Below are 56505 nucleotides of genomic sequence, written 5' to 3'. Positions count from 1 at the left end.
CCGCCGCGCGGAAATAGCCATCCTGCGGAAAGGCGACCAGCTGCAGGTCGATATAATCCTTCACCAGGTCCTGCACCTCCAGCATCGCCTGCGCGGTGACCAGTTTCGGGTCCGAGGTATCGACATGGGTGCGGATGTGCAAAAGCCCCTGGCTCACCGCCAGATCACAGTAGCGCAGCGCGCGCTCCACCAGCGCCTCACGGGTCAGCGTCGGGCGCAGCTCGCCCCAAAGCGCAATGCCTTCCAGCAGCGTGCCCGAGGCATTCATCCGTGGCAGGCCCAGCGAAAGCGTCGCATCCATATGGAAATGCGGGTCGCAAAAAGCGGGTGAGACCAGCCTGCCGGCGGCCTCGATCACGGTGCCGGCTCCGGTGCCGCTTTCGGGGGGCAGGTGCTTCTCCACCGCCGCGATCACACCCTTCCGGATGCCGATATCACAGCCTTCGCGGCCATCGGGCAGATTGGCGCCCCGGATGATAGTGTCGAACATGGGGACTCCTTAACGCTCGCCGCGCCGATAGGGTTGCATCAGAGCCTGGGGCACGCGGGCGCGCCGCGCCATCAAAGCCAGCGCCAGGATCGAGAGGATGAAGGGGGTCATCAGGAAAAGCTGATAGGGCACCGCGCCGCCGATCACGGTTTGCAGCCTCAGCTGGAACGCGTCGAAAAATGCAAACAGCAGCGCACCGGCCAGCGCGCGCCCGGGCCGCCAGGAGGCAAAGACCACCAGCGCGATGCCGATCCAGCCGCGCCCCTGGATCATGGTCGGGATAAAGCTGTCAAAGGCGGAAAGGGTCAGAAAAGCGCCCCCGGCCGCCATCAGGCCCGAGCCAAAGATCACCGCGCCATAGCGCATCACCATGGGGTTGATGCCCTGGGCCTCGGCCGCATGCGGGTTCTCGCCGGTCATGCGGATGGCAAGGCCAAGCGGCGTGCGGAACAGCGCCAGCGCCATCACGATGGCCAGCACAATCGCAACCCAGGTCGGCGCGGTCTGGGTGAACAGCGCCTGACCCAGCCAGGGCAGATCCGAGAGGCCAGGAATATGCAGCGGCTGGAAGGGGATGATCTTGGGGGGCGTCCCTTCGACGGGAACCAGCAGGCGGAAGAGATAATAGCTGAAGGAAGACGCGAAAAGCGTGACGCCAAGGCCGGAGACATGCTGTGACAGCCCCAGCGTCACCGTCAGGCCGGCATGCAGCAGCCCGAACACCATCCCCGACAGGCAGGCGACAAATAACCCGGTCCAGAGATCCGCCCCGTTCCAGACCGCGAACCAGCCGATCATGGCGCCGAAGGTCATAATCCCCTCGATCCCAAGGTTCAGCACGCCTGCGCGCTCGCATAAAAGCGCGCCGAGCGTCGCGAATATCAGCGGCGTCGCGATCCTCAGCACCGCCGCCCAGAGCCCCGCCGAGGCGAGTATGTCCCAAAGCGCGCTCATCTGCGGATCCTGTATTGGGTGAAGAAGATCGCAACCAGCATGCACAGCAAAGACAGCGCCACGGTGACATCCGCGATATAGCTCGGCACCGCCAGCGAGCGGCTCATCGCATCGGCCCCGACAAACATCACCGCCGTGAACAAAGCGGCCAGCACCACGCCCAGCGGGTTCAGCCCCGCCAGCATCGCGACCACGATCCCCGAATAGCCATATCCCGGCGACAGCTCGGTGGTAACGTAAGAGGTGATCCCCATCACCTCGACCGCGCCCGCAAGGCCCGCGAGGCCACCCGACAGCATGGCGACCAGCACCAGCGTGCGGCCAAGCGGCACACCGGCAAAGGCCGCGCCCGACGGGTTGAGGCCAGCCGCGCGCGATTGCAGCCCGAAGGCGGTGCGCGCCTGGATGAAATGCACCACGAAAGCCACCGCCACCGCCACCAGAAGGCCGATATGCAGCCGCGAGCGCGGGATGATCTTCGGCAGTTCCGCCTCCGGCGCCACCGGCACCGATTGCGGCCAGCCGAAGGCCAGCGGGTCCTTCAGCACCGTGTCGATCAGCATCGACACGAACAAGAGCGCCACGAAGTTCAGAAGCAGCGTCGTCACCACCTCATCGACCTGGAACCGCAGCCTGAGCCAGAGCGGGATCAGCAACAGCACCATCCCCGCCAGCGCTCCGGTCAGGAACAGAAGCGGGATCTGCACCACGCCCGGCAGGCCGCCGAAAAGATGCGCGCTGGCCGCCGCGACGGCAATGGCGCCAAGGTAAAGCTGCCCCTCGGCCCCGATATTCCACAGCCGCGCGCGAAAAGCGACCGCTGCCGCCAGCCCGGTCAGGATCAGCGGCGCCGCGCGCGCCAGCGTTTCGGTCGCCGCCAGTTTCGAACCAAACGCGCCGGTCAGAATCTTGCCGAAAGCGGTAAGCACCGGCGCTCCGGCCAGGGCAATCAGCCCGCCGGCCAGCGCCAGCGAGACCGCCACCGCGATCAGCGGCGTCAGAAGCGCCAGCGCCGGCGGTATCTGTTCGCGCCGCTCAAACCGCATTCGCCGCCCCTTCCCGTTCACGGGCCCATTCGCCGGCCATCATCAGCCCCAGATGCCGGGCATCGACCCGTTCGGGCGAGACCGGCGGCGACAGCCGGCCGCCGACAATCGCCTGAATGCGATCCGCCAGCGCCATCACCTCGTCAAGGTCTTCCGAGATCAGCAGCACCGCCGTGCCCGCGCGCCGTGCCTCCAGGATGCGCGCGTGGACCGCCGCCACCGCGCCTTCATCAAGGCCCCGCGCCGGCTGGGCAGCGATGAGGATCTTCGGATGTTCGATCAGGTTCCGCCCGAGGATCAGCTTTTGCATATTCCCACCCGACAAAAGCCGGATACGGCTGGCGGGCGTGCCGCCGCGCACATCGAACCCGTCAATGATGCGGCGGGCGAAATCCATCCCCGCCTTGCGGTCGACAAGGCCGCGGCGGGTGAATTCCGGCAGGCGCTCCAGCACCGCATTTTCCCAGATCGCCATCTCGCCGATCACGCCGTCATGGGTGCGGTCTTCGGGGATGCGGCCGATGCCGGCCTCGACCACCTCGCGCACCGACATGTCACCGATGGGCCGGCCAAAAAGCGTCATCTCCCCCGCGCTGCGTCGCGCAAGGCCACCGACCAGCCGCGCAAGCGACGCCTGGCCATTGCCCGATACGCCGATGATCCCCAGCACTTCGCCTTCGCGCAGATGGAAATCGACCGCTTTCAGCCGCTCGACGCCCGCCTCGCGCAGGGTGACCGCTTTCGCCTCCAGCACCACCACGCCCGGGGTTGCCGCCTCCCGCAAGGGCCGCGTCACCGCCCGCCCGACCATCAGCCCGGCGAGTTCCGCCTTTGAGGTCTCCATCGCGCGGCGCTCTGCCACCACGCGCCCCCCGCGCAGCACCACCACCCGGTCGGCCGTATTCATCACCTCATCCAGCTTATGCGAAATGAAGATGATCGAGAGCCCCTGGCGTGCCATATCCTTCAGTGTCGCGAACATATGTTCGGCTTCCAGATTGGTCAGAACAGCGGTCGGCTCGTCCAGCACGAGGATCTTTGCGTCATTATAAAGCGCTTTCAGGATCTCGACCCGTTGCTGTTCGCCGACCGAAAGATCGCCCAGCCGCGCCTCCGGCACGACCTTCAGCCCGAACCGCGCGGAAATCTCCATCAGCCGCGCCCGCGCCTTCGCCTTGTCGGACCAGGGGCGCCAGAGGCTCTCGGTGCCGGTCATCACATTTTCCAGCACGGACAGGTTCGGCGCCAGCGAGAAATGCTGATGCACCATGCCGATGCCTGCGCGGATCGCAGCCCTGGGCCGACCCGGCGGCAAAAGCCGACCCATCACGGAAATATGCCCGGAATCAGGGGTGTAATGGCCGAACAGCATCGACATCAGCGTGGTCTTGCCGGCCCCATTCTCGCCCAGAAGCGCGATGATTTCGCCGCGTTCCAGGCTCAGCGAAATCGCATCATTGGCCAGTGTCGCACCGAACCGCTTGCTGACCTGCGAGATATCGAGAACGGTTTCGCTCATGTCAGCCCCGCGACGGGAAAGGGATGGGTCCAGCGCTCTTCTACCTCCAGCCGGGCGGCGATTGAAAGCAGCCGCCGCTCCTGCCCCATCGGCGCGATCAGCTGCACCGGCAGCGGCAAACCGGCCTCATCAGCACCGAATGGCAGCGTGATCGCGGGCGCGCCAGAGATATTGGCAAGGCTGGCCAGCGGGGCGAAACGGGCCATGCGGTCGAAATGCAGATCGGTGTCCGAATGATCGGTCGGAAAGGCACCCAAAGGCAGCGGCGGCCCCGCCAGCATCGGCGTCAGCAACAGATCGACCCCGTCGAAAAACCGCCACAGGTCCCGCGCTACAAAGACCATATCGTTCAGGCTGGCCCAGAGCGCGGTCACCGGCATCGCCAGCCCGCGCGCCACTACCGCCTGGGTCATCGGCTCTGCCAGCGAGAAATCCAGCTGCGAGGACAGTTCCGCCAGATTGATCGAGACCACATCGGCAAAGACCCTGGCCGAGCGCACCGCCAGATCCATCACCGCCTCGCCCTCCAGCGGGCGGATGCGATGGCCGTTCCTGGCCAGAACCCGCGCCGCCGCCTCAACGGCTTCGATGCGGCTTTCGTCGATGGGCCAGGGGCCGGTTTCGGTGACAAGGCCGATGGTCAGCGGCCCCGATTTCGCCTCTTCCAGCAGCGGGCTCGCGAAAGGCACCCTTGTGCCGCCAATGGTGCAGGCGGCAAAGATCGCCTCGGCATCGCGGACCGAGCGGCAGATCGCCAGCTCGCTTGCAATGCCTCCAAGGTGATTGCCAAAGCCCGGACCGCCCGGCACCGAGCCCCGCCCCGGCTTCAGCCCAACAAGGCCGCAGGCCGCCGCCGGCACCCGGATCGAGCCACCGGCATCGGTCGCATGCGCAATCGCCGCGATCCCGACAGCCACCGCCGCCGCCGCACCGCCCGAAGACCCGCCGGGCGACAGATCCGGGTTCAGCGGGTTTCTGGCCACCGGCCCGATGGCAGGTTCCGAGGCCAGCGACAGGCCGAATTCCGGCACCGTGGTCAGCGCGAAAGGGCACAGCCCCGCCGCCCGGAACCGCGCCGCAAGCTGGCTGTGTTCGCCCATCCCCTCACGCGGGAACAGCGCTGACCCGGCCGCGACCGGAAAGCCCAGAAATGGCGCGCCAAGGTCTTTCACGACCAGTGGCACGCCGCCAAAAGCCGCATAGCGCTGCGGCGCATTGCCGGGAAGCGCGTCGAATTCGCCGGCCAGCGCCCGCCCGCGCGCTTTGTTCAGATGGGCCAGCGCGCCAAGACCGGCGCGCGCCTCTGCCTGCGCGAAAGAGGCCTCCATCGCCTCTGCCGCTGTCAGATGACCCCGGCGGATCGCCGAGGCCAGTCCTGTCGCATCTGACCCCATCCAGGCTTACTTCGGCTCGTCGAAGTTCTGCGGCACGGTGAAGGAGCCGGCCTTGATCCCGGCCCGGACCTTCTCCATCGCGGCCTCGGCATCGGCAGGCGCAACGCCGGTCACATAGGAAATATCGCTGCCGCCCTCTTTCATCAGGCCGAAGGGGGTATAGTCCTTGCCGGTCGGATTGCCTGCCGCCACATCGGCGACGATGGCGTTCAGAATCGGGCGGAAGCCCCAGAGCGCATTGGCGAAAACCGTGTCGGGATACATCGGCGTATAGTCGATCAGCGAGCCGATGGCCTTGATGCCCCGCTCTTTCGCGGCATCTGCGGTGCCGATCCGCTCGCCAAAGAGGATATCCGCTCCGGCGTCGATCATGGCAAGCCCCGCCTCGCGCGCTTTCGGCGGGTCAAAGAAGGTGCCGATCCAGGATACCAGCAGCCTGGCATCGGGGTTGACCGCCTTCACGCCCTCACCGAAGGCATTGATCAGCAGGTTGATTTCCGGGATCGGCATGGCGCCGACCGAACCCACCACATTCGACTTCGTCATCTTGCCGGCCAGCATCCCGGCCAGATAGGCGCCATCATAATTCCAGGTGCCGAAAGTACCGAAATTATCCCCCTCCGGCCCGCCGGACGAGCCCATCACAAAGGCGGTTTCCGGGTAATCGGCGGCGACTTCGCGGCCCTGACGTTCAACCGGGAATGTCTCGCCGATGATCAGCTGGTTGCCGGCTTCGGCATATTCGCGCATCGCGCGCGGGTAATCGGTGGCCGAAACCCCCTCCGAGAAGGTGTATTCAATCGCACCCTCTGCCGCCGCCTCAAGCAACGCCTTATGCAAGACCGAGTTCCAGGCGTTTTCCACCGGCGAGCCATGCACGCCCGCGACCTTTACCGCCGTCGCGGCATAGGCGGGCCGCAGCACAGGCAGCGAGGAGGCGCCGAGGATCAGCCCCGATTGCAGAAGAAAGCGGCGTGAAAGACGAAGATCCTTTGTCATGTTTACCCCCTGTGGCCGGACATGTTGCTCTCACAGTGGTGAGAGCCAGAGGCCCGCAAGTCAACGGTTTCGTCTTGTGCCATGCCCCTCGTGCAAGAGACAGCCCTTCGCCGCACAAATTTTGACCATGCGGTCAGATTAGCTGTGTTTGCGACCACCGCCCTCCTGATCGGGGAACCAGTCATCGGGATAGGGATACCACCAGGATTGCCGCACGGGCCGGTGATCCAGGATCACCATTTTCGAGCGCCGGAACGCGTCGAGCCCCTGGCGCCCCAGCTCGCGCCCCAGCCCCGAGGCCTTCCAGCCGCCAAAGGGCAGCGCATCATTGTCGATCATCGGGTTGTTGACCCAGACCATGCCGGCCTCAAGCCGTTCCGAGGCCTCGATCGCCTCCTCCAGCGATGTGGTGAAGATCGAGGCGCCAAGGCCAAAGGGACTGTCATTCGCCGCCTCTATCGCAGCATCGAAATCAGCCACGCGGACGACCGCGACCACGGGGCCGAAGATTTCTTCGCTGAGGATCTCCATATCCGGGGAGCAGCCGGTGAGGATCGTGGGCTCATAGAACCAGCCGGTTTCCAGCCCCGGAGGGATGCGGCCCCCGCATTCGAGCTTTGCGCCTTTCGCGATGGCATCCGCCACCAGACGCATCACCTTGTCGCGCGCCGCTTTTGAGACCAGCGGGCCGATCTCGTGCCGCCCCAGCCCGTTCCCGATCCTGAGCCGCTGTGTTTCAGCCACGAAAGCCGCGATGAACGCGTCATGGATCGCATCCACCGCATAGATCCGCTCGGTCGAGGTACAGACCTGGCCCGACATATGGAAGGCGGCAGTCACCGCCCCCGCCGCCGCAACCTCCAAAGGTGCCGAGGCCGCGATCACCATCGGGTCGGACCCGCCCGCCTCGATCACCGCCGGCTTCATCTTTGCCGCCGCCGCCATGGCGACCGCCCTGCCCCCGGCAACCGAGCCGGTAAAGGCCACCGCATGGGTGTGATCGGACCCGACCAGCGCCTCACCCAAAGCGCGTCCGCCGGGCAGGCAGGCGACCAGCCCCTCGGGCAGCCCGTCAAACACCTTCATAAATTCCAGCGTCGACAGCGTCGTCGCCTCGGCCGGTTTGATGATGCAGCCATTCCCCGCCGCCAAAGACGCCGCCACCGTCCAGCACATCAACAGGATCGGGAAGTTGAACGGCATGATATGGACGGAAACGCCAAGCGGTTCATAGCGCACATATTGGGTGGAGCCGATCTGCGTGGTGCCAGCGATCTTGCCGGCCTCATCCCGCGCCATTTCCGCGTAATAGCGGAAGATCGGCGCGACATTGGCGATCTCGCCGATGGCTTCGGGCCAGGGTTTGCCCATCTCGCGGCTCATCAGCGTGGCGCAGGCGCGGAAATCGGCGGCCTCGATCCGGCCGGCCAAATCATGCAGGATCTTCGCGCGGGTCTTCGCATCGACCCGTTTCCAGGCCTTTTGCGCAAGGTTCACCCGGGCGATCACCGCCTCAGCCTCGGCCCCGGTCACCTCCACCCGCTGGCCGACCACGCCCAGCGTCGCCGGGTCGATCACGTCATGCGCAACGCCCTGGCTTTGGTGGAAACCGGGGGTGAGGTAATAGCACAGATCGGACATTTCCGGCCCTCTCAGCGGATCATATAGACTTTGCGGATCGTCTCATGGACGGTGCAGACGCCTTTCCAGTCCTTCGGGAAGAAGGCGGCGGTGTCGGGGGTGATCTCGATCACATCGCCCGACTCGTGGACATAGGTGCAGCGCCCCTCAAGGAAATGGCAGAACTCGTCCGAGGTGACATGGCAGACCCATTTGCCCGGCGTGCAGATCCACATGCCGCATTCGGATGATCCGTCTGCGTTGCGAAACAGCACCCGGCCCGAGACATGGCTTTCGCCCTCGACCATGGTGTCGATCACGCCCCAGTCGACCACATCGGTGATCGCTTTGGGGTTTTGCATCAAGGGGGTGGTCAGGTCGGTATTGACGGCTTTGGACATGATGAAACCTCAGGCGAGCATATAGATATTGCGGATGGTCTCGATCACTTCGGCGGTGCCCTCGTAACCGGCGGGGAAGACGACGCAGGAACCGGGGCCGACCTCGGTGACGGTGCCGTCTTTGGCGGTGTAGCGGGCGCGGCCCGCGACGAAATGGCAGAACTCGTCACGCGGAACCGAGATTTTCCAGGTGCCGGGCGTGCAGACCCAGATCCCGGATTCCGACTGGCCACCGCCGGGAAGTTGCGTCTTCCACAAGAGCCGCCCGGTTGAATGTGAGGCGCCCGCAAGGGCATCGGGCTGCACGCCCCAGTCGGCGAGATCGTCATAGGTCTCGGCCCCGTGGATATGGGGGGCGGAGCTTTTGAGATTGGTCATGTCACTTCTCCAGCAGATCGGTCAGCAGTTTTGCCGCCGTTTTAGGCCCTTCGCAGGCCTGCATATGTTTCGATGTGGCTCTGAGCCGGGCCTGAAGCGTGGCATCGGTCAGGCAGGCCTCGATCTTCGCGGTCAGCTCCGCATCCGTCCAGTCATAGCGATCCGAGCGGAAACCATGGCCGGTTTCCTGGACGCGGGTGGCATTGTCATGCCCGTCCCAGACATAGGGCATGATGATCGCAGGCTTTCCGAAATAGAGGCATTCGGTAAAGCTGTTATTGCCGCCGTGATGGATCACGGCATCGACCTGGGGGATCACCGAGGGCTGCGGGAACCAGGATTCGATCACCACATTTTCCGGCACATCCGTATAGCTGTCCTTGTAATCACCGACATTGACCAGCGCGCGGTAGCGCGAGCGGCCAACCAGCGCAATCAGGCGTTTCAGAAGTTCCGTATCCCCCGCCCCGAGCGAACCGAAAGAGATGTAAAGCAGCGGCCCGTCATTGTTTTTCGCGAATTTCGGCACCTCATAAGCGGCCTCTTTGCGAACGCAGCCCTGGAGATACTGGAATTGTTCCGGATCAAGCGGGTGGCGGCGCTTATAGGTGACCTCGGACGGGTAGAGGAGGAGATTGAGGTAAGGCGAGGCCTCGAAAAACTGGCCGACCGGATAGGGATCTTCACCGTTTACCGCAAGGAAGGCGTTGAAATCGTCATGGATCGGTTTGATCACCCGGTTGAATTTCTCGCGAAATGCCGCATGGCCCGCGCGGTCGTTTTCACCAAGGCCCGAGAGATGCGGCGGGATATCCTCATCCTCGATCTCGTTTTCCGAACAGGAGATGACCCGTACCCAGGGCACGCCGAATTGTTTGATCGCGGGGAAAAGAATGACGTTATCGACCGCGATCACATCGGGTTTGATACGGGCCAGCACTGCGGGCAGGTCTTTTTGCGCCCATTTGGCTGAATCGACGATGGCTTCCCAGCATTCCTTTACATAATTGTCGATCTGCTCGATCGGTTTCTTACAGAAATTCGGGATATGGCCGTTGATGAAATCCTCCCAGAATTTGGCCATTTGTTCGGCGGGCATCGGCTCTGACAGAGCGACGGGATGGGCCTCGAAGCCGTAACCCTCATAGACGGGGACGAAGCCCGGATCCGAGAGGAAGACCGCTTTATGCCCCATGGCAGTGACGGCCTGGGCGATGCCGACCGAGTTCAGCGCCGGGCCGAAGGCCGCTTCGGGGAAGAAGGCGAAGGTCTTTTGCGGCATGGGTATCCTCCTTGGATCAGGCGGTGGGTCAGGCGGGAAAGAGCTTTGTGTCAGCGGCTTTCCAGCTGAGTGTGACGGTTTTGCCCGGGCCCAGATCGCGGCTTTCGGCCTGATCGGCGGTGAGGCGGGCGATGATCGGGGCGGCGTCGGTGGCGATATGGAGCTGAAGATCAAGCCCGTGATAGGCCAGCGCGGTGATGGTGCCCGTCAGCCGGTTGTCGGGTCGGGCGCTCTCGCTTGCTGAGGTATCGAGCCGCAGCGGCCCAATCTCCAGTCTTTCTGGTCGCACTGCGGCGACCAGCTGCACGTCATTCGGGACCGGGGCGACTGTTGAGATCGGAGCGCCGGTCATGGTGGTGAGGCTGTCGCCGTTGCGGATAAGAGGGATGAAATTCATCACACCGATGAATTCGGCAGCGAAGCGGTTCAGGGGCTGTTCATAGACCTCGCGGGGCGTGCCGCATTGCAACAGGCTTCCGTCTTTCAGGATCGCGATGCGATCGGCCATGACCAGCGCCTCTTCCTGGTCATGGGTCACCACGATGAAGGTGATGCCGAACTCGTGCTGGATCCGTTTCAGCTCCAGCTGCATCTCGGAGCGCAGCTTCTTGTCCAGCGCGCCAAGCGGCTCATCCAGCAAGAGAAGTTTCGGCCGTTTCACCAGCGCCCGCGCCAGCGCCACCCTTTGCCGCTGCCCGCCCGAAAGCTGATCGGGCTTGCGCCCCGCCAGATGCGCCAGCTGCACCTTTGCCAGCATCTCATCGACGCGCGCGGCAATCTCACCGCGCGCCAGGCGCTCCATCTCAAGCCCGTAAGCGATATTCTTCGCCACCGTCATATGCGGAAACAGCGCATAGGACTGGAACATGAGGTTCACCGGCCGCCGGTTCGGCGCCAGCGCGGTGATGTCCTGGCCATCCAGCAACACCCGGCCCGAGGATGGTGCCTCGAACCCGGCCAGCATCCGCAGAAGCGTCGTCTTCCCCGACCCCGAGGCGCCAAGCAGCGCGAAAAACTCACCCTGGCGGATATCGAGACTGACGCCGTCCACCGCGCGCTGCGTCCCGAACCGCTTTTCCAGATCCTGCACAGAGAGAAAGGCGCTCATGGTCCGGTCAGGCTCCCGCGGTTGAAGCGTTGCGCCAGCGTCAGCGTGACCAGCGAAAATACCATCACCAGCACTGCCAGCACGTTGATCTCGGGCGTGATGCCGAAGCGGATCATCGAATAGATCTGCATCGGCAAAGTGATCGAGGCGCGGCTGGAGCCTGCGGTGAAGAAGGCGATGATGAATTCATCCACCGACAGCGTGAAGGCGAGCAGCGCGCCTGCGATGATTGCCGGCGCCAGCACCGGCAGCATCACCCGCCAAAGCGTCACCAGCATCGAGGCGCCGAGATCGGCGGAGGCCTCGGCCACCGACCAGTCGAACACCCTGAGCCGCGCCCGCACCACCGCGCAGACAAAGGCCAGGTTGAACACCACATGCGACAGGATCACCGTATGCAGGCCCAGCCGGAAATCCGTCAGCGAAAAGAAACTCAAAAGCGCAATCGCCAGCACGATATCGGGAATCACCATCGGCGCGAAAATCAGCGTCTCGATCATGCGGCCCCGGCGGCGGCGGATCTCGACCCCGATGGCCAGCAGCGTGCCCAAAAGCGTCGCGAAAAAGGTCGAGACCAGCGCCACGATCAGCGTATTCCAGGCCGCGCGCAGAATGTCCTGGTTCTGAAACAGCGAGCCATACCATTTCAGCGAGAACCCGGTCCAGGCCGTGGGCATGCCGCCGGCGTTGAAGGAAAGCCCCACCAGAACCGAAATCGGAATATAGAGAAAGGCGAAGACCAGCACGAGGATGGTCAGGGTCAGGCTGGCGGGCGCTTTCATCGCAGCCCCCCGCCCGAGCCACGCTCGGCCACAAAGGTCTGCAGCGTCAGAAAAAGCATCATCACCGCGATCAGCACCATCGAAATCGCGGCACCGAAGGGCCAGTCATTGGCGGTCAGGAACTGCGCATAGACAAGATTCCCGACCATCTGGAACTGCCCGCCGCCCAAAAGTGCCGGCGTCACGAAATTGCCGATCGACAGCACGAAGACGAAAACAAAGCCGGTGGCGAGGCCGGTGAAACTCATCGGCAGGATCACCCGGCGGAAGGTGGTCCAGCCGCTGGCGCCCAGATCGGATGAGGCCTCGGCAATCTCGGGGTTCAGTCGCGACAAAGGCGCGTAGCAGGCCAGAATGACAAAGGGCAGGTAGTTATAGACAAGGCCAATCACCACCGCCGTCTCGGTGTACAGCATTGCCGGCAGCTCGCCCTCATAACCAAGGCCCCGTGCCAGGCCGACGATCAGCCCCTCGCGGTTCAGCAGCACGATCCAGGCATAGGTCCGCACCAGGTAATTCGACCAGAAGGGCAGAATGGCGAAGAACAACACCAGCGGCTGATTGCGCCGGGGCAGCGCGGCAATGGCGAAAGCGGCGGCGTAGCCGATCACGCTGGCGATCAGCGCCGCCAGCCCGGCAATCCAGGCCGATTTCAGGAAGATCCAGGCGTAAAGCGGGTCGATCACCAGCCGGAGATTTTCCAGCGTGAACGTGTATTCAATGCCGCCGTAAACCCCGCGCCGAAAGAAGGCGAGCGTCAGGATCAACAGGCAGGGCACCACCATGAAAGCGGTCAGCCAGGCCAAAGCAGGCGTCATCAGGAACAGGGATTTGCGGTCCTGCATCGGGGCACTCTGAGCGGGGACAGGACCGGGCCATCACAGCCCGGCCACAGGATCAGGTCGATGGCATCAGTTCGATGCCATGATCTCCGAGACGATGCGCGAATAATCCCGCTGCGCCTCACCGACATTCCTCAGCTGCTCATGCGCCATCAGTTCAGAGGGCGTCATCGCCATATTGGGAAACTGGGTCAGGAGTTCCGGCGCCAGCCCTTCCATCGCCGGTTTGTTCGGCACCTTGTAAAGGATGTTCTCGGCCGCCCAGCGGTGGTTTTCGGCATCGAGAATGAAGTTGATGAACGCATGCGCCGCGTCCTTGTTTTCCGACGCTTTCAGAATGACCATCGTATCGGCCCAGAGGTCTGACCCCTCTTTCGGCACGACATATCTGATGTCCGCATTCTCGGCGATGCCGTAATTGCACCAGCCATCCCAGGCCTCGACCAGCAGCGCCTCGCCGGAAACCAGTTTGGAATAGAAGGTGGTGTCATCATAGGCGAGCAGGGTCTTTTTCGCGGCGATCAGCAAATCCCTGACCTCGGCCAGTTTCGCCGGATCGGTCTCGTTCACCGAATAGCCTTTGGCAAGAAAGCCGGCGCCCAGCAGCCAGCGATCGGTCGCCAGCATGGTGACCTTGCCCTTCAGCGCATCGACCGGGGCGAGCAGGTTGAACCAGCTGTCAGGCGTGCCCTCAACGAGGTCCGAGCGGTAGCACAGCCCGGTCGTCCCCCAGGCATAGGGCACCGAGAATGTATTGCCCGGGTCGTGTTTCAGTTCGGTCGCCTCGGGGTAGAGATTGGCGAGGTTCGGGATTTTGGCATGGTCCAGCGGTTCGGTCAGGCCCATCTGGAACAACACCTCGGCAAAAGGCGACGAGACGAAAACCACGTCATAGCCCTTGCCGCCCGAGGCGATGATCTTGCCCATGATCTCTTCATTGGTGGCATGCAGCACCAGTTCGGCCGTGTTGCCGCTTGCCTCGTTGAATTTGGCGATGGCATCGGGGGCCATATAGCCATCCCAGTTCGAGACGGTCAGCGGATCGGCCAGCGCCGCACCCGACGATATAAGGCCCGAGGCCAGGGCCCCGCTCATAGCCCCGGCCAAAGCGAAGGCACTCAGGCGCTTGCCTTTCATCAGCATTCCTCCTGTTGGATGCCGCATTCCGGTGCGGCGGAGATTTTTTTGCCGGTTCTTGATGACCGATGCTTCTGATCGTACGGTTGCTAAAAAAAGTACGTCAAACTGTATTTACTGTTCCGGAAATTACCACAGCGTGCGGTCGGCAGAGAGGAGAGGAATGCGATGACGGGGACACGCCGCACCGCCCGGTTGAACCATCTTGAACTGGCCCGCCAGGTGGTCGCCTTCGCGCTGGAGCGCGGGATGAAACCGGGCGAGCATCTGCCGGAAGAGGCGTTGTCGCGCAGCTTCGGCATCTCGCGCACCCCGATAAGGTCCGCACTCAGGCTGCTGGAAGAAAAGGGAATTGTGGTCAAACGCGCCGAAGAGGGCTATTTCCTGGCGCTTGGCCCGCAAGAGGGTCTGGCCGAGGCGCAAACCCGGATCGGCGATGAGGAACAGACCCTGCCCGAACGCATCCTCGCAGATCGTGCGGCGCGACGGATCGGCGATCTGCAATCCGTCAGCGCTTTGGTCAGACGTTATGCAACATCCAGGCACTCTGTACTGAATGCATTAAAAATACTGTCAACAGACGGATTCATCACCCAATTGCCAGGACGGGCCTGGGCGTTTCAGCCCTTGCTCGACACGCCGCGCGCCATTGCCGAGAGTTTTGCCTTCCGGCTGATGGCGGAGCCGCAGGCCATTCTTGCCCCTGGATTCCAGCTGGACGCGCCGCGTGCCGGTGCGCTCAGGCCACAGATGCGCGATTTTGCCGAGGCTCCGGAAAGCCGGCTGGCCGCTGTGTCCTTCCGGCGGCTGGACCATGATTTCCACATGCTGATCGCGGAAAGCTCGGGCAACCGCTTCCTCTCGGGCGCGCTGATCGCGCATCACCGGCTGCGTCGGCTGGCGCAAAAGGACGCGCCGCCGCCGCCCTTCCGCATGCGCCAGGCCATGGGCGAGCATCTCGACATTCTCGACAGCCTTGAACGCAGCCAGCCGGAACTCGCCGCCGATCAGATGGTGCTGCATCTGCGGCGCTCGGGCATCCGCCGCCCCGAAGCCGCCGGGCGTGGTGCCCCGATCCGGCGCGGAGGCCCCGCATGAGCCGCCCGGCCCTGATCGCCTTTTTTCCCGAAGCCAGCTTTGGCGCCGCGCTGAACTGTGTCGGCATTGCCCGGGCGCTGCGCGCACGCGGCGCCGAGCCGGTTTTCCTTTGCCATCCGGGCTTTACCGGCGTCTTTGCCGAATATGGGTTCCGCGAATATCACCTGAGCCCGGCGCGCCTCGCCGGGTCCGGCGATTACTGGCAGAGCTTTGTCGACACCCATCTGAGCCATTTCGACCAGACCCCGCTGGAGCAGCTGCGCTCTTACGTCGCCCCGACATGGGAGGCGATTGTCGATACCGTCATCGCCGTTGAGGACTCGCTTGAATCCCTGCTGGCACAGATCCAGCCCGATCTTGTGCTTTTGGACAATGTGGTGATGTTTCCGGCGATCCTGCGCGCAGGGGTTCCCTGGATCCGGGTCGTCTCCTGCGCCGAGACAGAGATCTCCGATCCGCTGATTCCGCCGCCGCTTTCGGGCCTGTCGCCAGGCGATCAGACCGGGCGTGCCGAATTCGAGACCGAGGCGCTGGCCGCCACCAAAGCCGCGCATGACCGCTATAACGGCTTTCGCCGCCAGCGTGGGCTGAGACCGCTGCCGCCCGGGATGTTTCTGGAAAATTCAGCCTGGAACAATCTTTTGCTGGCACCCACTGCCGTGCGCTACAGGCGCGCCGAGCCGCTGCCCCAGGCCAGTTTCACCTTTCTTGAGGGCTGCGTACGCGATGAAGGCGCCTATGATCCGCCCCCCCTGCCCGATAATCGCGGCCCGCTGGTCTATATGAGCTTCGGCAGCCTCGGCGCCTCGGATATCCCGCTGATCCGCCGGATGATCGCGGTCTTTGCCGGGATCAGAGCGCGGTTCTTCGTCAATGTCGGGGGCTACCTGGACGCGTATCACGACGTGCCCGACAATGTGCTGCTGGGCAGTTGGTTCCCGCAGCCCGCCGTGCTGTCCGAGGCGCAGCTTTTCATCCATCACGGCGGCAATAATTCCTTTTGCGAGGCGCTGTTCCATGGCGTTCCCTCGCTGATCATGCCCTATTGCTGGGACGGGCATGACAATGCGCGCCGCGCCGATGATACCGGCTGTGGGGTGATGATGCACCGCTCGGACTGGACGCCTTCCGAGCTGGCCGAGGTGATCGAGGGGCTGCTGGATCACGCGCCGATGCGGGCGCATCTGGCGGCGGTTTCGGCGGCGATGAAGGCCGATCCCGGGGTGGAGCGGGCGGCGGATGCGGTGCTTGCAGCGATTGGGAGGGGCGGAAATGACCGAACGGATCAGGCTTGAAAGCGGCACTGTGACGACGGAAATCGCGATTTTCGGGGCCGAGTTGCGGTCACTGCAACAGCGCGGGCAAGAGCTGCTCTGGCAGGCGGACCCGGATTTCTGGGATCAGTCGAGCCCGCTTTTATTCCCGATCTGCGGCAGGGCGATCGACAATCGCGTCGGGATCGACGGCCAGGATCACCCCATGACCATCCACGGTTTTGCGATGCTGAGCCGGTTTCAGCTGCTGGAAAGCGGCCCGGATTTCTGCCGCTTTGAACTGGTGGCGAATGCCGCCAGCCGCGAAAGTTATCCGTTCGATTTCAGGCTGCTGCAATCTTACCGGCTGAGCGGCGACCGGCTGGATTGTGAAACGCGGATCGAGAACAGCGGCGCGCGGCCGATGCCGTTCAGCTTTGGCTATCATCCGGGCTTTGCGCTGCCACTGCCGGGGGTTGCAGGCGCGCATGAGGTGCGGCTGCTGAATGGCGCCTCCCCCGCCCCGGCAGAGCAGCGCGAGAATTTCCTGACCGGTGGCCAGATCCCGACACCCTTCCATGACGGGCGGCTGGCGGTGGAGGATGCGACATTTCACCCTTCGTCCTCGATCATCCTGGCCGAGGGGTCCGGGGATGGGCTCTTCTATGGCAGCGGCGCCCGCGGGCTGGAAATCCGCTGGCGCGGGCTGGAAAACCTGGTGCTGTGGCGACCGCAGCGGGCCGGCTTCCTTTGTGTCGAGCCCTGGCAGGGTCTGCCATCGCAGATCGGCGCCGGGCCAGAGCTGGCGGCGCGGCCCTATAGCCTGACCCTCGCCCCGGGTGAGGCGCGGGATTTCGGGCTTTCGGTCGAGATGGCGGCGCTTTAACGGGCGCCACGCTCGAAGCTTTCGCCCAGAGCTGCCGGCAGGCTGGCCTTGCGGCCGGCGACCAGCAAGACCAGCATGACCATGGCAAAGGGCAGCATCTGGATCACATCGACCGGCACATTGACCCCCGCCACCTGCAAGGCGGTGGTCATGGAAAGGCTTGCACCGAACAAAAGCGCACCGCCCAGCACCCAGAGCGGCCTGCCCCGCGCCAGCATGGCCAGCACGATGGCGATGAAGCCGTTGCCATGGCTCATAAACGGGATGAAGACGCCCGCGACGGCAACCGACATGAAGGCGCCGCCAAGGCCCGCAAGCGCGCCGGTGGTCAGCACCGCCAGCGCGCGGGTGCGGATCACATCGACCCCGGCGGCATCCAGCGCAGCCGGTTTGTCGCCCGCCGCCTGGAGCGCGGAACCGAGATGCGTCATCCGGTAGATCCAGGCAAAAACCGCAACCAGGATCACCGTGAGATAGACGATGGGGTTATGGTTGAAGAACATCGGCCCGATAACGGGGATCTGCGACAGGCCGGGGACCGGCCAGCTCTGCATGCCGTCAAGCCTTGGATAGCTGCGCGAGAACTGGACGAAGTGTAAAAGCGCGGTCAGACCCTGGACCAGCAGCGTCAGCGCGATGCCGATCACGATCTGATTGAGGCCAAGGATGACGCAGAAGACGACCATCAGCGAGGCGACAATCATCCCCGCGCCGGCGCCGCCCAGAAAGCCAAGCGCAGAGCTGCCGCTGGTCCAGGCCACCAGGAAACCGGCATAGGCTCCGGCGAGGATCATGCCCTCAAGGCCGATATTCAGAACGCCCGCCTTTTCCGACAGCTGCTCGCCAAGGCCGGCAAGCAGCAAAGGCATGCCCGCCATGACGGCGCCGAGGAAGAGGGTGATGAGGAAGGTCTCGGTAAACATCAGGGCCTCATTGTCTGGCGCGCGCGCGGCGGCGCTTGTCGGCATATTCCGCGAGGCCGAGGGTGATCAGCAGCAGCGCCACGATGACAAGCGAGAAGAAGCTCGGGACGCCAAGGCGGCGCGCGGCGCTTTCGCCGCCAATGGTCAGGGCGGAGAAGAGGAAGACATAGGCAATCGAGCCAAACCCGTTCAGCCGGGCCAGAAAAACCAGCGGCACCACCGTCAGGCTATAGGCCGGGTTCCAGTCGGCGCGGACATTGCCTTGCGTCCCGAGGATATCGACCGCCCCCGACAATCCCGCCAGCGCGGCCGAGATCGCAAAGACCGCGATGGTCAGTTTCGGAACCGACAGCCCGGCATGAACCGCCGCGCGGGGGTTCGCACCCACCACCCGCAACCGCATCCCGAAGGCCGTCCGCGTCATCATCAGATGGACAAGAACCACCACGACCAGCCCGATGAGCAGCCCCGAAGACACCGTGGTATCGAAAAGACGCGGCAGCCGCGCCTCGACCGGCAGGGTGCGGGTCTGCGGTGTGGTGGTGGCGGGATCGAGAAACGCGAGCTTCACCAGCACATTGGCGAAAGAGACCCCCAGAAAGCTCATCATCAGCGTGGTGATGATCTCGTTGATCCCCTGAAAGGCTTTCAGCAGCGCCGGCAGAACCGACCAGGCCGCGCCGATCACCGCGCCGGTCAGAAGGCCCGTGACCAGCACCAGCCAGACCGGCATCCCCGCCTCATGCATCAGGGGGGTCATCGCAGCCACCATCACAGCGGCCAACAGGAACTGCCCGTCACCACCGAGATTCCAGATCCCGGCGCGAAACGCCACGATCAGGCTCGCCGCGATCAGAAGCAGCGGGCCCATCCGGGTCAGTGTCGCCTCCAGCCCCGAGGGCCTGAGGATCGAACGCTCGACCACAAAGGCGTAATAGCTGAGCGGATTGACCCCCATCGCCAGCAGGATCAGCCCGCCAAGCGCCAGCGCCGCCAGCAAAGGCCCGATCAGCAAAGCCAGCATCCAGAGCCAGTCCCGCCCCGGCTTGCCGCCTGATTTACCCCCTGCAACGGGCAGTGAAACGTCACTCATGGCTCTTCTCCCGCGCTCATCAGGCGGCCGATGGCATCGCGCGCGCGCGCGTCATTATCGACAATGCCGCGGATCCGGCCGCGGTCGATCACCGCGATCCGGTCGGCCAGCTCCAGCAGCTCATCCAGATCGGTCGAGATCAGCAAGACCGCCTTGCCGGCCTCTGCCGCCTCGCGGATCCGGTCCCGCGTCGCGCGGATATTCTGCACATCAAGGCCGTAGGTCGGCTTGGCGAAAATCACCGCCTCGGCGCTTCCGGTCAGCTCACGCGCCAGCAAAACCTTCTGGATATTGCCACCCGAAAGCTTGCCCACCGGCGTCTGCACGCCCGGGGTGCGGATGTCGAAATTCTTCACATGCTCTTCGGCCTGGGCGCGGATCGCCTGTGGCTTTTCCAGACCCTTTTGCCAGAAGGGCGTCGAGCCGATCTCTTTCAGCAGGAAATTCACCGCGACCGGGAAGGCGCCGACCGTGCCCTCGCCCAGCCTGTCATCGGTGACATAGCGCAGCCCCGCCGCGCGGCGCCCGCCAACGGTCATCCCGCCGATCTCGCGCCCGTTCAGCCGCACCGATCCGGCCGAGGGCACCTGGCCCGACAAAGCCTCGGCCAGTTCCTTTTGCCCATTGCCGTCGATGCCCGCGAGGCCGAGGATCTCGCCCCGATGCACCGAAAATGTCGCGTTTTGCAGCGGGATGCGGCCAGCGCCGGCGGTCAGGCCGGCAACCTCCAGCACCAGGGGGCCGGGTTCTCGCCCTGAGCGCGGCGCCCCCTCCCCGGCGGCCGAGCCGGAACCGGCGCCGAACATCAGCGCGATGATCCGCGCGGTATTCCCGGCATCGGTCTGGGCGCGCAGTTCCTGAGGCCCGATCTCGCCCGCATTCTTCCCCAGCCGCAGCACCGAAATCCGGTCGCCGTAAGCCAGCGCCTCATTCAGCTTATGGGTGATGAAGATGATCGCCAGCCCCTCTGCCACCAGGCGCCGCATCAGTTCCCCCAGCGAGACCGCCTCATGCGGGGTCAGCATCGCCGTCGCCTCGTCCAGGATCAGACAGCGCGAGCCGCGCATCAGCGCGCGCAGGATCTCGACCTGCTGCCGCTCGCCCAGCGAAAGGGTCGAAACCAGCGCGAAAGGATCAACGCGCAAACCAAGCCGCGCCGCTGTTTCCACAATGCGCGCCGCCTGGCCCTCGCGATCCGGGCGCTTCCACCAGGTGCCACCAAGGGTGAAATTGTCAACGACCGACAAAGACGGCACCAGCATCGAATGCTGGAACACGGTGCCGATGCCCAAAGACAGTGCATGGCGCGGCGAGGTGACGGTGACGCGCGCGCCCCCGATCTCGATATGGCCCTGATCGGGCTGTTGCAGCCCCGAAAGCATGCCGACCAGGGTGGATTTCCCGGCGCCGTTCTCACCGAGAAGCACATGCACCTCGCCCGGGAAAATCTGCGCACTGACATTGTTATTGGCGATCACGCCCGGGAATCGCTTGGTCAGGCCTTTCAGCGCGACAACAGGTCCCGGGGTCGCGGGCGGTTCTGACACCGCCGCCCCGACTGGTGACTGCATGGAGTGGTCCTTCATGGAAAGCCCGCATCCGGCGCTCTGGCCACGCGGGAAATGTCGCTGGCGGGCGGGGCCAGTGCGGCCCCGCCCCGGCAGTCGCCGCTTACTCGACGGCTTTCACCAGGGCACGCACGCTCGCGGCGTCATACTTCGCCTCGACCTTAATCGTGCCCGAGATGATCTCGGCCTTCAGCGCCTCGATCTCGGCCCAGACATCATCGGGGATATTGGCGGTCTTCAGCAGGTGCAGACTGTCATCCGAGAGTTTGATGTCGTAATTCTTCTCGCCGTAAGTGCCGGCTTTCAGATCGGCAATCATCGCGGCATAGACCGGGGTAAGATCCCAGACGACCGAGGACAAGAGATACCCCTTGTCGATCGAGGTCTTGTCGCCGATCACGTCGATGAAATAGGCCTTGCCGCCATCGGTCGCCGGCGTGGTTTCCACCGCCTGCAACATACCGAAGGAAGACCCGTTGCCCTGGCCGAAGATGATATCCGCGCCCGAGGCGATCACGGTTTCCGTCACGCGCTTGCCGCCGGCGGCATCGGCATAGGCGGCCGGCCCGATCACCGCATAGCGGACCTCGACCTCGGGCTTCTCGGCCTTGACGCCCTCGGCAAAGGCGATGGACATATTGTTCCAGGACGGCGGCTCGCCCGAGACCACGATACCGACAATACCGGTGCGGGTCATTTTGGCGGCCAGACGGCCCGCGAGATAGGCGCCATCCGAGCCGGTCGCGGTATAATCGGCAACCTTACCCTTCGACAGCTTGTCCGGCATATCGACAATCGCCACCGGAACGCCCAGTTCCTCGCCGATCTCGGGCGCCGAAGTGTTGTAGCCCGAGGCATGGCCGATCAGCAGATCGGCGCCGTCTTCGGCCAGTTCGCGCAGCGTCGGACGCACATCGCCGTAACCGAGATTCTCGGCCACGATAACCTCGATCCCCGCCGCCTCGCCGGCTTTGCGGGCCGCATCGACGCCTTGCTGGTTCCAGCCCATATCGGTGCCCATTTCGGGCGCGAGAATCGCAATGGAATCAATCTCATCCGCCGAGGCCACCCCCGCCCAGCCCATAAGGGCGAGCGCAAGAACCGAGCGGCTGACAGTGCCGGTAATGGTCTTTTTCATCTCATCTTTCCCTGTTGTCGTTTTACAGTTGACACTCAGCCGCGGCCCGGATGCCATCCGGTCAGTTGACCTCCGAACCTACGGCTTATGATGCAGTTTCCCCGCATACTTTCTGTTACGACCCCTGTTCTGGCGTTCGTCGCCAGTATCGCCGGGGTATATTCCGCACCGGCATCTGCCGCGCAGCATAGTGTGGAAATCGCGATAACCAATACCGGAGATGCGGCGCTGGAATGCGGTGCGGCAATCGCGCACTGGTTTTCCGAAGATCTGGGCCATGCGGCCCCCGGCGAGACGCTGGAGATCCGGTTCGGATATGATCTGGGCAGCGGCACCGTGTTCCGCCTGAACGAGGTCGGCGATGAAATGGCGGTGCAACGGGTCTGGTGCGGGGCCGAGGGCAATGCCTGGCCCACCCGTGCCGAAATCCCGCTTGAGCGGCGGGCGGGCACCGCCCCTGCCCCGGTCGCGCTGGATTGCGCGACCTCGGCCGGGGGCACCCTTTGCGCGACAAAACCGGCGGAGTGACCGCCGGAGACCGCGCAATTTGCCGCATATCTGAACATCAGACCCCTTCTTCCACCAGGCGGACCTAATCACGGGATTTCCGATCTGCCGGCTGCGGTTACACGGGGAAATTCCCCTTTCCGCGGCATGAGACACCAGGACCCCGATTGACAGCACAAGAATACGATAACATTATCATACCGTAATACAATGTGAAAAAATCCTCTGCCTGATGCCCTGGTTGAATTTTCCGTCAGATGACTGAATTTTCATCATATTCCATGGCTCGGCGCCAGAAAAACGGCCGATCTCAGCGGCCAGAACAGGGAAAAGACATGCGCAGCGCCATCGTGACCGGAGCGAGCCGGGGCCTCGGGAAAGCCTTTGCCATCGGCCTTGCGAAAGACGGATTCGCGCTTTCGCTGGCGGCGCGCGATGCGGCGGCGCTTGAGGAAACCGCGCAAGAGGCGCTGGCTGCCGGCGCGCCGCAGGTGGTCATCACCGCAGCCGATCTCTCGCAGCCCGGCGCGGCGGCCGGGGTGGTCGGCGCGACGCTGGCCCGGCTCGGGCGAATCGATGCGCTGGTGAACAATGCCGGCGCCACCAGACGCGGCGATTTCCTCGCGCTGTCTGACGAGGATTTCATTGAGGGATTCGCGCTGAAATTCCACGCCAGCGTGCGGTTCTGCCGCGCCGCATGGCAGGCTCTGGAGGCCTCGAAAGGCGTGATCGTCAATATTTCCGGCGTCGGCGCCCATACGCCCGAGCCCGATTTCACCATTGGCGGCCCGGTCAATTCCGCGCTGATCAATTTCACCAAGGCGATCTCGAAACGCGCGCAAGGCGCGGGCATCCGCATCAACACGCTCTGCCCCGGCCATATCGTCACCGACCGCCTTGCCCGCCGCATCGAGACCCGCGCGGCGGAGCGTGGCATCAGCTTTGCCGGGGCCCAGGAGGAGATGCGGATCGAGCACGGCATCGCCGCTTACGGCCAGCCCGACGAGGTCACCAATGTGCTGCGATTCCTGTGCAGCCCGGCGGCAAGCTATGTCCATGGCACGGTGATCAATGTCGATGGCGGCGCAACGCCCGGAATCTGACGCCCGACAGGGGGCGATCAGCCCCCCCCCCCCGAAACCCCCGGGGCGCCTTCAGCCTTCAGCCGCTTCCTGGGCGAGGCGCTTTTTCAGGATCTCGATCGCCACCTTGCCCGCATTCATCACATGGCGGGCGGCGAGCTTTCTCGCCTCTTTGCCACGCCGGGCAGAGAGGTGATCGACCAGTTCTTCCAGCTCTTGCAGGCTTTCCGCCGTGCGGCCCGGTGCCGCCAGCGAGGTCGCGCGCAAGACCATCACGCGGGCATTCAGCGAGGAAAGCGTATGGCCAAGCGCCTCATTATGGGCGCCGAAGATCAGGCTCTCGTAAAAGGCGTTCTTGGCGGTCAGCCGCTCCAGCGGGTCGGTCATGCTGCCGATGCCCTTAAGCCCCTCGAACGACGCTTTCAGCGCGGCGATATCCGCATCGGTGGCGTTGCGGGTGAAAAGCTCGCAGGCCAGACCCTCCAGCTCGATCCGGACCTGGTAGATGCCCTCGGCCTGTTCGGGGGTCAGCGTGGCGACAATCGGCCCGCGATGCGGCACGACCTGCACCAGCCCTTCGCTTTCCAGCTGGCGCAGCGCCTCGCGCACGGCGGTGCGGGACACGCCGGTCATCTCGCAAAGGTCGCGCTCGGTAATGCGCTGCCCGGCGGTGAAATAGCCAAGCGCGATCGAGTTGCGGATGCTCTCGGTCACCGAATGGCGCACCGGAGCAGCGGCCTTGGTCACTCTGAACTCCAGCGGGAGGGCTTTGCCGTTCATTCCATACCACTATGATCGGGGTTGCCGCATAATGATGCGCGGCAGCCAATATGACAATGTTACTATACGACAAACGGCCCTGGCGAAAGGCTCAAACCTTGGCCGCCGCCTTATCCGCCGCCGCGTCGATCACCGCCAGCGCCGCTGCAACCCCGGCGCCGGGGTCGATGCCCCTGACACCCATCGCCTGCATCCCCCCCGCCATCGCGGCCACCGCCACCATGGCATAGGTCGGTTTCGCGGTAGGCCCCATATGGCCGATGCGGGTCAGGCGACCCAGCGTCTCGCCACGCCCCGAGGACAGCATCACCCCATACCGCGCCCGGATCAGCGCGCGCAGAGCCGGTTCGTCGATCCCGTCCGGCGTCTTCACGGCGGTGCAGGTCGGCGAGGCGATCTCTTCGCGGGCCGCCCAAAGCTGCATTCCGGCGGCCAGAATTCCGGCGCGGCAGGCTTTGGCGGTCAGGGCATGGCGGGCCCAGACGGCCTCCTCGCCTTCGGTGAGGTAGACATCAAGCGCCGCGTCCAGGGCGTTGATCTCAGAAACCGAGGGCGTGAAGGGGAAGCCCTGCCCCGCCAGATGCGCGCGCCGCCAGTCGGCAATCGAAAGGATCGAATCCTTCGGCGCGTCCTTGTTGGCCGCGATCTTCGCCCAGCCCCGTTCCGACACATGCAAAAGCGACAGGCCCGGCGGGCAGCCGAGGCATTTATTCGGGCCGGTGACAAAAATATCCGCCTGGCAATCCTCGGGCAGCACCTTCACCCCGCCAAAGGCCGAAACCGAATCGACGATGAAGATCTTGCCCGCTGCGCGCACCGCCGCCCCGATCTCATCAACCGGGTTCAGTGTGCCCGAAGGCGTGTCATGGTGGCAGAGCGATACCACCGCCACATCGGGGCGGGCCTTCAGCGCCTCTGCCACCGCCGCCGCCGTCAGCACCTCATTATAGGGCACTTCCAGCTCGATCAGTTCGCCGGCATAGCGTGCCGCCCAATAACCGAAACCCTTGCCATAGACACCCGAGACCAGGTTCAGCACCACATCGCCTTTCGCGATGACCGAGGCGGCGGCGGCCTCCAGCCCCAGCACCGGCTCTCCCTGCAGGATCACCGGCGGCGTGTCGGTATGGAAGGCGCGCTGCACTTTCGCATTCACCGATTCATAGAATTCGAGGAAAGCCGGGTCGTAATCGTAAAGGACGGGCCGCGACAGGGCACGCAGCACCTCGGGATAGGCATCGACGGGGCCGGTGGTCAGCGTCATCACCGGAGGCGCAATCGGTCTGGTCATCTCACTCTCCTGTTGCCCCTCGCGTCAAAGCGAGGAAGTCGGCCGCGTTGTCGCGGTCCTCAATCGTTTCCAGCGCCCGGATCAGGGCATCGGCGTCCAGCCTGGCGCCGTTATGGCGGATCTGGCCGCGCAGTTTCGCCGCAAGATCGGCCTCTGTCATCGGATGGGCAAGCCCGCCCTTTGCCGCCTCGACCCGGCGGGTGATGCGGCGGCCATCTGTCAGGTCCAGCGTGACCTCCGCCGCCTCCAGCGCGAAGCCCGGATCGTCACAAAAAGCCAGCCTGGAGCCGAATGCGCGCAGCAGCGGCCCGGCCACTGCGGCATCCGAGAAGGCCGCCAGCCCCGCCTCGCCGCGCAAGAGGCTCACCGCCACCGCATGCTGCGCCGAGACCTGGGCGAGCCGCCCCGTCTCAACCCCCGGCCGGTCGGTACGCTGTCTGAGCAAAGGATGCCCGGTCAGCGTGACCCGCGCGATCCGGTCTGCGTCGATCCCCTCGCCATGCAGCGCAAGGCAGGCCTCGATCACCGGGTTCAGAACCACTCCGCAGGGGTAAGGTTTGAAAGTGTTCTGCAAAACCTCCCACCGCTGGCCCAGACCGTCAAACGCCGCCAGATCCGGCGCATCGGAATGCAGCGCAAGGAAGCCCCGCTCCCCTTCCAGCGGCGCCGCCGGGCCGGTAAAACCGTCTTGTGCCAGCAGCGCCCCCATCAGCCCGGCCCGGGCCGCCTGCCCGACCGAAAGGCTTTTCGACATCGTTCCCAGCGTCTCGACCGAGCCGGCATTCTGCGCCAGCGCATGCCCCATGGCGTCGACCATCTGCGCCTCGGTCAGACCCAGGATCTGCCCCGCCGCCAGCGCCGCCCCGAAGGTGCCGCAGGTCGAGGTGATATGCCAGCCACGCGTGTAATGCACGGGATGCAGCGCGAGACCAAGGCGGCAGGTCACCTCCATCCCGGTGACAAAGGCGCGGATCAGCGCCGTGCCCGGAACCGGCCTCCCCTCCGCCGCAAGGCTCTCGGCCAGCGCCAGCACCGCCGGGCCGACCGGGGCGGCGGGGTGGATCACGGTCGGGATATGGGTGTCGTCATAGTCGAAGATATTCGCCGCCGCCGCGTTGATGCAGGCGGCCCAGAGCATATCGGCGCGCGCGCCCCGCCCGATCAGACTGGTCGTGGCGGGGCCGGAAAACGCAGGCAGCAGCGCCACAAGGCGGTCAATCGCCGCCTCCCCTGCGCCGCCGATCGCACAGCCAACCATGTTCAGAAACGCCCGCCGCCCCGCCGCCCGCACCTTGTCCGGCAGCGGGCCGGGATCGGCGGCAAAACCGGCGATCCGGCGGCTGAGGCCCATCAGCCGCCAGCCCCTTCTGCCGCCTTGCCGCGCAGCTCGGCCCCGGCCCAGACCTCCAGCGGGCGGATGATCTCGGTCATATCGGCATCGGGGCCGAACTGGGCTTTGGTGATGGAGAACAGCGTCCTGACCGCATTGCCGACCAGCATCTGACAGCCAAGACGTTCGGCCTCTTCCAGGCACAGCCGGATGTCTTTCAGAGACAGTGCAATCGCGAAGCCGAAATCAAAGCCGCGCGGCAGCACGAAACGCGGGATCTTGTCGACACTGGCCGAGGTGCGGCCCGAGCCCGCATTCAGAACCTCGATCATCACATCGGCATCAAGCCCGGCCTTCGCGCCCATCACCATCGCCTCGGATGTGATCGCGAGCGAGGCCGCCGAGCAGATATTGTTGATCAGCTTCATCACCTGGGCCTTGCCCGGCTCTGCCGCGACCCGGATCACCTTGCCCAAAGCCAGCAGCTGCGGCTCGACCGTTTCGAAATGCGGCGAGGGTCCGGCGGCCATCAGCGCGAGCGTCCCCTTCTTTGCCCCCGCAACCCCGCCCGAAACCGGGCTGTCGATCAGCGCGATGCCGGCGCCGGCCAGCACCTCGGCCAGATCCATCTCGACCTTGGGGCCGGTGGTCGACAGATCCACCACCCGCTGCACCCGCCCGGGATGCGCGGCAATCTCGCGCCCGACCGCCAGCACCACTTCGGGCGTCGGCAGCGAGAGGAAAACCGTCTCTGCGCGGGCACAAAGCGCCTTCAGCGATCCCGCATCCCCGGCCCCTTTCGCGACCAGCGCGGCCACCGCGCCCGCATCGCGGTCATTGACCACCAGCTTCGCGCCCGCGGCCACCATCACACTCTCCTGCTTGCGGCCCCGCCCTCAGGCAAAGGACCAGCCATTATCCACCGGGATCGCCGCCCCGTTCAGCCCCGCGCTGGTCTCTCCGCACAGGAACAAAGCCAGCGCCGTCACCGTCTCCATCGGGATGAATTTACCCCCCGGCTGACGGGTCGAAAGGAATTCCCGCTCCGCCTCGGCTGCGCTGATGCCCCGCGTCTCAGCCAGCGCCGCGATGCGGGCCAGCGCCGAATCGGTCGCCATCAGCCCGGGGCATATCGCATTGCAGGTGATCGCGGTCCCGGCCAGTTCCAGCGCCACCGTCCGCGTCAGCCCGGTGATCGCATGTTTGGTGGTGACGTAATCCGCCCGGCCTGCCAGCGCGATCAGACTATAGACCGAGCCCATATTGATGATCCGCCCCCAGCCTTTCGCCTTCATCCCCGGCAGGCAGGCTTTGATCAGGCGGAAGGGCGCGGAAAGGTTCACCTCCATTGCGCGGTCCCAATCGGCATCGGGCAGGTCGGGAACCTCGGCCATGCGCCGGATCACCGCATTGTTGATCAGGATATCGACACCGCACAGATGATCCGCCGCCCGCGCCGCCAGATCCGCAGCCGCGCCCGGGGCAGAGAGATCGGCACAATGGCTGCCCGCCGCAAGACCCGCCGCCGCATCGGAAACGGCGGGAGAAATATCCGACAGAAACACCCGGTCGCCGGCTTCGGCGAAAGCCTTCGCCAGACCCAGCCCAAGGCCAAGCGCCGCGCCGGTGATCAGCACGCCCCGGCTCATCGGCTGAGCTCGGCGAAGGACAGAAGCGGCGCCGTATCCAGCCGCACTGCGATGCCCGAAAGCGGCTCTGACACGGCGGGATAGGCCTGCATCACCAGCGGGTCATGGCCCGGGATGATATGATCGGCGGAGGGTGCCAGCGCCTCCAGCCGCGCGAATCCCTGGCGCAGCCGCGCCTCATCCCAGAGGATCGGAAAAGGCGCATGCCGCGCCAGATTGGCGTAAAGATGGGTGGCATCTGATGCGAGCAGCACCCGCCCCCGCGCGGTGGGCACAGAGACCGCCTGCAATCCCGCGCTGTGGCCCGGGATTTCATGCAATCTGATGCCATTGCCCAGATCGTGATCGCCCTGATGAAAAGTGATGCGCCCGGCGTAAAGGCTGCGGATGTACTCGACGATATTCTCGACATCGAACACGCCCCGCGCCGCCGGGTCGCACATGCAAGGCCCGGTGGCATGGGCGGCCTCGGCCTCTTGCAGATGGAACTGCGCGCGCGGAAAATCGGTCAGGCTGCCGGCATGGTCATAGTGAAGATGGGTGAGGATCACCGTCTCCACCTGATGCGAATCAACCCCCACCAGCGCCAGCGCCTCGCGGGCGGTTCTGAACAGACGGCGCCCGCGCCGGCGCGCGGCATCAGGCCCGAAACCGGTGTCGATCACCAGGGTTTCAGCCCCCCGCCGCGCCAGCCAGATGAAGTAATCAAGGTTCGACCCGGCCTCATGCGGGTCAGCCGGATCGACGAAATTCTCGCCCTGATGGCGGCCGGAATGCTCGGCGTAACGCAGCGCGAAAAGCTCGAAAACCGCAGCATCGGCAGGGTGATCCCGCTCCTCTCGCATCCCGGCTTCGCCTCCCCTTTACGGCTGCCTCATTTCCGGGCAGCGGCGCTTTGTCTATCAGTATGACCGTAATCCTGTCATACAATCTGTTGACAGGTCAAGCGCGCCATGTCTAACCTGACCCCAGATCACGAGGCCCGCCATCCCCGGCATCAGGGGCCCGAAAAACCAAATCCCCAGCGGAGAATGACATGACCCGTCCCGAATTCGAGGGTGAGCAGTTTCAAAAAGGGCTGCAGGTCCGCCGTGAGGTTCTGGGCGACGCCTATGTCGCACCCTCCCTCGCCAATGCGGATGACCTGACCGCGCCTTTGCAGAAACTCGTAACCGAATGGTGCTGGGGCGAAATCTGGACCCGCCCGGGGCTGGAGCGCAAGACCCGTTCCTTCCTGAACCTCGCCATGCTGATCGCGCTGAACCGGCCGCATGAGGTGAAGATCCATGTGCGCGGCGCCATCAATAACGGCATCACCGAAGAGGAGATCGTCGAGGTGATCTTGCAGGCCGCGATCTATTGCGGCGTGCCGGCGGCGCTGGATGCGATGCGCTGCGCGACCGAGGTGATCCGCCAGATGCGCGATGAAAAGGCCAAAGGCTGACGCCAGACCCATCCCGCCCGAACCCTCCGAAACGAGAGGCCGGGCCCCGAAATCCCAACAGGAGAGACCCCGTGCAACAGGGAAAACCCACCACCATCAACGGAAAGCCGCACCGCCTGAAGACGGGCGCCGAATATAAGGACTCGCTGAAAGACAACCGGCAGATCTGGGTCGGCGGCCGCAAGCTTGGCTCCGTCTATGACGAGCCGGCGCTGGCCAGGGGGGTCGATACGCTGGCCTCGATGTTCGACGATCAGTTCGATCCGGAATACCAGGAGGCGACCACCTATTACGACGACAAGGTGGGCGCCGTGATCAGCCGTGCCTGGCAGGTGCCGCGCTCGAAAGAAGACCTCGCGGCGCGCCGGAAGATGATCGAGTATACTTCGCTGAAAACCGCCGGCACCTTTGGCCGCCCGCCGGATCTGTCCCCGGCGATTGTGGCCGGCCTTTACGCCTATCTGCCGACCTTCCGGCAGAAAAAGTCGATGATCGACGGCATCAACCCCGATTTTGGCGCCAATATCGAAGCCTATATGGAATTCGGTCAGAACAACAACCTGACCGCCTCGGAAAGCCTCGCCGGGCCGCAGGCCGACCGCTCGTCGCCCAAGGCATCCGAGGCCTCGATGCTCAAGGTGAAAAAGGTCACCAAAGACGGCGTCTATATCTATGGCGCCAAGACCGTGGGCTCGATTGCCGCCCAGGCCAATGACATCTTCTTCACCAATCTCGGCGGGTTGATGGAGACGCCGCCAGAGGCCTGTATCTGGGGTTCCGTCCCGATCGACACCGACGGCATCAAGATGATCTCGCGCGAGATGGTCTCGCAGCCAGAGGCGTCGAAATTCGACCATCCGGTCTCCAGCCTTGGCGAGGAAGCCGACCAGTTCATCGTCTTCGACAATGTCTTCGTGCCGAAAGAGCGCCTCTTCAACCTCGGCGACCCGACCGGCATGTCCTGGTATGGCCCGGTCTGCGTCTATGCGCATTGGCATGTGCTGACCCGTCTGGCGGTCAAGGCCGAACTGTTCGTCGGCGCCGGTCAGATGGTGCTCGACTACCTCGGCACCGGCAAGATCCCGGCGGTGCAGATGATGCTTGGCCAGCTGGTCGAATATGCGCAGACGCTGCGCGCCTTTGTGACCGCCGCCGAGGCGCTGGCGGTCGAACTCGAAGGCGGTGTGGTGCGCCCCGATGTCGGCATGCTGACCGCAGGGCGGCTCTATTCCATCGAAAACTACCCGAAGATCATCCACATCCTGCAAGAGATGTGCGGCCAGGGTCTGGTGATGCGCTTTGGCAAGAACGCGTTCGACAACCCCGATGTCGGCCATTTCCTGCATGAGCTGCTGCCCGGCCACGGTGTTTCCGCCATGGTCAAGGAACAGCTGATGAACTTCATCTGGGATATGACCTCCGGCTCGCTGGCCGGTCGGGTGGCGCTGTTTGAAAACGTCAATGCGACGCCGGCACCGGCGCTGCGCGCCCGCCTCTATAATGAGGTGAAACGGGACACCTATGTTGCCCAGGTGAAGAAGATCGCCGGGATCGAATGACCCCTGATCGAGCCCGCCCGTGGCCTCGGCTGCGGGCGGGATTTTTCCCGGAATATTTGGGGCGCAGTCATGCACCACCAGGAGCTGATCGACCGTTTCTACGCGGCCTATGCGGCACGCGATGCCCAGGGCGCCGCCGCGCTTTACGCCCCTGACGGCCGCCATGACGAGATCGCCATGGCGAAATCCCGTCAGGGCCGCGAGGCGCTGGCCCAGGGGCTGGAGGGCTTCTGGCGCATGCTCCCCGATGTCGCCTGGTCCCGCCGGGGCTATATCCGCGCCGCCGGTCATGTTGCGGTGCCCTATCACATGACCGGCACCTTCACCGGCAAAGACGGGCAAAAGCGCCCCATTGCGCTGGACGGGCTGCATCTGTTTGAAATCCGGGACGGGGCGCTGATGGTCACCAAAGACCTCTGGGATCTCGACCTTTTCAAAGCACAGATGGGCTGAGACGATGCAGGAGCTGGCAAAACTCGACGGGATCGCCATCACGAAGCTGCTCGACGAATTCGAGATATCGCCTTCGGAAGTGCTTGAGGCCGCGATTGAGCGGATAGAGCGGCTGAACCCGCAGTTGAACGCGGTGGTGCATGAGCATTTCGACCTCGCCCGTGAACAGGTCCGGGGTTACATGAAGCCCGACGGCTATCTGCCCTTCAGCCCCCTTGCGGGGGTGCCGATGCTGTTGAAAAATACCGGGTTCGAGGCCGAAGGGATGCTCTTGTCCTCCGGCTCGGAACTGTTGCGCGGTGTGGTCAGCCAGCGCGATTCCACCATCACCGCGCGCTACAAGGCGGCAGGAATGGTGATCCTCGGCAAGTCGAACACGCCGGAATTCGCGCTGTCTTTCACCTCGGAGCCCGAGGCCTTCGGACCGACCCGCAATCCCTGGGATGTGACCCGAACCGCCGGCGGATCGTCGGGCGGATCGACCGCTGCGGTGGCCTCGGGCATGGTGCCGCTCGCGAACTCATCAGACGGCGCAGGCTCGACCCGCCTCCCCGCCAGCCATTGCGGGCTGTTCGGGTTCAAACCCTCGCGCCTTGTGAACCCGGTCGGGCCGGTCGCGGCCGAGGCCATCGGCGGCATGTCCACCCCCCATGCGGTAACCTGGTCGGTCCGCGACAGCGCGGCGATGCTGGACATCAGCGGTGGCCCGGATATCGGTGACCCCTGGGCGTCGCCGGCAAAACCCGGCTATCTTGCAGCACTCGACAGGCCCTGCGAATACCTGAAAATCGCAGTCCTGACCCGGGCCCCCCTCGGCGAGACCATCGACCCCGAGATGATCCGCGTCACAGAATCGGCGGTGCGGGCGCTGCGGGATCTGGATCATACCGTCATTCCGATCAGCGATATGGGCTATGATGCGGCGGCGCTGAAGACCGCCTGGCGCCAGGTCGTGGGCACCAATGTGGCGCTTGGCGTGACCGGCGGCGACCGGCATTCGCCCCGCCTCGCGCAGCTGGAAGAGGTTAACCGCGAATGGGTGCGCGAGGCGCTGGCGCTGCCCGCCACCACCTACCTTGCGGCCGTCCAGACGCTGCACGGAACCGCCCGCGCGCTTGGCCGCTTCTTCTCGCGCTATGATGCCGTGCTGACCCCGGCGGCAGCCGAACCCGCGCCGCCGCTTGGCAAACTTGCCGGCACCGGCCAGACGCTTGATGCCTTCTACGACCAGTTCTGGGCGCATTCGCCGTTCACCGCCGTCTTCAACGCCTCGGGCTGCCCGGCCATGTCTGTCCCCTTCGGGACAAGCGCCTCCGGCCTGCCCATCGGTATCCATATCGGCGCCGGATTTGGCGAGGACGCCACGCTGCTGCAACTCGCCCATGATATCGAAAAAACCTGGCCCTGGGCGGATCGCCGCCCGGCGATCTTCGGGTGATACGGATGAAAACAGAGACTATCCTTGCCCTTTCCGCCCGTGAGATCGCTGCCTGTGTCGCTTCGGGTGAGCTCACTGCCCGCCAGGTCACCGAGGCACATCTGGAGCATATCGCCGCGACTGACGGCCCGGTCATGGCCTGGCAGCATCTCGACCCGGGTCAGGCCCGGGCATCCGCCGATGCGCTCGACCGGCAGGGCGCGAAAGGGCCGCTGGCAGGGGTGCCGGTCGGCGTCAAGGATGTGATCGACACCAGAGACATACCCACGGGCTATGGCACCAGGATCTATGACGGCTTCCAGCCGCCCTGGGATGCGGCGGCGGTCTCGCTGACCCGCGCCGCAGACGGGTTGATCCTTGGCAAGACCGTCTCGACCGAGCTCGCGATGGCCAGCCCGAACAAGACCCGGAACCCGCGTAATCCGGCCCATACGCCGGGCGGTTCGTCATCAGGCTCCTGCGCCGCAGTCGCCGCCGGTCATGTGCCCCTGGCTTACGGCACGCAGACCTCCGGCTCGGTGATCCGCCCGGCGAGTTTCTGCGGCGTCACTGCCCTGAAACCCTCTTTCGGGCTGATCAATACCGTGGGCATCAAGGTGCTCTGCCACAGCCTCGACACGCTGGGGATCCTTGCGCGCGGCATCGAAGACGCGGCCCATGCGGCGGCGGCGCTGTCGGGATATGAGGCCCTGGCGCAACTCGCCCCCCCTGCCCGCCCGCGCCTCGCCGTGCTGCCTGGAACCCGCCTCGAAAAGGCTGATTCCGCAAGTACAGAGACTGTTTTCAGCCTTGCCGCCCGGGCCGGACAGGCCGGAGCCGAAGTCACGATCCTTGAGCCCCCCGCCTGGTATGACGGTATTTTCGATCTGCATGAGGCAGTGATGGGCTGGGAGGTCACCAATTCCCTCGCCCCGGAAATCCGCGACCACTGGTCCGGCCTCAGCCCCGTCACCCGCGCCATGCTGGAAGACCAGCGCCGCGTCACGGAACCGCGCTACCGCGCCGCCCTTGAACAGCTGCCTGCGATCCGGGGCCAGATGGACGATCTGCTGTCGCGCTTCGACGCCGTGCTCACCCTCGCCGCCCCCGGCGAGGCCCCCGAGGGCATGGCGACCGGCGATCCGATCTTCAACCGGCTCTGGAGCGTCTTGCAGGTGCCGCTGATCAACCTGCCCGGCGCCACCGGCGCCAAAGGCCTGCCGATCGGCGTGCAGCTGGTGGGTGCGCGGGCCGCAGATCACCGGCTGGCCTCTGCCGCCCTCTGGCTGGAACAGCTGCAAAAGGCGAGACCATGATCCACAGCCCCACAAACCCCCTGGCCGATGACTTCCGCGCCGCGATGCGGCTGCTCGCGGCCACGGTGAACATCATCACCGCAGGCGAAGGCCCCGCCCGGCGCGGACTGACCGCAACCGCCGTCTGTTCAATGTCGGTCGCACCGCCCTCGATGCTGGTCTGTGTCAACCGGGGCGGCGAGGCCCATCGCGCCATCACCAGCGCGGGGAGCTTCTGCGTCAATATCCTCGCCGATGACCAGCGCGAGACCGCGCTGCGTTTCGCCGGTCAGACCGGCGACCAGGGCGAGGATAAATTCGCACCGCATGGCTGGACCAGCCTCGCCACCGGCGCCCCCGCATTGGACGGCGCGCTGGTGAACCTTGATTGCGAAATCGCCAGCGCAACCGAGACCGGCAGCCATTCGATCTTTATCGGCGAGGTCCGCGCCATCCGCTTCGGTTCCGCCCCCTCCCCCTTGCTGCATTTCAACCGCAGCTTCTTCACCCTCGCCCATACGACCGCGCTCTGACCGCGGCATCCAGACAGGAAGGATCATCCCATGGCCATCAGCGACGCGCATTTCCTCAAGGGCTGGAAAGAGGTTCTTTCCATGTGCAAGCTGAAACCGGGCGAGCAGGTGACGGTGCTGACCGGCGACGATTCCAACCGCCAGATCGCCTATATCGCCAAACTCGCGGCCTCCGACCTCGGCGCGGTGGTGACCGAGCTGAATCTGCCGGTGATGAATGGCGAAAAGGCGCTGTCGCCGGATAAATCCGGCTATGTCGGCAAGACCGCTTTGGAGCTGAATTCGGCGGCCCTGGCCTGTCTGAAGGCATCCGATCTGGTGATCGACACGCTGCAACTGCTGTTCTCGAAGGAACAGGAAGAGGTGCTGAAAGGTGGCACCCGCATGCTGCTGGCCGTCGAGCCGCCCGAGATTATGATGCGCCAGATCCCGCGCCCGGAGGACAAGCTGCGCGTGCTGGCGGCGGCGAAAAAGATCGGCGCGGCGAAAGAGATGCATGTGACCTCGGCTGCGGGCACCGATTTCCGCTGCAAGCTGGGGCAATATCCGGTGCTGACGCAATATGGTCTGGCCGATGAGCCCGGCCGCTGGGATCACTGGCCCTCCTGCTTCTCGGCCCGCTGGCCGGATGAGGGCAGCGCCGAAGGCACCATCGTGATCGACGAGGGCGACATCATCCTGCCCTTCAAGCACTACGCCCGCGAGCAGGTGATCGTGACCATCGAGAAAGGCATGATCGTCGATATCAAAGGCAGGACCGAAGCCGAATTCATGCGCAAATTCATGGAAAGCTTCAACGATCCCCGCGCCTATGCCATGGCCCATGTCGGCTGGGGGCTGGAAAACCGCGCGCATTGGACGGTGCTGGGCCTTTACAACCCGCAATCGCAGCTGGGGATGGATGCCCGCAGCTTCGCGGGGAATTTCCTCTGGTCCTCAGGCCCGAATACCGAGGCGGGCGGCGACCGCGACACGCCCTGTCACCTGGATATTCCGCTCAGGAATTGCTCGGTCTCGCTGGATGGCGAGGCGATGACTGTGGATGGCGTGGTCGTTCCTGCGGATCAGAAATAAGCCATGCGCTATGATCTTGCGATCATCGGCGGCGGCTCGGCCGGGGCGCTGCTGGCGGCGCGTTTGTCCGAAGACCCCGCGCGGCAGGTGGTGCTGATCGAGGCCGGGGGCGAACCCACCGACCCCGATATCCTCAAGCCGCAGATGTGGCCCCTGATCCAGCATCGCGATTATGACTGGGATTACCGCACCACGCCGCAACCGGGGCTTGCCGGGCGCTCTCTGTCCTGGGCGCGCGGGCGCGGGCTGGGGGGGTCTTCGCTGCTGCATGCGCTTGGCCATTTCCGCGGCTGCCGCGAGGATTTCGCCGCCTGGGAGCATGCCACCGGCGATCCCCAATGGTCCTGGGACGGCCTCATGCCCGCCTTCCTCGCCATCGAAGACCATACGCTGGGCGGCGACGGCCTCCATGGACAAGGCGGCCCGATGCCGGTCTGGCTGCCGGGAGAAGAGGTCTCCCCCCTTGCGCGCGCCTATATCGAAGCCGGCGCCGGGCTGGGGCTGAAACGCCTCAACGGCCATAACACCGGCGAGATGGTCGGCGTGACGCCCAATTCGCTGATGATCCGCGACGGCAAGCGTGTCACCACTGCCGAAGCCTGGCTGACCCCTGCCGTGCGGGCACGCGCCAACCTCACCATCCTGACCGGCACTCTCGCCACCAGGCTGACCCTGACCGGGGCGCGCGTGACCGCGCTGGAGACCTCGGCGGGCCGGATCGAGGCCGATCGGATCGCCCTCTCCGCCGGCGCGCTGGAGAGCCCGGCGCTGCTGATGCGCTCGGGCATCGGGCCGGAGGCGGTGCTGGCGGCGGCAGGTATCCAATGCCGGCTGAACGTGCCGGAGCTGGGGCAGAACCTGATGGACCATCTGCTTGGCGCCGGCAATCTCTACGCCGCGCGCCGGCATGTGCCCCCCTCTCTCCTGCAGCATTCCGAAAGCATGGCCTATATGCGGGCGGGTGACTTCACCGCCACCGGCCAGCCCGAGATCGTGGTCGGCTGCGGCGTCGGCCCGATCACCTCGGAACTGTTCACCCCCCCTGCCCCGGGCACCGCCTATAGTTTCCTCTTCGGCGTGACCCATCCGACCAGCCGGGGCGAGATCCGCGTCACCGGCCCCTGCCCCTCCGACCCGCTGCTGATCGAGCCGCGCTATATCTCGACCGGTCACGACCGCCGCCTGTTCCGCGAGGCGCTGAAGGCCGCGCGGGAAATCGGCGCCAGGCCCGAACTGGCCGGATGGCGCGACCATGAGATCCTGCCCGGCCCGCTGACCACCGATGCCGATATCGACGCCTTTATCGCAAAAGCCGCAATCACCCATCATCACCCATCCGGCACCTGCCGCATGGGGCGCGATGCCGGCGCGGTCTGCGCCCCCGATCTGCGGCTGAACGGGCTCGACAACCTCGCGCTGGTCGATGCCTCGGTGCTGCCCGGCCTGACCGCCGGTCCGATCCATGCGGCGGTGCTGGCCGTGGCCGAGACCTGGGCGCGCGGCGTCACCGGAACAGGTTGAACACAGCGCCGACCAGGATCACAATCACCCCGAAAGCGATCAGCCGCTGCAGGGAAAACGCCGCGCCCAGCAGCCCCATCCGCCCTGGTATTGCAGGCGGACAATTGGCACCCCCGGCCATCAGCGCCTGGCGCGGATCGGCAAAACCATTATTCAGGGGCCGCGTGTATTCGTAGCCAACCATGTTCTGCTGCCGGGCGTCGACATGGAGTGAGACAGGCGAAACCTTCGCATCGGCGGCGAAGAACTCAACCATACGCGCGCCGATGGACTCGTTCTTGGATGTCAGCATGAGTTCGAGGCCCTGTTCGAGAGCGATAGCTTTGGCCCGCTCTTTCTTCGCACTGACCCCCGCCACGAACTTCGCCGCGACCTCCTCGGTATAGGTCTGCACGGCTGGGCGTTTCATGGCCTTATACCAGGCTGCACGGCTGAGGCCCGCCTTCTCGCAGGCGTCTGTGATTAACAAACCTTCGGTGACATTGAGGCGGATCGCGTCCCGGAGGCGGGGCGACAGGCGAGCGGGGCGCTGTGGCGCGAGGGTGAGGAGGTTGGACATAGCGGAAGGATGGCACAGCGCGGGCAAGCATCTCATGCACCGGCCCGCGCATCGCCCGGTTGATTAACTATCAACTGCTGCTATCGTGAAGCGGCCCGACAAGTGTTTGCACCACCTGCCGAGCCTAACCGAGACTCGATCTGTTGAAGGAGATCGCAGAATGGCTGAGGCCAAACATATCCGCACATCCATCGCCCAGGAAGGCTTGAGCTGCGACAATGCAGCGGTATCGCCCGAGGATGCGACAACACCGATTGCGCGTCTTTACCGTGTTCTCGCGCCGATGCGGCGCATGTTGAACCTGGGCGAGTTCAGCGACGAAGATTTCTCGACTTCGCACGGGATAGTTTGGGAGCTGACGGATATCCTTTGCGAAATGCCGACACAGCTCCCGATGGATCTGATCTTCCAACTGATGGCGAGGTGCGACGGCGGTGATCCGGAGCTTCTCAACGAGGAGGATGATATCCTGGCCGAATGTCGGCGCCTTGCTGAAAACACGGCCGGCTTGGTCCCCCCTGATCTGCCCATGCCCGTCAGCCCTCTGCGGGCGCTCCACGGTGAATGGATAGAGCTGATCGCCAAGGGAAAGGGGGGAGAGCTACGACCGGATCGCCGCCATCGGCGACGAGGCCGCGCTGATCGTGCCGGAAATGGTCGAGGAATTCGCCCTCAAGATCCTGATCGCGGACGGGGGGAGCGACATGGATGCCAACACATCCCTGATGGCGCTGCGAGATCTGGCTCGGCAGATCGTTCAGGGGCAAGAAGTGATCCCGCTGCGGCCTTCGGTCTTACACGTTCCGTAGGGATTACGGGTTCCCAATGGCATGTTGGGCGCTGTGTCAGCTTCTCAAATTAGACCATTACATGGCTCCATTTATGGAGCTATATACAGGTCTGTCATAAGCTGACATCGTGCTTGGTTTCTGCTCCAGAGAAAAAGAAGAGCATCCAACGACAGCACGAATTCATACGCACAAACGCACATATCAACGGCTCAATGACCCAAATGATCCATGCGGCCCTGGCGGCCAGTATCACTGAATTCAAGCGCAACCCTATGGCTGCGATGGCTCAAGCGGCAGGTGCAAGCCTTGTCGTTCTTAATCATAATGAGCCTGCGTTTTACTGCGTTCCTCCAGAACTATATGCCCAGATTCTCGATGCTCTAGAGGACTTGGAACTGAATGCGATTGCAGATGAACGCGCAGGCCTGAAACCTGTGAAAGTTACGTTGGATGATCTATAGTCTGGAATTTCTGCCGCCAGCGTTAGAAGAATGGCGTGAGCTTCCTGAGGCAGTTTGCGCCCAGTTTAAGAGAAAGCTGAGAGTGTGGTGCGAAGCGCCAAGGGTTCCTAAGTCGCAGTTGCGTGGTGCAACAAAGCGCTTTAAGATCAAATTGTTAAGTCTCGGATATCGTTTGGTATACGAAGTGGATGATGCCACGGTCACTGTGATAGTGGTGGCTGTAGGGAGGCGGGACAAAAGCCTAGTATATAAGGCTGCCCAAAGCCGTTAGCCTGACTAGTTTCGGAACATCTTCGGCTGCTCGATCTGCTGCGTCCAAGCTTTGACGCTTTCGGGAACGGGAATACCGCACTGCCAGAACGCCCGCATGACCAGATAATCCTTGTCCTCGTGCGCGGCATTCGTGGGGCCGCAGTTGCAGCCGCCAGACATCATCGGCGGTCTCTGCCGACAGATGAATGGCGACAACCTCGATGCACCGCATTTCCCGCCCGAGTTCTTCCCGGGATTCCTCGTCGGTGATCGCCGCGTGATAATTCAGGCCGGTGGCATGCCAGGCGTCGAACGCTTCGGAGATCCGGAGATGGGTGAACATCCGATGGATATAGGAGACGCTTCTGCCCTTCTTCTCCATGGCCGTCTTCAGGAGCATCAGGGTTTCGAAGTCGATCGAGCTAATCCGCAGCTTCCCGATGGCTACCGCCCATTTGTCCAAGGCTTCGAGATATGAGGCCCGGGAGTTTGCCTTCAGAGCGTGGATCGGGGAAAACTCGTCGCTCTTGTAGCGGCCAATGATCCACGACCATGTTCCGGCCTCCACCTTTGGCGAACCGTCCCGCCAGCGCAGCAACTCGCGGGTCAGTTCCCGGCACTTGGCGCCCATTTCCTCCTTGGTCCCCCGCAGGCGGTAGTTCTTGATCCGGTATCCACTAACAATATCCGCCTTCGGCGGGCGCCAGTAGAGCGCCGGGCCGGACTTCACGAAACCGGGCATGTATGTCGGGTCATTATCGAGGCGGATCAGGTCAAGCCTATGAGGCGGTCACACAGGGGAAGCCTTCCCGCGCAAGCGCCTGGCGGCATCTGGAGAGCCAGGCGCGTGACCGGCCCAGCAGTGCAGCCACATGCTTTTCGCTGAGATACTCGGGGACCATCGCCCTATCCGAGATGAAAACCGGGGGGCAACCGTCGAGGCGCTTCTCTCTGAGCTGCAGGCAAGCTACCGGGAAATGAAGGCAGCGCTCTCGGTCAAGGCAAAACTGAACCTGCCGGACATGCGGCAAATAGACGATATCCAGGAGCCTATCATAGCCGGTCTCGCCGCTCTCCGGCCTGGCCGCGAGCTCAGCGCAGAGGAGAAAGCCGTCATCTTCAAAGCGACAGAGAAAATTCGCTTCAAAGTAAGCGAAATTGAATGGCCAAACGGAGAAGTTCTGTCCGAAAAGGTCGAGGAACTGTCCCAGATTTTGACAACATACAAGCAATATATCGAAACCCCTGAACTCGAAGCGGTAGCCGAGCGCATACGTCTGGTTGGCCCGAAAGTGACCGATCTTCTGACTGGACGAATTCTCGATCTTCGGATCTTCAGCCTCTGGTCTCCGCGCCTCATCGCAGCGGCCGCCCTTTATGGCACCGCCCTTCTTCCTCCTCCACACCTCTGGTGAGCCTGAGGTAGTCCCGCCGCCAGGCTACCACACTTGTATCCGGCGCGACTTTTGAGCCATCGGCGGCCCCCTCTGGCCTTCGTTACGGCTGGTCGTCAGATCAGGGCGCGACCTCGGGCCGTTCGACCATATCAGCAGCGATGCAGCCGCCGGGTGCATCCACCTCCAGGGAAGCCAGGGATCGCCCAGAGTCTCGCCTTGTGCGCTGGCCTTTCCTGCATGACAGAAGACAAGGCTCGATTCGTTTGGGACGATCCATCCACCAGCGGTGAGCGGATAACCCGTGCGTGAGGGAGAGGTGGTCGCAGGCTTGGGCCTTGGCACGAGACTGAAGTGTGAGCCGTTGCGCAATATGCTCACGAACCGGCGATTTTAGGAAAGATGATAAGCGAAACAGCGAAAGATCTGCCCTTTGCTGCAACTGATAGCATCCAATCGCAAAATAGATGGCGGGCTCATAGGCGGATGTACCGCCAAAAATCCGAAATTATCAAGCCATTTCAGTGGTGATTGGCGGACAGTGAGGGATTCGAACCCTCGAGACGGTTCCCCGCCTACACACTTTCCAGGCGTGCGCCTTCGACCACTCGGCCAACTGTCCGTTGCGGCTGTCTATACTCAGGACAATACCGGCTTCAAGCCCTGTTTACAGTTATGTCGCAGAGCCCGCGCGGAAAACTGGCCGGAATTGCACCAATGCCAGCCGCAGCGCGGCCAAGGAGATCGGAGAGCCTGCGAAGCATGGTGTGCCGGGCAGGAACAGTTGTGCCGCAGGTCGGGCGCTGTTGGTTTATGATTCAGCTGTTTTCCGGCATATCAGAGCCGCTTTTTAGCGGATCGCCAGCCACTGCGGCCATGACACTCCGCAGTGGCACAGTCGGTATGCCGCGCCCTGTTCGCAGCTCATTTCTCCTCTCAATCCGTACCGTTGTATCAAGACCAAAACAGGCTCTAATCCTGCATTTTAGTGTCTTGGGTATCTGATCCACCGGTTTGATGGTGCGTTCCTTTCCTTGTAATAAAGGGATGCTTTTGGGACAAGTTGATCATGGCAGCACGACGACCATCCACATCAGGCACAACCTGATCGCAACGGTCAGGTGGAACGGATGAACCGCTTCGGGTATATCTCAGCGCGCTCATAGCGGCCTGCACCGTTGCCCGCAGACTGAGGAGATGCAACGATCGCACATCCAATATATCCACGAGGTCGGGACAGAAGTTCACAGCTGTGAACCCTCAGGCGGCCTGACGCATCAGTGCCAGAATCATCGGTGTCGGGGAAAAATCTCCCTCCCCGGCCTTCTGGATCAGCCGCCTGAGATAGGCCCCGGGAGAGCGGATCGCTGCAAAGCGTTGCAGCATTGCGGAAAGAACAATGGCTGCGTCCTCATTGCCAAGCCGCCGTCTTGCCTCATGCCAAAGGTCAGGAGAAATCCCCATCATGGGACGCAGGGTTTCACAGGCGGTCAGCAAATCGCGCCATGAGGCAATTTTTTGCGCTGCATAGGTTTGCACCTCGCCGCAGGCATCCAGTACCAGGCGCAAGGGCAAGGGTGCAGGCGCCCTGCCCTGTCGACTTTCTTGTGCCGTATCCGCCATCGCCATATTTTCTACGCCCGATTCAGATTCAATTAAGTCTTTCTCTGAATTCTGAATGTGCTGCTCATTATCGGCGGCATTGCTGCTCATTTCTTCGGCTGTGGGCTCATCGGGCGAAGTCAGATCCAGTAAGAGGCCCAGCTCCGCCAGCGCGGCTGCCAGCACGGATTGCAGCCGCAGCAGGTCCTCGCGGACTGGTTTGCGGCGGAGCGTGCGACCGCTGAGAATGCCGAGATTGGCAAGCCTGGTCCAGGCCGGCAGGGAAGGGTGCTCGGTCTCGCCCCAGAGCACGAGGGCTGCGAGATCACGGCGCATCAGACTGACGGTTTCGCGCAGGTGATGCAGTTCTTCGGTTGCGCGGCGTTCGGCTGCGGCAGTGGCGAGGATCTCTTCGCGACGGGCAACCAGCGGCCAGAGGTCAAAGCCGAAGGCGACGCCACCTGCGCGGTTGCGGCGGGCATAGCGCTTGCCGTTCGGGCTGTCGCGGCGGGTCAGAATGCCGGCGCTGACCAGGGCGGCCAGATGACGGCGCATGGTCGAGTCCGGCATCCCGTTCAGCCTGGCGCAGATCGCGGCATTCGAGGGATACACCACCATCTGACCTGGCCCGCCCGACAGGTCGGCGCCGGGGTGAAAGCTGATCAGCGCCTGGAGTACCGTCAGGTCACGGTCGCTGAGCCCGAGGCTCTTCCGCGCCGCGGTGATCTCCCGCAGCATATCCCATTTGCTGATGGATTGCGGCGCGGGAAGGGTGCCATGCACAGGGGTAAACGAAGCCGGGCGCGGCGTGTCAGCCTGCCTCAGCCGCGCCATTTGCGCAGCATCCAGCACCCGCCCGAAAGGCGTTACCGGGGTATATCCCATTTTTTCTGTCACGAAGGCAAAGAAATCCGGTTCCGCGAATCACTAAGGACTTGCGGTCGCTGAACCCTGCGATTACCTTGAAGGTGCTAAGATCAAAGGGGTCTCGTGGGGCGTAAGTTCTGCGGGACCTTTTTTATTCTGCCGTGGTCGTGCCTCCTGTTTTATGGTGCCTGTTCACTGCTCTTTACGCGCCGCGTTGCCAGCGGGCGTGAAGCTCTTCGATGACCTCCTGGGCCTGGGATTCGACCCAGGCGAGGAAGTCGCTTTCCTGAACGCTCAGTTCGATGCGCAACCCCTTCGGGCTGCGGCTGACCTGGCCCGCTGGTTTGCCCGCGAGGGTCAGCCGGCGCGGGGCGGGGGCTGACGGGGCAGGGGGCGCTTTTGCCTCGGGTTGCTGGTCGCGCGCGATGAGTTTCGTCACCGCCTGAAAGGCCAGCATCGAGGCGTCAGGTGCCGCGTCACCCTCGACCAGTTGCGCCTCGGCATGGGCGGTATGGGCCGCGAGGATCAGTGGCGCGATATTCTCGCCGCTGGTGGCGATGTCCTGCGCCAGCGCTTCCCAGCGGGGGCGGCCGATGCCATGGGCGGGGCCGATGGCGCGGGCGAGATCGGTGCCGATCCCGTTCGCCACGGTCAGCGCCATCGAGATCGCCGATTTGGTGGTGTTGAGCACCTCGGCGATCTGGCTTTGATTGCCGAAACCGCTGTCGAGCAATTCACGGGCGAAAAGGGCGCGCTCGATATAGCTCAGATCGCGCCTTGCGGTGTTTTCCGAGACCTGGGCGCGGATCGCCGCGTCTTCGTCCATGCTGGCGATCAGGGCGCGGACTTTGGTGACCTTGTCCGAGCCGCGGATCGCCTCAAGCCGGCGGCGGCCATAGACCAGCAGATAGCGCTCTGCCTCGCCCGGTGCGCGGCGCACAAGGATCGGCACGGTCTGACCATTGGCCTCGATCGAGGCGCGCAGGTCGAGCACATCGCCGGGATCGAGCCGGTCGCGGAAGCGGGTATCGTCGACCAGCGCAGGGTCGAGTTCCCAGATGCGGTGGCTGTCGACAGCATCGCGCGCCGAGCGCAGCGCCCGGTTGGTCACCATCATGCTGGGCGTCGCCATCGGCGCCCCGGCAGCGGCGAGGGAATCCAGCATCGAGAGACGCTTTTTCTTGCCGTCAGTCATGGCACATACTCATGGCTCAGCCCCTTTCTCTGGCCCGTTCGGGCTCTTGTTACGGCGGATCCGGCAGGCGGGCTCAGCGGCCCCAGGTCTTCTGGATCAGCGCCGCGATTTCGTCATTCACCGCGTTCAGGCTTTCCACCGCGCGGTCATAGGTGGTGCGGGTAAAGGCGGAACGGTCGACCTCGTAAAGGGTCTGTTTCGTCAGCCCGGCATCGGAAATGGCGGTCGATTTCAGCATCGGCGCGTTCAGTACCTTGTCGCCATACATGGTGCGCAGAAAGGCGGTGATGCGGTTTTGCGGCGCGTCGGTCGGCTCGTAGCGGGTCAGCAGATAGCGCATCCAGTCATGCGACATATCGGCGCCGGATTCGGCGATCACATCCATCAGATCGGCGGTCATGCGCAGGAATTGCGACATCGACATCACGTCGAGCATTTCCGGATGGATCGTCACCAGAACCCCGGTCGCGGCCGAGAGCGCCGACATGGTCAGGAATCCCAGCTGCGGCGGGCAGTCGATCACCACCACATCGTAATCGGCATCGACGGCGGCAAGCGCTTCCTTGACGCGGAAGAAGAACAGACCCGCATTGCCCTGGGCCAGCGCCCGGGGCGTGTCATGTTCGAATTCCATAAGTTCCAGATTGCCCGGAATCAGGTCGAGGCCGGGAATATAGGTCTTGCGGATCACATCCTGGATCGGGCCGGGATTGTCATAGCGGATCGCGTCATAGAGCGTGCCGCCCTCGGTCAGGTCGAATTCCGGCTGCACGCCATGGAGCGCGGTCAGCGATGCCTGGGGGTCAAGGTCAATCGCCAGCACGCGGTAGCCGGTCAGCGCCAGGCGCTGCGCCAGATGGGCGGCGGTGGTGGTCTTGCCTGACCCCCCTTTGAAATTCATCACACCGATGATCTGGAGGTGGTCACCGTCGCGCCGCCCCGGCAGGTAATCGCCGGGTTTTCTGGCGGTTTTCTCAAGCAAAACACGCAGTTCGTGGATATCTTCCGCCGAATAGAGCCGCCGGTTGCCGGGCGTCAGATCGGGGGAGGGGCCCTTGCCGTCAAGGCTGAGCTTCCTCAGATAGGAATCGTTCACGCCGAGCAGCGCGGCGGCCTCACCGGATGTGAAGCGGCGCATCTGTTTGGAGGCGTCTGGCGGGAAAAGATTCGCCCGTTGCGCATGGAGTTGCGCCGCCAGCCATTCGGAATGTTCGCGGATGACCTTGTTCAGGTCGTCCTGTTCGTGGTGTTTTGTCATCTGCCCGCATTCACTTCGTGGTCACGAAATCTGACGTTTTATCGTCCTTTTCCGTGACTATTCGCGGAAATGTTGGATTCGTGCAAGTCCTTTCTGTCTTATCCCGGGCGAGGCGCGCAGACGGGGCCAGACTCAAGGGCGGAATTCTGACCGGATCCTGGCCATTTTTCCGCTGCTAACCTTCTGTCAACCGGCGGATGATCTGCTGCAGCCTGACGCCCGATTCCCGCCGCCGCCCGGCAGAAAGCCGCCATGATCCGACTTGCCAGCCTGGTCGGTTCCGGTAACTATCACATGGCCGTGAAGCCCGGCCAATAGCCGACCCGATTTAACCGTCTGACGGATCATTAGCATATGTCACGATTTATCTCTGCCGCTGTCGCATTCCTCCTGAGCACCACGGCGATTGCGGCCGCGGAATGCGATACGAAATTCGAGGCGGAGCTGCGGACCGCCGTTGACGGGATGAAATCGCTGGAACAGGCGCGGCGGCGGCTGCAATCGCGGCTGGACGGGCAGGATTTCCGGATCGGAAAGCTGGCGCCCGAGGCTGACAAGGCCAGCCTGGCTCCGGCGCCGGTATTGCCGGAGCTGGCGTTGCCGGCGGCCGGGAATGGCGAGGGTTGTACGGTGACGCCCACCCGCCAGACCGAGGCGGTAACCCGGGCAGGTGAGGCGCTCGATATTGCGAAAGGCGAGGTCGAGGCGCGCGATGCGCAGCTGGCAGAGCTTGAAAAGGGTGCAAAATCGGCCCCGGCCGAGGCGGCTCCGCTGCCCGAATCGCCGCCGGTCAGCGCCGGGGCGCTGCCTGCGGAACCCGAACCCGCTGCGGCGGAGGCTGCGGTGCCCGCCGAAGCCACGGATGATGTGGCCGCCCCCGAAGCTGCTGAGGCCGGTTCCGGCTCTGCCTCGGGCGCGCAACGACCCGATTCCGCAGCGCCTGACGCTGCCGCGACAGAATCCGCCAGCGAAGATGGGACGCCCGCCGGGTCCGCCCCCGAGGCGGCAGGTGAGGCAAAGCCTGCCGAAGTTGCAACCGATCAACCCGATGCGCCGGAGGCCGGCGCCGGGGACAGCGCAGCGGCGGATCCCGCCACCGATGACATTCCGGCGGTGACGGAGGGGGGCGATGCCGAAGAGCCTGTCACCGCTGACGGCCCGATGCCGCTTACCGATCCGGAAAATCCGGAAGCCTTCATCCGCGTCATCGCGCAGCCCGGTATGGTCAGCCATGCCGAGCCGGGTGCGACGGATGCGGGCTCCGAGGTGCCGGTCTTCTCAATCCTCTATGTTTTTGAACGCCAGGAGGTCGGCGGCGAGGCCTGGATGCGGATCGGCCGCACCGTGCGCGGCGGGCCGGAGGGCTGGGTCCGCGCCGATAAGGGCGTCGACTGGACCAATATGCTGGTCATGCAATTCGCCCCACGCGGCAAACGCCAGCAGGTGCTGTTTTTCGACGATGAATCGGCGCTGAACTCGCTGGTCTCCAGCCCGTTCTACGAACGCGAGGCGCTGAAGCTTTATGATTCCATTGCCGATCAGCGCGGCGCGCCCGATCCGGACTGGGACAGCCGGCTGGTCGCCATCGAGCCGCAATCGGCGGTGACCTATGATTCCCGCCCCTATCTGCTGCCGATCCTCGACTGGCGCAGCGAGATGTTTGACGGCACCACCGACACCACGCTGGTGCGGGTGGCGGCGCTGCCGGCTGCGCCCTCCAGCACCATCGGCGCGCGGGACGAAGGCAGTTTCAACAACAGCGGCCGGGAGGCGGCGGCAAACAGCGGCGAGTTCCGGGTCGGCGTGGTCTTTGTGATCGATACCACCATCTCGATGCGGCCCTTCATCGACCGCACCCGCCAGGCGGTCGAATATTTCTACGACGCCTTCAGCAAGTATGAATCCTCCGGATATGTTTCGTTCGGGCTTGTGGGCTTTCGCGACAATATTGATGCCAATCCCAACGGGCTGGAATATGTGACCCGCGTGTTCCAGCCGCTGGATCCAGAGGTGCCGGCCAGCACTGTGCTGTCCAATCTCGATCAGATCAGCGAGGCGAAGGCCTCGACCAAGGGTTTTTCCGAGGACTCGATTGCCGGCATTTCGGATGCGATAGACGAGAATGACTGGTCTCCCTATGACGCGCGGCTGATCATTCTGGTGACCGATGCCTCGGCCCGCACGGGCGAGGGCACCGCCGATCCCGATATGACCCTGACGCGGTTGCGGGAAAAGGCGCGGCAGAACGGGATCGTCATCGTTCCGATGCATCTGTTGACCCCGGCGAATGCCAAAGGCGATGCCGATATTGCGCGCGGCCAATATGCCGAGCTGGCTGCAACCGGCGATATCGGCAGCGACAAATATATCGGGATCGACGCCACCTCGGATGAGAAATTCGCCCGCACCGTTTCGCGGCTGGCGACCGAAGTGGCCAGCGCGACGATGACGGTCAATGCCGGTGAATTGCTGCGCGATGAGGATGACGAGCCGATCCCCGAGGATATCGCCGATCCCGAAGAGAAAATCGCGGCAGTGGTCACCAATGAGATCTTCCGCGCCCAGCTGGAAAGCCTTGGCAAAATCGACGAGGGCGCGGCGCCGGCCTTCCTGTCGGGCTGGGCCTCGGACCGCGATCTGACCTCGCCCGAGACCGAAACACTGGAGGTTTCCGCCTTCCTGACGCGCAACCAGCTTTCGACGCTGGATAAACGGCTGGCGGCAATTATCGAGGCCTTCCGCTCGGGCGGCGACAATCCGCAGACCTTCTTTGCCAATCTGCAAAAACTGGCGGCGGAAACAGCGACCGATCCGGACAATATCCGCTCGGGCGACAGTTCCACCATCGAGGCGATCCTGCCCTCTTTCCTGAAAAACCTGCCCTATCGCAGCCAGGTTCTGCGGCTGGATCAGGGTTACTGGACCTCGATGTCGGTGGCGCAGCAGCAGGAATTCATCGAAAATCTCGAAGCCAAGCGTAAGATTTACGAGGATATTTTCAACCAGACCAAGAACTGGGCCGATTTCGGCGCCGGGGATCCGGGACTGGAGGCGACGCCGGTGCGCCTGACGCATCTGCCGTGAGGCGTGGCGCATGGAGTCGCTTCTGGCCCTTGAAGGGTTGAGCCTGCGCCGACCGCCGCGCCAGGGCGCCAAACCCTGGCGAATGGAGGTGCCGGCCTTCACGCTGATGCCCGGCGCCCGGATCGGGCTGATTGGCGAAAGCGGGTCGGGGAAAAGCACCTTTCTCGACCTGTTGGCGCTGATTTCCAGGCCGGCAGCGCTGAACCGCCTTACGCTGGCTGGTGAGGATGTCACCCGGCTGGTCCGGGCCGGCAAAGGCGGTGCGCTGGCCGCCCGCCGCAGCCGCCATATTGGCTATGTGCTGCAGGATGGCGGGCTTTTGCCCTATCTGAGCGTGCGGGCCAATGCGCGTCTGGCGCAGGGGCTGTCGCGCCGCCGCGATATGCCCGGGCTTGAGGAAATCGCCGGGCAACTCGGCATTGCAGAGCACCTCGACAAGCGACCGGCGCATCTCTCGGGCGGGCAGCGGCAGCGGGCCCAGGTGCTGCGGGGCCTCGCCACCGGGGCGCGGATCCTGCTGGCCGATGAGCCGACGGCGGCGCTGGACACCGAAAATGCGCAGCGCACCCTGGCGGCGATCACCTCGGCGGCGGCGGGGACGGCGATGGTGGTGGCAAGCCACTGGCCGGAATTGCTGGCGCAATTCGGCTTTGATCTGTGCCGCGTCCGCCTGCATGACTATCCCGACGAGGTGGTGGCGGAACTGATCCCCGGGACGGCCGCATGAGGCGGTTTGTCACCCTGTCCGGTCTTGCCTTGCGCGATCTGCTGCATGGCTGGCCCTCGACCCTGTGCCTTGTGGTCGCGGTCGCGGTGGCGCTGGTTCCGGTGTTGCTTTTGGGTGGTCTCAGCCAGGGGGTGGTGGAGAACACGCTTTCGCGGCTGCGCTCGGACCCGCGCATTCTTGAGCTGAAACTGGCCAATGACCAGCAGATCCCGCAGGACTGGTTCGACCGGCTGGCCCTGGATGGGCGGGTCGGCTTTCTGCTGCCGCGCGCGCGCTATCTGGCGGCCTCGGTGCGGCTTCGGGGGGAGGAGAGCCGCGGCATTGCCGAGCCGCGCCTGATCCCGACGGCGCCGGGCGACCCGTTGCTGGCGGCGCTGCCGGTGCCCGCTGGCCTGTCGGAAACCGTGCTGACCGAGCGCATCGCGCAGGAGCTGGAGGTCGGCGCCGGCACCGAGGTCGAGGTGATCATCCAGCGCCAGGTCGGTGAGAGCCGCGAGGCGGCGCGCCATAAGCTGAAAGTGCTGGCGGTGCTGCCGCGCGACCTGATGCAAAGCGACGATATCTTTGTCGACCGCGCTTTCGAGACGGCGGTGGAGCGCTGGCGCGAGGGCTATGCGGTGCCCGAGCTTGGCTGGGAGGCGGTGCCGGGCAGAGGGCTCGACGCACCGGCCCGGACCTTCGCGAGCTTCCGGCTTTATGCGCGCGATATCCGCGATGTGCCGGGGCTGCGCGACGGTCTGATGGCCGAGGGGTTCGATGTCACCACCCGTGCCGAAGAGATCGAGGCGGCGCTGGCGCTTGAGGCCGGAATCGGCTGGGTTTTCAGCGTGATCGGCAGTTTCACCGTATTGGGCTTCGCGCTGACGCTGGGTCTGCATCTGGCTGCGGCGGCGATGGAGAAGGCGCGCGAGATTTCGCTGCTGCGGCTGATGGGGTTCGGCACCGGCTCGGTCGCGGCGCTGCCTTCGCTGCAAGGCGCGATGATCGCGCTGGCGGGGGCGGTGCTGGCGGCCGGGGGTGTGCTGGCGGCGCAACCCTTTGTCAATCACGCGCTGGCGGGGATCGGCGGGCTGCAGGGTGAGATCATGGCACTGACGCCCCTGCTGGCGGCGCTGGCGGTGCTGATCGCCTGCGGGGCGGGGATGCTTTCGGGCTGCGTGGCCGGCTGGCGGATCGCAAGAATGCAGATTGCAGAGGGGTTGCGCCATGACTGAACGGCTTTTCGGCCTGGTTCTCGTGCTGATCGCGCTTGCCGCCGCGCCGCTCCGGGCGCAGGAGGCCGCCCCCCCGGCGCCCTGGTGCCAGATCGACGACCCCGCCGCCTGGAGCGCGGCCAGGCGCGCGCTGATCGAGGCGGGGGCGGAGGAAATCGGCGAGGTGCCCTGCCCGGAGATCGCCGCGCCGGCAATCCTCGCCGAAGAGATCGCGCTGGCGATGCCCTGTGGCCGGCATATGATGTTTCGCCGCGTCGATGTGCCTGCGACCCATCCGCTGGACCAGGTGGCCGGCAATTTCGGGCGGATCATTGATATTGCTGCGGAAACACCGCAATCGGTGCTGTCGAACAGCCCCTGGATCTCGCCGGTTTCGGGCGCGTTCAGCCTGACGGCCGAAGGGCGGGCGGCGACCTCGGATCAGCTCGATAAACTCGGCGCCAGGGCCTATTACCTCGCGAAATACGAGCTGACCGAACCGCAATGGCGTGCCTTTGCCGATGGGCTTCTGGTGCTGCCGCCGGCCGACAGCCTGGATGTTGCGGCGCCGGCCTGCCAGGCCTATGACGCCGCGATCCGCGAGGGCGATCTGCGCCAGATCCCGGCCAAAGGGGGCCTGTCCTGGTTCGACGCGATTGCCTTCAGCCGCGCCTATAATTCCTGGCTGATGGCGCTGGACCGCGACCGGATGGCAAAGAATGAGCCGCCCTTCATGCCCTGGGAACAGGGGGCGACCGGCTATCTGCGCCCACCGACCGAGGCGGAATGGGAATATGCGGCGCGGGGCGGCGCTTCCTGGGTGACCGCCCAGAGCCGCTCGATCCGTTATTATTCGGTGCTGGATGCCAGCGGCAAGGTGCGTGAGCCGGATCTGAAAGAGATTTGCGCCGAGCCGCCGCGGAGTGGCGCCCCCCGGCTTGGGGCGGTCGGCACGCGGCTGCCGAATGTGATCGGGCTTTATGACATGCTGTGCAATGCCGAGGAGATCGTGCTGGATCTCTTTCGTCCGACCCGCCCGGATGGTCTGGCCGGGCAGACGGGGGGCGTGATCACCAAGGGCGGCTCGTCGCTCCTGTTGCGGGAGCAGAACACGGTGGGGCGGCGGTCTGAGGCGGCGGCGCTTTTCACCACGGCGGGGGAGGGGGCCTCGCCCTCGATGGGGCTCAGGCTTGCGATTTCGGCGCCGGTTTTTCCGGGGCGCCGCAATGAGGGCGCGGCTTTTGCCGAGGGGATCGCCAATCAGCCGCTGGAGGAAGAGCTGATGGCCGGGCGTGAGGAGCTGTTGCAGGGGGGCGCCAGCATGATCGGCCCCGATGGCGGCAAGCTTTTGTCGGAAGAGGTCGGCAGGCTCAGGCGCGAGATCGAAGCGCGGGACATGTCGCGCGAGGAACTCGGTCGCCAGACCGCCGAATTGCAGGTTCAGATCGACAGGCTGAGCGCCGATCTGGCGGTGAAAGACCGCGAGGCGGTGCTGTTCTCGATCCGCTCGGGCGTGGTGGCGGGCAATCTGATGGACAGGGTCGGGCGCAATGTCGCCAATGCGATGGACCAGCTGGCAGCGAATGAGGCGCAGCTGTCGAGCCAGGCCGAAAAGCGCGAGCTTATCAAACGCTTTTTGCAGCCGATTGCTGTGAATTCGAACCGGATCGACGATGCGTTCGACCTTTATTTGCAGGTCCAGGTGGCGCTGGCCCTGAGGCCCGAACGCTTTGCCGCCGACCGCATCAATGAGGTTAAGGCGCAATTGGCGGCGGCGGGGCAGGGGACGCTCGGCGGCTCGCTTGACCTGTTCGAGCGGCACCAGATCGAGATCCGCCGCCAGCGCGGGCTGCTTACCGACGAGATGCGGACGAAGTGGAAATACGACCTCGATACGACGAGGCGCGAACGCGAAGAAACCTATCCCAATTACCATTGATCTCAGCTGAGGAGAAAAAAGAATGAAATTTACTGTAATGACCCCGGTTCGTGGCTTTGCCCGGGCTACGACCGTGCTGGCCCTGGCCGGTATGGTGCTGGCAGCGGGCTGCACGGAACAGATCGTGCTGGCCCCCGGCGCGGTGGATGCCAATGACAGCTGCGGCAAATACCTGACCGGGATTTCCGAGGCCCGCCAGACCGAGATCAACAAACAGGCGCAGAATGCGGCGGCCGGTGCGGTCTTCGGGGCGATCCTTGGCGCGGCGGTGTCGAGCGGCGATGATCGTCTGAAAGGTGCCCTGGCCGGAGCGGCAATCGGCGGGCTGACCGGCTTCTCGGCCACCTATTATTCGCAAAAGCAGGCCAATGCGCGTGATGCGGCGACGCTGCTGGCTTCGGTCAACCAGGATGCGACGAAAGAGCAGGCGCTGGTGACCAGGACGGGCGCCAATGTGGCCGAGTTGCGCCGCTGCCGCGCGGGTCAGACCGCGCAGCTGGCTGCCGGCATCAAGGCGGGCAAGATCGACAAGGCGACCGGCCGCAAAGAGCTTGCGGTGCTGAGAAAGCGGATCGCGACCGATAACAAGGTGGTCTCGGCCACGTTCAATGGCATCGGCCAGCGGGTCGACAGCTATGTCGATGCGACTGCGGCCACGGCGGCAGTGTCGCGCGCCGAAGTGCTGGCGGCCTCGAATGCCTCGGCGCGTTCGGCACGGGCGGCCACGCCTGCGGTGACGAAAGTGACCTCCAGCTCGAAGAACATGCAGGCGCAGGATGCCAAGGCCCAGGCCGGTCTGGAAGCCAGCCTGAACTCGATCGAGAAGCTGCTCGGATGAGGCTGGGCCGGCTCTTCGCGCCAGCCACGAAGGGCCGGCGCCGCGCGCGGCTGTCGCCTCTGGCGGCGCTTGCATTCCTGATCACGGCCATGGCGGCGCCTTTGCCCGCCCTGGCCGATATGCCGGCCGAGGTGCTGCATGCTTTCGGCCTGCGCCCGCCGGATCGCAATGCCGGGCGCGAGACGGCGGCCTTGCAGATGGATCTGTTGTGGATCGGCCATTATTCGGGGGCGACCGACGGTATTCCGAACCAGGATCTGCGGCAGGCGATCCGCAATTTCCAGGAGAGCCTTGGCCTGCGCAGCACGGGCGAGCTGACCCCGGAGCAGCGCGAGATTCTGCGCAAGCGGGCGGCGGTGACCTCGGCCGGGCAGAAGATCGAGACCGAGACCTCGGACTGGACGGGGATCCGCATGGCGCTGCCGAAGGGGTTTCTTGGCCCACCCCGCGTGGTGGGCGACGAGTCGATGGATCTCAGCTTTCCCAGCCGTGCGGCGGTGACGTTCACGCTGCAGCAGCTCCGATGGGGTGACGCGATTTCACCCCGGCAGATCACCGGTTTTTTTGCTGAAACCTATGCGGAAAACGATCCGGGCACCGCGATCCTGAGCCACGGGCTGGCCGGGGATGTAGGCTATCTGATGGTCGAGACGCTGGGCCAGCGGATCTATATGGTCGTCTCGGCCTGGCGGGGGGAGAGCCGGGGGATCCTGATCGTGATCCCGGCGGAAAGCCATGCCGCCTTGCAGCCGGTGGTGCTGACCATGCTGGAATCGCTGGATCTTTTCGCAGGCGCCGGCGTTTCGAAATCCGAGCGCGAGGCCAGGCTGCGCTCTGGCGATTATCCGGGCATGGATGATCAGCCGGGCTGGTTCCGCTCGATGCTGGGCAATGGGTCCGGCTCGCTGGTCTCGACCGAAGGTCATATCCTGACCAATCATCATGTGGTCGGAACCTGCAAATCGCTGACCGTCAATGGCCGGCCCGCGCGGCTGATCGGGGTCGATGTGCGCACCGATCTGGCGCTGATCCAGAGCGACCATTTCGCCAATCGGGAGCCGGTTTCCTTCCGTTCGGGCATGCCGGCGCTTGGGGAGAAGGTGATTGCCATCGGCTATCCGGTGTTCCGCATGACCCATGCCCAGAATGTGACCGACGGCATCATCTCCAGCCTGTTCGGGATGGAGGGAAACTTGTTGCAGATGCAGGTCACCGCGCCGGTGCAGCCGGGGAATTCGGGGGGGCCGCTTTTGGACAGCTATGGCCGCCAGGTCGCGGTAGTGGTGTCGAAAGCGACCGGCAACGAGATGATCGAGAATGTCGCCTGGGTGATCCGGGGTGAGGTTGCGATGGATTTTCTTGACCGTTACGGCATCCGCTATATCCGCGACCGCGGTACGCGTGAGGCGATGACGACCGAGGAGGTGGCGGCGAAACACCGGGCCCAGGCGCTGCGGATCGAGTGTCACTGACCGGCAGGCGGGGGCTGTTTTCCTCCGCCGCTGACCCTTTTCAGGGATTACACCCCCGGGATCACGATTTCTTACATCGGGCCACAGGGCGCGGATGGCCTCTTGCACTTTTTCGCATACTGGCGCACTCATCATACCAGTTGGATATGAGGAGTGAGACGATGACCAGACTGGCTCTTTTCGGCGCTGGCGGAAAAATGGGGATGCGCCTGACGCGCAATCTGCTGAACAGCGATTTCGATGTCACTTATGTCGAGGTTTCGGATGCCGGGCGGGCCCGTGCGAAAGAGACGCATGGCGTCGATTGCGTCACCCCCGATGAGGCGATCCGGAATGCCGAAGTCGTGGTTCTGGCAGTGCCCGATACCGCCATCGGCGCGGTTGCGCGTGACATCGTGCCGAAGCTGAACCCGGGCACGATGGTGGTTTGCCTCGATGCGGCGGCGCCTTTCGCCAATCACCTGCCCGAGCGCGCCGACATCACCTATTTCGTCACCCATCCCTGCCACCCGCCGATCTTCAATGACGAGGCGACGCCCGAGGGTCGCGCCGATCATTTCGGTGGCATCGCAGCGCAGCAGGGCGTGGTGAACGCGCTGATGCAGGGGCCGGAGGCGGATTACGCCCTAGGTGAAAAGGTCGCGAAAACCATCTATGCGCCGGTCGCCCGCAGCCACCGCGTCACCGTCGAACAGATGGCCTATCTGGAGCCCGGCCTGTCGGAAACCGTCTGCGCCTCGCTGCTGGTTGTCATGCGCGAGGCGATGGATGAGGTGATCAAGCGGGGTGTTTCCTATGACTGCGCGCGGGATTTCCTGCTGGGTCATATGAACATCCTCGGCGCGGTGATCTTTGACGAGGTCAAGGGCGGCCAGTTCTCGGATGCCTGCAACAAGGCGATTGAATTCGGCAAGCCTGTGCTGATGAAAGACGACTGGAAACGGGTCTTCGATTTCGAAGAGATCAAGGCCTCGATCATCCGCATCACCTGATTGCGGATGTTGACCCGCCGCGCCTCCTCCTCCTC

53 protein-coding genes and 1 tRNA gene (1 of these 54 cut by a window edge) are annotated in these 56505 nt (G+C 64.2%); 24 read left to right on the top strand and 30 right to left on the bottom strand.

Features of this window, described 5'->3' with window-relative positions:
- From DRF71_RS24820 to DRF71_RS24755, 14 genes are all read right to left on the bottom strand, one after another.
- Positions 1-490: the beginning of an amidohydrolase family protein gene (locus tag DRF71_RS24820; protein WP_112313133.1), read on the bottom strand. Its footprint begins 818 nt before the window's first position; the window shows 490 of its 1308 coding nt (coding positions 1-490); its start codon is at positions 488-490; its stop codon lies off the left edge, out of view.
- A 9-nt stretch (positions 491-499) separates the two neighbouring features.
- On the bottom strand, positions 500-1444 hold the full coding sequence (locus tag DRF71_RS24815) for an ABC transporter permease (RefSeq protein ID WP_112313132.1): 945 nt from the start codon (positions 1442-1444) through the stop codon (positions 500-502).
- Positions 1441-2490, bottom strand: a complete 1050-nt coding sequence (locus DRF71_RS24810) for an ABC transporter permease (RefSeq protein WP_112313131.1) — start codon at positions 2488-2490, stop codon at positions 1441-1443. Before DRF71_RS24810 ends, DRF71_RS24815 begins: the two co-directional genes overlap by 4 nt.
- On the bottom strand, positions 2480-4009 hold the full coding sequence (locus DRF71_RS24805) for an ABC transporter ATP-binding protein (RefSeq protein WP_112313130.1): 1530 nt from the start codon (positions 4007-4009) through the stop codon (positions 2480-2482). The genes DRF71_RS24810 and DRF71_RS24805 overlap by 11 nt, the downstream gene beginning before the upstream one ends.
- Complete coding sequence (locus DRF71_RS24800) at positions 4006-5403, bottom strand: amidase (RefSeq protein WP_112313129.1); 1398 nt, start codon at positions 5401-5403, stop codon at positions 4006-4008. Before DRF71_RS24800 ends, DRF71_RS24805 begins: the two co-directional genes overlap by 4 nt.
- Before the next feature lie 6 nt (positions 5404-5409).
- Positions 5410-6402, bottom strand: a complete 993-nt coding sequence (locus tag DRF71_RS24795; RefSeq protein ID WP_112313128.1) for a BMP family protein — start codon at positions 6400-6402, stop codon at positions 5410-5412.
- A 138-nt stretch (positions 6403-6540) separates the two neighbouring features.
- Complete coding sequence (locus DRF71_RS24790) at positions 6541-8043, bottom strand: aldehyde dehydrogenase family protein (RefSeq protein ID WP_112313127.1); 1503 nt, start codon at positions 8041-8043, stop codon at positions 6541-6543.
- Positions 8044-8054: 11 nt separating this feature from the next.
- Positions 8055-8399: a cupin domain-containing protein gene (locus DRF71_RS24785; protein WP_112313182.1), complete on the bottom strand. Its 345-nt coding sequence runs from the start codon at positions 8397-8399 to the stop codon at positions 8055-8057.
- Positions 8400-8432: 33 nt separating this feature from the next.
- On the bottom strand, positions 8433-8801 hold the full coding sequence (locus DRF71_RS24780; protein WP_112313126.1) for a cupin domain-containing protein: 369 nt from the start codon (positions 8799-8801) through the stop codon (positions 8433-8435).
- 1 nt (position 8802) lies between these two features.
- Positions 8803-10083 carry a nucleotide disphospho-sugar-binding domain-containing protein gene (locus tag DRF71_RS24775; RefSeq protein ID WP_112313125.1) on the bottom strand — a complete coding sequence of 427 codons (1281 nt, stop codon included), beginning with the start codon at positions 10081-10083 and terminating at the stop codon, positions 8803-8805.
- 28 nt (positions 10084-10111) lie between these two features.
- Positions 10112-11191, bottom strand: coding sequence for an ABC transporter ATP-binding protein (locus DRF71_RS24770; protein ID WP_112313124.1), 1080 nt, complete (start codon positions 11189-11191; stop codon positions 10112-10114).
- Complete coding sequence (locus DRF71_RS24765; protein WP_112313123.1) at positions 11188-11973, bottom strand: ABC transporter permease; 786 nt, start codon at positions 11971-11973, stop codon at positions 11188-11190. The genes DRF71_RS24770 and DRF71_RS24765 overlap by 4 nt, the downstream gene beginning before the upstream one ends.
- The gene (locus DRF71_RS24760) at positions 11970-12818 is read right to left on the bottom strand and encodes an ABC transporter permease (RefSeq protein WP_198672359.1); all 849 of its coding nucleotides are present in this window, start codon (positions 12816-12818) and stop codon (positions 11970-11972) included. The genes DRF71_RS24765 and DRF71_RS24760 overlap by 4 nt, the downstream gene beginning before the upstream one ends.
- A 66-nt stretch (positions 12819-12884) precedes the next feature.
- On the bottom strand, positions 12885-13952 hold the full coding sequence (locus DRF71_RS24755) for a polyamine ABC transporter substrate-binding protein (RefSeq protein WP_112313180.1): 1068 nt from the start codon (positions 13950-13952) through the stop codon (positions 12885-12887).
- Positions 13953-14120: 168 nt separating this feature from the next.
- Here DRF71_RS24755 and DRF71_RS24750 point away from each other — a divergent pair, with 168 nt between their 5' ends.
- Genes DRF71_RS24750 through DRF71_RS24740 form a run of 3 tightly spaced genes read left to right on the top strand, consistent with a single transcriptional unit; the run spans position 14121 to position 17189 of the window.
- A complete protein-coding gene (locus DRF71_RS24750) occupies positions 14121-15050 on the top strand; it encodes a GntR family transcriptional regulator (protein ID WP_112313122.1) in 930 nt (309 codons plus the stop codon).
- A complete protein-coding gene (locus DRF71_RS24745; protein WP_112313121.1) occupies positions 15047-16345 on the top strand; it encodes a glycosyltransferase in 1299 nt (432 codons plus the stop codon). The genes DRF71_RS24750 and DRF71_RS24745 overlap by 4 nt, the downstream gene beginning before the upstream one ends.
- Positions 16323-17189 (top strand): aldose epimerase family protein, encoded by an 867-nt coding sequence (locus DRF71_RS24740; RefSeq protein WP_157971274.1) that lies wholly within the window; start codon positions 16323-16325, stop codon positions 17187-17189. The genes DRF71_RS24745 and DRF71_RS24740 overlap by 23 nt, the downstream gene beginning before the upstream one ends.
- Here the strand turns inward: DRF71_RS24740 and DRF71_RS24735 are convergent.
- The 4 genes from DRF71_RS24735 to DRF71_RS24720 all read right to left on the bottom strand — a co-directional run bounded on the left by DRF71_RS24735 (position 17186) and on the right by DRF71_RS24720 (position 21911).
- The gene (locus DRF71_RS24735; protein WP_112313179.1) at positions 17186-18112 is read right to left on the bottom strand and encodes a putative B6 ABC transporter permease subunit 1; all 927 of its coding nucleotides are present in this window, start codon (positions 18110-18112) and stop codon (positions 17186-17188) included. The genes DRF71_RS24740 and DRF71_RS24735 overlap by 4 nt on opposite strands.
- 7 nt (positions 18113-18119) lie before the next feature.
- Complete coding sequence (locus DRF71_RS24730) at positions 18120-19205, bottom strand: putative B6 ABC transporter permease subunit 2 (RefSeq protein ID WP_112313119.1); 1086 nt, start codon at positions 19203-19205, stop codon at positions 18120-18122.
- Positions 19202-20776 (bottom strand): putative B6 ABC transporter ATP-binding protein, encoded by a 1575-nt coding sequence (locus DRF71_RS24725; protein WP_112313178.1) that lies wholly within the window; start codon positions 20774-20776, stop codon positions 19202-19204. The genes DRF71_RS24730 and DRF71_RS24725 overlap by 4 nt, the downstream gene beginning before the upstream one ends.
- A 100-nt stretch (positions 20777-20876) precedes the next feature.
- Positions 20877-21911 carry a putative B6 ABC transporter substrate-binding protein gene (locus DRF71_RS24720; RefSeq protein ID WP_112313118.1) on the bottom strand — a complete coding sequence of 345 codons (1035 nt, stop codon included), beginning with the start codon at positions 21909-21911 and terminating at the stop codon, positions 20877-20879.
- Between the two features lie 192 nt (positions 21912-22103).
- Between DRF71_RS24720 and DRF71_RS24715 the strand changes: the two genes are divergently transcribed.
- Positions 22104-22439: a hypothetical protein gene (locus DRF71_RS24715; protein ID WP_112313117.1), complete on the top strand. Its 336-nt coding sequence runs from the start codon at positions 22104-22106 to the stop codon at positions 22437-22439.
- 314 nt (positions 22440-22753) lie between these two features.
- Positions 22754-23521 carry an SDR family oxidoreductase gene (locus DRF71_RS24710; RefSeq protein ID WP_157971273.1) on the top strand — a complete coding sequence of 256 codons (768 nt, stop codon included), beginning with the start codon at positions 22754-22756 and terminating at the stop codon, positions 23519-23521.
- 51 nt (positions 23522-23572) lie between these two features.
- Here DRF71_RS24710 and DRF71_RS24705 read toward each other — a convergent pair whose 3' ends face one another.
- From DRF71_RS24705 to DRF71_RS24680, 6 genes are all read right to left on the bottom strand, one after another.
- The gene (locus DRF71_RS24705; RefSeq protein WP_198672358.1) at positions 23573-24247 is read right to left on the bottom strand and encodes a GntR family transcriptional regulator; all 675 of its coding nucleotides are present in this window, start codon (positions 24245-24247) and stop codon (positions 23573-23575) included.
- 124 nt (positions 24248-24371) lie between these two features.
- Positions 24372-25571 carry a pyridoxamine--pyruvate transaminase gene (gene ppaT, locus DRF71_RS24700; RefSeq protein WP_112313114.1) on the bottom strand — a complete coding sequence of 400 codons (1200 nt, stop codon included), beginning with the start codon at positions 25569-25571 and terminating at the stop codon, positions 24372-24374.
- A 1-nt stretch (position 25572) separates the two neighbouring features.
- Positions 25573-26922 (bottom strand): MmgE/PrpD family protein, encoded by a 1350-nt coding sequence (locus tag DRF71_RS24695; RefSeq protein WP_112313113.1) that lies wholly within the window; start codon positions 26920-26922, stop codon positions 25573-25575.
- Entirely contained in the window at positions 26922-27770 is an 849-nt protein-coding gene (locus tag DRF71_RS24690) for an NAD(P)-dependent oxidoreductase (protein WP_112313112.1), read from the bottom strand. The genes DRF71_RS24695 and DRF71_RS24690 overlap by 1 nt, the downstream gene beginning before the upstream one ends.
- A 27-nt stretch (positions 27771-27797) precedes the next feature.
- Entirely contained in the window at positions 27798-28550 is a 753-nt protein-coding gene (locus DRF71_RS24685; protein WP_112313111.1) for an SDR family oxidoreductase, read from the bottom strand.
- Complete coding sequence (locus DRF71_RS24680) at positions 28547-29395, bottom strand: N-acyl homoserine lactonase family protein (protein ID WP_112313110.1); 849 nt, start codon at positions 29393-29395, stop codon at positions 28547-28549. Before DRF71_RS24680 ends, DRF71_RS24685 begins: the two co-directional genes overlap by 4 nt.
- A gap of 191 nt (positions 29396-29586) precedes the next feature.
- Here DRF71_RS24680 and DRF71_RS24675 point away from each other — a divergent pair, with 191 nt between their 5' ends.
- The 8 genes from DRF71_RS24675 to DRF71_RS24640 all read left to right on the top strand — a co-directional run bounded on the left by DRF71_RS24675 (position 29587) and on the right by DRF71_RS24640 (position 37846).
- Positions 29587-29994 (top strand): carboxymuconolactone decarboxylase family protein, encoded by a 408-nt coding sequence (locus DRF71_RS24675; protein ID WP_112313109.1) that lies wholly within the window; start codon positions 29587-29589, stop codon positions 29992-29994.
- 71 nt (positions 29995-30065) lie between these two features.
- A complete protein-coding gene (locus DRF71_RS24670) occupies positions 30066-31553 on the top strand; it encodes a 4-hydroxyphenylacetate 3-hydroxylase N-terminal domain-containing protein (RefSeq protein ID WP_198672357.1) in 1488 nt (495 codons plus the stop codon).
- 69 nt (positions 31554-31622) lie between these two features.
- A complete protein-coding gene (locus DRF71_RS24665; RefSeq protein ID WP_112313108.1) occupies positions 31623-32006 on the top strand; it encodes a nuclear transport factor 2 family protein in 384 nt (127 codons plus the stop codon).
- Positions 32007-32010: 4 nt separating this feature from the next.
- Positions 32011-33444 (top strand): amidase, encoded by a 1434-nt coding sequence (locus tag DRF71_RS24660; protein WP_112313107.1) that lies wholly within the window; start codon positions 32011-32013, stop codon positions 33442-33444.
- A gap of 5 nt (positions 33445-33449) precedes the next feature.
- Complete coding sequence (locus tag DRF71_RS24655) at positions 33450-34739, top strand: amidase (RefSeq protein ID WP_112313106.1); 1290 nt, start codon at positions 33450-33452, stop codon at positions 34737-34739.
- Positions 34736-35251, top strand: a complete 516-nt coding sequence (locus DRF71_RS24650; RefSeq protein ID WP_112313105.1) for a flavin reductase family protein — start codon at positions 34736-34738, stop codon at positions 35249-35251. The genes DRF71_RS24655 and DRF71_RS24650 overlap by 4 nt, the downstream gene beginning before the upstream one ends.
- 30 nt (positions 35252-35281) lie before the next feature.
- Positions 35282-36325, top strand: a complete 1044-nt coding sequence (locus tag DRF71_RS24645; protein WP_112313104.1) for a M29 family metallopeptidase — start codon at positions 35282-35284, stop codon at positions 36323-36325.
- 3 nt (positions 36326-36328) lie between these two features.
- Positions 36329-37846 carry a GMC family oxidoreductase gene (locus tag DRF71_RS24640; RefSeq protein WP_112313103.1) on the top strand — a complete coding sequence of 506 codons (1518 nt, stop codon included), beginning with the start codon at positions 36329-36331 and terminating at the stop codon, positions 37844-37846.
- Here the strand turns inward: DRF71_RS24640 and DRF71_RS24635 are convergent.
- Positions 37830-38405 (bottom strand): hypothetical protein, encoded by a 576-nt coding sequence (locus DRF71_RS24635; protein WP_112313102.1) that lies wholly within the window; start codon positions 38403-38405, stop codon positions 37830-37832. The genes DRF71_RS24640 and DRF71_RS24635 overlap by 17 nt on opposite strands.
- Positions 38406-38565: 160 nt before the next feature.
- Between DRF71_RS24635 and DRF71_RS27755 the strand changes: the two genes are divergently transcribed.
- The 3 genes from DRF71_RS27755 to DRF71_RS24620 all read left to right on the top strand — a co-directional run bounded on the left by DRF71_RS27755 (position 38566) and on the right by DRF71_RS24620 (position 39928).
- Positions 38566-39267 (top strand): hypothetical protein, encoded by a 702-nt coding sequence (locus DRF71_RS27755; RefSeq protein ID WP_157971272.1) that lies wholly within the window; start codon positions 38566-38568, stop codon positions 39265-39267.
- A gap of 141 nt (positions 39268-39408) precedes the next feature.
- Positions 39409-39657 carry a type II toxin-antitoxin system Phd/YefM family antitoxin gene (locus DRF71_RS24625; protein ID WP_112313100.1) on the top strand — a complete coding sequence of 83 codons (249 nt, stop codon included), beginning with the start codon at positions 39409-39411 and terminating at the stop codon, positions 39655-39657.
- Positions 39647-39928, top strand: a complete 282-nt coding sequence (locus DRF71_RS24620; RefSeq protein WP_112313099.1) for a type II toxin-antitoxin system RelE family toxin — start codon at positions 39647-39649, stop codon at positions 39926-39928. The genes DRF71_RS24625 and DRF71_RS24620 overlap by 11 nt, the downstream gene beginning before the upstream one ends.
- Here DRF71_RS24620 and DRF71_RS24615 read toward each other — a convergent pair.
- Positions 39899-40651: a hypothetical protein gene (locus DRF71_RS24615; RefSeq protein WP_112313098.1), complete on the bottom strand. Its 753-nt coding sequence runs from the start codon at positions 40649-40651 to the stop codon at positions 39899-39901. The genes DRF71_RS24620 and DRF71_RS24615 overlap by 30 nt on opposite strands.
- A gap of 130 nt (positions 40652-40781) precedes the next feature.
- Here DRF71_RS24615 and DRF71_RS24610 point away from each other — a divergent pair, with 130 nt between their 5' ends.
- Complete coding sequence (locus tag DRF71_RS24610) at positions 40782-41324, top strand: hypothetical protein (RefSeq protein ID WP_112313097.1); 543 nt, start codon at positions 40782-40784, stop codon at positions 41322-41324.
- A gap of 511 nt (positions 41325-41835) precedes the next feature.
- Here the strand turns inward: DRF71_RS24610 and DRF71_RS24605 are convergent.
- The 4 genes from DRF71_RS24605 to repA form a co-directional block, all read right to left on the bottom strand.
- Positions 41836-41925: transfer RNA gene (locus tag DRF71_RS24605), tRNA-Ser, on the bottom strand.
- Positions 41926-42563: 638 nt separating this feature from the next.
- Positions 42564-43790 (bottom strand): plasmid replication protein RepC, encoded by a 1227-nt coding sequence (repC, locus tag DRF71_RS24600; protein WP_112313096.1) that lies wholly within the window; start codon positions 43788-43790, stop codon positions 42564-42566.
- Between the two features lie 184 nt (positions 43791-43974).
- A complete protein-coding gene (gene repB / locus DRF71_RS24595; protein WP_112313095.1) occupies positions 43975-44967 on the bottom strand; it encodes a plasmid partitioning protein RepB in 993 nt (330 codons plus the stop codon).
- Between the two features lie 73 nt (positions 44968-45040).
- Positions 45041-46225, bottom strand: coding sequence for a plasmid partitioning protein RepA (repA, locus tag DRF71_RS24590; protein WP_112313094.1), 1185 nt, complete (start codon positions 46223-46225; stop codon positions 45041-45043).
- 354 nt (positions 46226-46579) lie between these two features.
- Between repA and DRF71_RS24585 the strand changes: the two genes are divergently transcribed.
- The 7 genes from DRF71_RS24585 (at position 46580) to DRF71_RS24555 (ending at position 56470) form a co-directional block, all read left to right on the top strand.
- Positions 46580-49309 (top strand): hypothetical protein, encoded by a 2730-nt coding sequence (locus DRF71_RS24585; RefSeq protein WP_112313093.1) that lies wholly within the window; start codon positions 46580-46582, stop codon positions 49307-49309.
- 10 nt (positions 49310-49319) lie between these two features.
- Positions 49320-50036 (top strand): ABC transporter ATP-binding protein, encoded by a 717-nt coding sequence (locus tag DRF71_RS24580; RefSeq protein ID WP_112313092.1) that lies wholly within the window; start codon positions 49320-49322, stop codon positions 50034-50036.
- Positions 50033-51250 carry an FtsX-like permease family protein gene (locus DRF71_RS24575; RefSeq protein WP_112313091.1) on the top strand — a complete coding sequence of 406 codons (1218 nt, stop codon included), beginning with the start codon at positions 50033-50035 and terminating at the stop codon, positions 51248-51250. The genes DRF71_RS24580 and DRF71_RS24575 overlap by 4 nt, the downstream gene beginning before the upstream one ends.
- Complete coding sequence (locus DRF71_RS24570; protein ID WP_112313090.1) at positions 51243-53168, top strand: formylglycine-generating enzyme family protein; 1926 nt, start codon at positions 51243-51245, stop codon at positions 53166-53168. The genes DRF71_RS24575 and DRF71_RS24570 overlap by 8 nt, the downstream gene beginning before the upstream one ends.
- Positions 53169-53190: 22 nt before the next feature.
- Entirely contained in the window at positions 53191-54006 is an 816-nt protein-coding gene (locus DRF71_RS24565; protein WP_232831674.1) for a YMGG-like glycine zipper-containing protein, read from the top strand.
- On the top strand, positions 54003-55478 hold the full coding sequence (locus tag DRF71_RS24560; RefSeq protein ID WP_112313089.1) for a trypsin-like peptidase domain-containing protein: 1476 nt from the start codon (positions 54003-54005) through the stop codon (positions 55476-55478). The genes DRF71_RS24565 and DRF71_RS24560 overlap by 4 nt, the downstream gene beginning before the upstream one ends.
- 161 nt (positions 55479-55639) lie before the next feature.
- Positions 55640-56470, top strand: coding sequence for a phosphogluconate dehydrogenase C-terminal domain-containing protein (locus DRF71_RS24555; protein ID WP_112313088.1), 831 nt, complete (start codon positions 55640-55642; stop codon positions 56468-56470).
- The last annotated feature ends 35 nt before the right edge of the window (positions 56471-56505 follow it).

Source organism: Pseudogemmobacter bohemicus (assembly GCF_003290025.1).
In the GTDB taxonomy this organism is placed as follows: domain Bacteria; phylum Pseudomonadota; class Alphaproteobacteria; order Rhodobacterales; family Rhodobacteraceae; genus Pseudogemmobacter; species Pseudogemmobacter bohemicus.
This window is presented reverse-complemented; position numbering and strand designations above follow the sequence as displayed.

Bases quoted from the DNA above. Each gene is read 5' to 3' on its own strand.
- DRF71_RS24815 (WP_112313132.1), bottom strand. From the start codon at position 1,444: ATGAGCGCGCTTTGGGACATACTCGCCTCGGCGGGGCTCTGGGCGGCG.
- DRF71_RS24810 (WP_112313131.1), bottom strand. From the start codon at position 2,490: ATGCGGTTTGAGCGGCGCGAACAGATACCGCCGGCGCTGGCGCTTCTG.
- DRF71_RS24805 (WP_112313130.1), bottom strand. From the start codon at position 4,009: ATGAGCGAAACCGTTCTCGATATCTCGCAGGTCAGCAAGCGGTTCGGT.
- DRF71_RS24800 (WP_112313129.1), bottom strand. From the start codon at position 5,403: ATGGGGTCAGATGCGACAGGACTGGCCTCGGCGATCCGCCGGGGTCAT.
- DRF71_RS24795 (WP_112313128.1), bottom strand. From the start codon at position 6,402: ATGACAAAGGATCTTCGTCTTTCACGCCGCTTTCTTCTGCAATCGGGG.
- DRF71_RS24790 (WP_112313127.1), bottom strand. From the start codon at position 8,043: ATGTCCGATCTGTGCTATTACCTCACCCCCGGTTTCCACCAAAGCCAG.
- DRF71_RS24780 (WP_112313126.1), bottom strand. From the start codon at position 8,801: ATGACCAATCTCAAAAGCTCCGCCCCCCATATCCACGGGGCCGAGACC.
- DRF71_RS24775 (WP_112313125.1), bottom strand. From the start codon at position 10,083: ATGCCGCAAAAGACCTTCGCCTTCTTCCCCGAAGCGGCCTTCGGCCCG.
- DRF71_RS24770 (WP_112313124.1), bottom strand. From the start codon at position 11,191: ATGAGCGCCTTTCTCTCTGTGCAGGATCTGGAAAAGCGGTTCGGGACG.
- DRF71_RS24765 (WP_112313123.1), bottom strand. From the start codon at position 11,973: ATGAAAGCGCCCGCCAGCCTGACCCTGACCATCCTCGTGCTGGTCTTC.
- DRF71_RS24760 (WP_198672359.1), bottom strand. From the start codon at position 12,818: ATGCAGGACCGCAAATCCCTGTTCCTGATGACGCCTGCTTTGGCCTGG.
- DRF71_RS24755 (WP_112313180.1), bottom strand. From the start codon at position 13,952: ATGAAAGGCAAGCGCCTGAGTGCCTTCGCTTTGGCCGGGGCTATGAGC.
- DRF71_RS24750 (WP_112313122.1), top strand. From the start codon at position 14,121: ATGACGGGGACACGCCGCACCGCCCGGTTGAACCATCTTGAACTGGCC.
- DRF71_RS24745 (WP_112313121.1), top strand. From the start codon at position 15,047: ATGAGCCGCCCGGCCCTGATCGCCTTTTTTCCCGAAGCCAGCTTTGGC.
- DRF71_RS24740 (WP_157971274.1), top strand. From the start codon at position 16,323: ATGACCGAACGGATCAGGCTTGAAAGCGGCACTGTGACGACGGAAATC.
- DRF71_RS24735 (WP_112313179.1), bottom strand. From the start codon at position 18,112: ATGTTTACCGAGACCTTCCTCATCACCCTCTTCCTCGGCGCCGTCATG.
- DRF71_RS24730 (WP_112313119.1), bottom strand. From the start codon at position 19,205: ATGAGTGACGTTTCACTGCCCGTTGCAGGGGGTAAATCAGGCGGCAAG.
- DRF71_RS24725 (WP_112313178.1), bottom strand. From the start codon at position 20,776: ATGCAGTCACCAGTCGGGGCGGCGGTGTCAGAACCGCCCGCGACCCCG.
- DRF71_RS24720 (WP_112313118.1), bottom strand. From the start codon at position 21,911: ATGAAAAAGACCATTACCGGCACTGTCAGCCGCTCGGTTCTTGCGCTC.
- DRF71_RS24710 (WP_157971273.1), top strand. From the start codon at position 22,754: ATGCGCAGCGCCATCGTGACCGGAGCGAGCCGGGGCCTCGGGAAAGCC.
- ppaT (WP_112313114.1), bottom strand. From the start codon at position 25,571: ATGACCAGACCGATTGCGCCTCCGGTGATGACGCTGACCACCGGCCCC.
- DRF71_RS24695 (WP_112313113.1), bottom strand. From the start codon at position 26,922: ATGGGCCTCAGCCGCCGGATCGCCGGTTTTGCCGCCGATCCCGGCCCG.
- DRF71_RS24690 (WP_112313112.1), bottom strand. From the start codon at position 27,770: ATGGTGGCCGCGGGCGCGAAGCTGGTGGTCAATGACCGCGATGCGGGC.
- DRF71_RS24685 (WP_112313111.1), bottom strand. From the start codon at position 28,550: ATGAGCCGGGGCGTGCTGATCACCGGCGCGGCGCTTGGCCTTGGGCTG.
- DRF71_RS24680 (WP_112313110.1), bottom strand. From the start codon at position 29,395: ATGCGAGAGGAGCGGGATCACCCTGCCGATGCTGCGGTTTTCGAGCTT.
- DRF71_RS24675 (WP_112313109.1), top strand. From the start codon at position 29,587: ATGACCCGTCCCGAATTCGAGGGTGAGCAGTTTCAAAAAGGGCTGCAG.
- DRF71_RS24665 (WP_112313108.1), top strand. From the start codon at position 31,623: ATGCACCACCAGGAGCTGATCGACCGTTTCTACGCGGCCTATGCGGCA.
- DRF71_RS24660 (WP_112313107.1), top strand. From the start codon at position 32,011: ATGCAGGAGCTGGCAAAACTCGACGGGATCGCCATCACGAAGCTGCTC.
- DRF71_RS24655 (WP_112313106.1), top strand. From the start codon at position 33,450: ATGAAAACAGAGACTATCCTTGCCCTTTCCGCCCGTGAGATCGCTGCC.
- DRF71_RS24650 (WP_112313105.1), top strand. From the start codon at position 34,736: ATGATCCACAGCCCCACAAACCCCCTGGCCGATGACTTCCGCGCCGCG.
- DRF71_RS24645 (WP_112313104.1), top strand. From the start codon at position 35,282: ATGGCCATCAGCGACGCGCATTTCCTCAAGGGCTGGAAAGAGGTTCTT.
- DRF71_RS24640 (WP_112313103.1), top strand. From the start codon at position 36,329: ATGCGCTATGATCTTGCGATCATCGGCGGCGGCTCGGCCGGGGCGCTG.
- DRF71_RS24635 (WP_112313102.1), bottom strand. From the start codon at position 38,405: ATGTCCAACCTCCTCACCCTCGCGCCACAGCGCCCCGCTCGCCTGTCG.
- DRF71_RS27755 (WP_157971272.1), top strand. From the start codon at position 38,566: ATGGCTGAGGCCAAACATATCCGCACATCCATCGCCCAGGAAGGCTTG.
- DRF71_RS24625 (WP_112313100.1), top strand. From the start codon at position 39,409: ATGACCCAAATGATCCATGCGGCCCTGGCGGCCAGTATCACTGAATTC.
- DRF71_RS24620 (WP_112313099.1), top strand. From the start codon at position 39,647: ATGATCTATAGTCTGGAATTTCTGCCGCCAGCGTTAGAAGAATGGCGT.
- DRF71_RS24615 (WP_112313098.1), bottom strand. From the start codon at position 40,651: ATGCCCGGTTTCGTGAAGTCCGGCCCGGCGCTCTACTGGCGCCCGCCG.
- DRF71_RS24610 (WP_112313097.1), top strand. From the start codon at position 40,782: ATGCTTTTCGCTGAGATACTCGGGGACCATCGCCCTATCCGAGATGAA.
- repC (WP_112313096.1), bottom strand. From the start codon at position 43,790: ATGGGATATACCCCGGTAACGCCTTTCGGGCGGGTGCTGGATGCTGCG.
- repB (WP_112313095.1), bottom strand. From the start codon at position 44,967: ATGACTGACGGCAAGAAAAAGCGTCTCTCGATGCTGGATTCCCTCGCC.
- repA (WP_112313094.1), bottom strand. From the start codon at position 46,225: ATGACAAAACACCACGAACAGGACGACCTGAACAAGGTCATCCGCGAA.
- DRF71_RS24585 (WP_112313093.1), top strand. From the start codon at position 46,580: ATGTCACGATTTATCTCTGCCGCTGTCGCATTCCTCCTGAGCACCACG.
- DRF71_RS24580 (WP_112313092.1), top strand. From the start codon at position 49,320: ATGGAGTCGCTTCTGGCCCTTGAAGGGTTGAGCCTGCGCCGACCGCCG.
- DRF71_RS24575 (WP_112313091.1), top strand. From the start codon at position 50,033: ATGAGGCGGTTTGTCACCCTGTCCGGTCTTGCCTTGCGCGATCTGCTG.
- DRF71_RS24570 (WP_112313090.1), top strand. From the start codon at position 51,243: ATGACTGAACGGCTTTTCGGCCTGGTTCTCGTGCTGATCGCGCTTGCC.
- DRF71_RS24565 (WP_232831674.1), top strand. From the start codon at position 53,191: ATGAAATTTACTGTAATGACCCCGGTTCGTGGCTTTGCCCGGGCTACG.
- DRF71_RS24560 (WP_112313089.1), top strand. From the start codon at position 54,003: ATGAGGCTGGGCCGGCTCTTCGCGCCAGCCACGAAGGGCCGGCGCCGC.
- DRF71_RS24555 (WP_112313088.1), top strand. From the start codon at position 55,640: ATGACCAGACTGGCTCTTTTCGGCGCTGGCGGAAAAATGGGGATGCGC.